The 56,387-nt window shown below is 59.7% G+C and carries 54 protein-coding genes and 1 pseudogene (2 of these 55 only partly in view); 30 read left to right on the top strand and 25 right to left on the bottom strand.

The genetic code is table 11. The features are described 5' to 3' along the window. From nadD to CKW20_RS21200, 12 genes are all read left to right on the top strand, one after another. Positions 1–345: the 3' portion of a nicotinate-nucleotide adenylyltransferase gene (gene nadD, locus CKW20_RS21145; RefSeq protein ID WP_095054677.1), read on the top strand. Its footprint begins 318 nt before the window's first position; only the last 345 of its 663 coding nucleotides appear in the window; its start codon lies beyond the left edge, outside the window; its stop codon occupies positions 343–345. Positions 346–417: 72 nt separating this feature from the next. Beyond that, on the top strand, positions 418–912 hold the full coding sequence (rsfS, locus tag CKW20_RS21150; protein ID WP_095054612.1) for a ribosome silencing factor: 495 nt from the start codon (positions 418–420) through the stop codon (positions 910–912). Positions 913–921: 9 nt separating this feature from the next. Continuing rightward, the gene (gene rlmH, locus CKW20_RS21155; RefSeq protein WP_003185785.1) at positions 922–1,389 is read left to right on the top strand and encodes a 23S rRNA (pseudouridine(1915)-N(3))-methyltransferase RlmH; all 468 of its coding nucleotides are present in this window, start codon (positions 922–924) and stop codon (positions 1,387–1,389) included. A 10-nt stretch (positions 1,390–1,399) separates the two neighbouring features. Continuing rightward, positions 1,400–3,295: a penicillin-binding protein 2 gene (gene mrdA, locus CKW20_RS21160; protein ID WP_095054613.1), complete on the top strand. Its 1,896-nt coding sequence runs from the start codon at positions 1,400–1,402 to the stop codon at positions 3,293–3,295. A gap of 31 nt (positions 3,296–3,326) precedes the next feature. Next, a complete protein-coding gene (gene rodA, locus CKW20_RS21165; RefSeq protein WP_176466938.1) occupies positions 3,327–4,430 on the top strand; it encodes a rod shape-determining protein RodA in 1,104 nt (367 codons plus the stop codon). 17 nt (positions 4,431–4,447) lie between these two features. Beyond that, positions 4,448–5,458 (top strand): lytic murein transglycosylase B, encoded by a 1,011-nt coding sequence (gene mltB, locus CKW20_RS21170; protein WP_095054615.1) that lies wholly within the window; start codon positions 4,448–4,450, stop codon positions 5,456–5,458. Then, on the top strand, positions 5,458–6,468 hold the full coding sequence (locus tag CKW20_RS21175; protein WP_095054616.1) for a septal ring lytic transglycosylase RlpA family protein: 1,011 nt from the start codon (positions 5,458–5,460) through the stop codon (positions 6,466–6,468). Before mltB ends, CKW20_RS21175 begins: the two co-directional genes overlap by 1 nt. Before the next feature lie 183 nt (positions 6,469–6,651). After that, entirely contained in the window at positions 6,652–7,809 is a 1,158-nt protein-coding gene (locus CKW20_RS21180) for a D-alanyl-D-alanine carboxypeptidase family protein (protein ID WP_095054617.1), read from the top strand. Between the two features lie 80 nt (positions 7,810–7,889). After that, positions 7,890–8,165 carry a DUF493 domain-containing protein gene (locus CKW20_RS21185; RefSeq protein WP_003215438.1) on the top strand — a complete coding sequence of 92 codons (276 nt, stop codon included), beginning with the start codon at positions 7,890–7,892 and terminating at the stop codon, positions 8,163–8,165. Continuing rightward, positions 8,165–8,812 (top strand): lipoyl(octanoyl) transferase LipB, encoded by a 648-nt coding sequence (gene lipB, locus CKW20_RS21190; RefSeq protein ID WP_095054618.1) that lies wholly within the window; start codon positions 8,165–8,167, stop codon positions 8,810–8,812. Before CKW20_RS21185 ends, lipB begins: the two co-directional genes overlap by 1 nt. A 1-nt stretch (position 8,813) precedes the next feature. Then, the gene (lipA, locus tag CKW20_RS21195) at positions 8,814–9,836 is read left to right on the top strand and encodes a lipoyl synthase (protein ID WP_007946663.1); all 1,023 of its coding nucleotides are present in this window, start codon (positions 8,814–8,816) and stop codon (positions 9,834–9,836) included. 174 nt (positions 9,837–10,010) lie between these two features. Next, positions 10,011–10,961, top strand: coding sequence for an LD-carboxypeptidase (locus tag CKW20_RS21200; protein WP_095054619.1), 951 nt, complete (start codon positions 10,011–10,013; stop codon positions 10,959–10,961). A gap of 100 nt (positions 10,962–11,061) precedes the next feature. On the opposite strand, the gene CKW20_RS21205 is transcribed toward CKW20_RS21200, so the two are convergent. From CKW20_RS21205 to leuS, 5 genes are all read right to left on the bottom strand, one after another. Beyond that, a complete protein-coding gene (locus CKW20_RS21205) occupies positions 11,062–12,384 on the bottom strand; it encodes a lytic murein transglycosylase (RefSeq protein ID WP_095054620.1) in 1,323 nt (440 codons plus the stop codon). A gap of 62 nt (positions 12,385–12,446) precedes the next feature. After that, on the bottom strand, positions 12,447–12,611 hold the full coding sequence (gene arfA / locus CKW20_RS21210) for an alternative ribosome rescue factor ArfA (RefSeq protein ID WP_003176285.1): 165 nt from the start codon (positions 12,609–12,611) through the stop codon (positions 12,447–12,449). 207 nt (positions 12,612–12,818) lie between these two features. Then, the gene (gene holA, locus CKW20_RS21215; protein ID WP_095054621.1) at positions 12,819–13,856 is read right to left on the bottom strand and encodes a DNA polymerase III subunit delta; all 1,038 of its coding nucleotides are present in this window, start codon (positions 13,854–13,856) and stop codon (positions 12,819–12,821) included. Between the two features lie 39 nt (positions 13,857–13,895). Further along, positions 13,896–14,501, bottom strand: a complete 606-nt coding sequence (gene lptE, locus CKW20_RS21220; RefSeq protein WP_095054622.1) for an LPS assembly lipoprotein LptE — start codon at positions 14,499–14,501, stop codon at positions 13,896–13,898. An 89-nt stretch (positions 14,502–14,590) separates the two neighbouring features. Next, positions 14,591–17,197, bottom strand: a complete 2,607-nt coding sequence (leuS, locus tag CKW20_RS21225; protein ID WP_095054623.1) for a leucine--tRNA ligase — start codon at positions 17,195–17,197, stop codon at positions 14,591–14,593. A 279-nt stretch (positions 17,198–17,476) separates the two neighbouring features. Between leuS and CKW20_RS21230 the strand changes: the two genes are divergently transcribed. Beyond that, positions 17,477–17,806 carry a hypothetical protein gene (locus tag CKW20_RS21230; RefSeq protein WP_095054624.1) on the top strand — a complete coding sequence of 110 codons (330 nt, stop codon included), beginning with the start codon at positions 17,477–17,479 and terminating at the stop codon, positions 17,804–17,806. Between the two features lie 97 nt (positions 17,807–17,903). Then, positions 17,904–18,665, top strand: a complete 762-nt coding sequence (locus CKW20_RS21235; protein WP_095054625.1) for a YdcF family protein — start codon at positions 17,904–17,906, stop codon at positions 18,663–18,665. A gap of 39 nt (positions 18,666–18,704) precedes the next feature. Here the strand turns inward: CKW20_RS21235 and lnt are convergent, their stop codons facing one another. The 5 genes from lnt to miaB form a co-directional block, all read right to left on the bottom strand. Continuing rightward, positions 18,705–20,228 (bottom strand): apolipoprotein N-acyltransferase, encoded by a 1,524-nt coding sequence (gene lnt / locus CKW20_RS21240; RefSeq protein ID WP_095054626.1) that lies wholly within the window; start codon positions 20,226–20,228, stop codon positions 18,705–18,707. An 8-nt stretch (positions 20,229–20,236) separates the two neighbouring features. Next, a complete protein-coding gene (locus tag CKW20_RS21245; RefSeq protein ID WP_007894419.1) occupies positions 20,237–21,076 on the bottom strand; it encodes an HlyC/CorC family transporter in 840 nt (279 codons plus the stop codon). Between the two features lie 5 nt (positions 21,077–21,081). Further along, complete coding sequence (ybeY, locus tag CKW20_RS21250; RefSeq protein WP_095054627.1) at positions 21,082–21,576, bottom strand: rRNA maturation RNase YbeY; 495 nt, start codon at positions 21,574–21,576, stop codon at positions 21,082–21,084. Beyond that, positions 21,569–22,585: a PhoH family protein gene (locus tag CKW20_RS21255; protein ID WP_095054628.1), complete on the bottom strand. Its 1,017-nt coding sequence runs from the start codon at positions 22,583–22,585 to the stop codon at positions 21,569–21,571. Before CKW20_RS21255 ends, ybeY begins: the two co-directional genes overlap by 8 nt. A 205-nt stretch (positions 22,586–22,790) precedes the next feature. Continuing rightward, positions 22,791–24,119, bottom strand: coding sequence for a tRNA (N6-isopentenyl adenosine(37)-C2)-methylthiotransferase MiaB (gene miaB, locus CKW20_RS21260; RefSeq protein WP_095054678.1), 1,329 nt, complete (start codon positions 24,117–24,119; stop codon positions 22,791–22,793). Positions 24,120–24,253: 134 nt separating this feature from the next. Here miaB and CKW20_RS21265 point away from each other — a divergent pair, with 134 nt between their 5' ends. After that, on the top strand, positions 24,254–24,583 hold the full coding sequence (locus CKW20_RS21265) for a DUF1820 family protein (protein WP_007894425.1): 330 nt from the start codon (positions 24,254–24,256) through the stop codon (positions 24,581–24,583). A 112-nt stretch (positions 24,584–24,695) separates the two neighbouring features. Here the strand turns inward: CKW20_RS21265 and CKW20_RS21270 are convergent, their stop codons facing one another. The 4 genes from CKW20_RS21270 to CKW20_RS21285 form a co-directional block, all read right to left on the bottom strand. Then, positions 24,696–25,250, bottom strand: a complete 555-nt coding sequence (locus tag CKW20_RS21270) for a tetratricopeptide repeat protein (RefSeq protein ID WP_095054629.1) — start codon at positions 25,248–25,250, stop codon at positions 24,696–24,698. Positions 25,251–25,474: 224 nt separating this feature from the next. Next, a complete protein-coding gene (gene hemL, locus CKW20_RS21275) occupies positions 25,475–26,758 on the bottom strand; it encodes a glutamate-1-semialdehyde 2,1-aminomutase (protein WP_052967419.1) in 1,284 nt (427 codons plus the stop codon). Between the two features lie 18 nt (positions 26,759–26,776). Next, positions 26,777–27,400: a thiamine phosphate synthase gene (gene thiE / locus CKW20_RS21280; protein WP_095054630.1), complete on the bottom strand. Its 624-nt coding sequence runs from the start codon at positions 27,398–27,400 to the stop codon at positions 26,777–26,779. A 32-nt stretch (positions 27,401–27,432) separates the two neighbouring features. Beyond that, positions 27,433–28,230 (bottom strand): hydroxymethylpyrimidine/phosphomethylpyrimidine kinase, encoded by a 798-nt coding sequence (locus tag CKW20_RS21285; protein ID WP_095054631.1) that lies wholly within the window; start codon positions 28,228–28,230, stop codon positions 27,433–27,435. 428 nt (positions 28,231–28,658) lie between these two features. Here CKW20_RS21285 and CKW20_RS21290 point away from each other — a divergent pair, with 428 nt between their 5' ends. From CKW20_RS21290 to CKW20_RS21305, 4 genes are all read left to right on the top strand, one after another. Further along, a complete protein-coding gene (locus tag CKW20_RS21290) occupies positions 28,659–31,037 on the top strand; it encodes a hybrid sensor histidine kinase/response regulator (RefSeq protein WP_095054632.1) in 2,379 nt (792 codons plus the stop codon). Positions 31,038–31,112: 75 nt separating this feature from the next. Next, positions 31,113–32,762, top strand: a complete 1,650-nt coding sequence (locus CKW20_RS21295) for an acyl-CoA dehydrogenase family protein (protein ID WP_095054633.1) — start codon at positions 31,113–31,115, stop codon at positions 32,760–32,762. Between the two features lie 116 nt (positions 32,763–32,878). After that, positions 32,879–34,378: an AMP nucleosidase gene (gene amn / locus CKW20_RS21300; RefSeq protein WP_176466936.1), complete on the top strand. Its 1,500-nt coding sequence runs from the start codon at positions 32,879–32,881 to the stop codon at positions 34,376–34,378. 71 nt (positions 34,379–34,449) lie between these two features. Next, positions 34,450–35,091 carry a pseudouridine synthase gene (locus CKW20_RS21305; protein WP_095054634.1) on the top strand — a complete coding sequence of 214 codons (642 nt, stop codon included), beginning with the start codon at positions 34,450–34,452 and terminating at the stop codon, positions 35,089–35,091. Here the strand turns inward: CKW20_RS21305 and CKW20_RS21310 are convergent. Then, the gene (locus tag CKW20_RS21310) at positions 35,086–35,295 is read right to left on the bottom strand and encodes a DUF2788 domain-containing protein (RefSeq protein ID WP_030129518.1); all 210 of its coding nucleotides are present in this window, start codon (positions 35,293–35,295) and stop codon (positions 35,086–35,088) included. The two genes, CKW20_RS21305 and CKW20_RS21310, sit on opposite strands and share 6 nt — an antisense overlap. A 213-nt stretch (positions 35,296–35,508) precedes the next feature. Then, entirely contained in the window at positions 35,509–35,988 is a 480-nt protein-coding gene (locus CKW20_RS21315; RefSeq protein WP_007894448.1) for an Lrp/AsnC family transcriptional regulator, read from the bottom strand. Between the two features lie 437 nt (positions 35,989–36,425). Between CKW20_RS21315 and CKW20_RS21320 the strand changes: the two genes are divergently transcribed. After that, a complete protein-coding gene (locus CKW20_RS21320) occupies positions 36,426–37,421 on the top strand; it encodes a DUF6515 family protein (RefSeq protein ID WP_095054635.1) in 996 nt (331 codons plus the stop codon). Here the strand turns inward: CKW20_RS21320 and CKW20_RS21325 are convergent. After that, a complete protein-coding gene (locus CKW20_RS21325; RefSeq protein ID WP_095054636.1) occupies positions 37,415–38,311 on the bottom strand; it encodes a cation diffusion facilitator family transporter in 897 nt (298 codons plus the stop codon). The two genes, CKW20_RS21320 and CKW20_RS21325, sit on opposite strands and share 7 nt — an antisense overlap. Before the next feature lie 30 nt (positions 38,312–38,341). Continuing rightward, positions 38,342–38,761 (bottom strand): polyribonucleotide nucleotidyltransferase, encoded by a 420-nt coding sequence (locus CKW20_RS21330; RefSeq protein WP_095054637.1) that lies wholly within the window; start codon positions 38,759–38,761, stop codon positions 38,342–38,344. Positions 38,762–38,858: 97 nt separating this feature from the next. Between CKW20_RS21330 and hrpB the strand changes: the two genes are divergently transcribed. Further along, complete coding sequence (gene hrpB, locus CKW20_RS21335) at positions 38,859–41,375, top strand: ATP-dependent helicase HrpB (RefSeq protein WP_095054638.1); 2,517 nt, start codon at positions 38,859–38,861, stop codon at positions 41,373–41,375. 15 nt (positions 41,376–41,390) lie between these two features. On the opposite strand, the gene CKW20_RS21340 is transcribed toward hrpB, so the two are convergent. Next, complete coding sequence (locus CKW20_RS21340) at positions 41,391–42,971, bottom strand: glycosyltransferase (RefSeq protein ID WP_095054639.1); 1,581 nt, start codon at positions 42,969–42,971, stop codon at positions 41,391–41,393. Between the two features lie 219 nt (positions 42,972–43,190). Between CKW20_RS21340 and CKW20_RS21345 the strand changes: the two are divergent. Further along, positions 43,191–43,424: pseudogene (locus tag CKW20_RS21345) on the top strand (ABC transporter ATP-binding protein); the annotation flags it as partial. A gap of 141 nt (positions 43,425–43,565) precedes the next feature. On the opposite strand, the gene CKW20_RS21350 reads toward CKW20_RS21345, so the two are convergent. Further along, a complete protein-coding gene (locus CKW20_RS21350; protein ID WP_095054640.1) occupies positions 43,566–44,645 on the bottom strand; it encodes an endonuclease/exonuclease/phosphatase family protein in 1,080 nt (359 codons plus the stop codon). A 74-nt stretch (positions 44,646–44,719) separates the two neighbouring features. Continuing rightward, positions 44,720–45,394, bottom strand: coding sequence for a YciC family protein (locus tag CKW20_RS21355; protein WP_095054641.1), 675 nt, complete (start codon positions 45,392–45,394; stop codon positions 44,720–44,722). 177 nt (positions 45,395–45,571) lie between these two features. Here CKW20_RS21355 and CKW20_RS21360 point away from each other — a divergent pair, with 177 nt between their 5' ends. From CKW20_RS21360 to CKW20_RS21370, 3 genes are all read left to right on the top strand, one after another. After that, positions 45,572–46,324: a DUF2076 domain-containing protein gene (locus tag CKW20_RS21360; RefSeq protein WP_095054642.1), complete on the top strand. Its 753-nt coding sequence runs from the start codon at positions 45,572–45,574 to the stop codon at positions 46,322–46,324. 216 nt (positions 46,325–46,540) lie between these two features. Further along, complete coding sequence (locus CKW20_RS21365) at positions 46,541–47,020, top strand: NYN domain-containing protein (protein ID WP_008012653.1); 480 nt, start codon at positions 46,541–46,543, stop codon at positions 47,018–47,020. Positions 47,021–47,042: 22 nt separating this feature from the next. Next, positions 47,043–47,654 (top strand): PolC-type DNA polymerase III, encoded by a 612-nt coding sequence (locus tag CKW20_RS21370; protein ID WP_095054643.1) that lies wholly within the window; start codon positions 47,043–47,045, stop codon positions 47,652–47,654. A gap of 113 nt (positions 47,655–47,767) precedes the next feature. Here CKW20_RS21370 and CKW20_RS21380 read toward each other — a convergent pair whose 3' ends face one another. Continuing rightward, the gene (locus tag CKW20_RS21380; protein WP_095054645.1) at positions 47,768–48,217 is read right to left on the bottom strand and encodes an Lrp/AsnC family transcriptional regulator; all 450 of its coding nucleotides are present in this window, start codon (positions 48,215–48,217) and stop codon (positions 47,768–47,770) included. 162 nt (positions 48,218–48,379) lie between these two features. Between CKW20_RS21380 and yedA the strand changes: the two genes are divergently transcribed. Both yedA and CKW20_RS21390 read left to right on the top strand, forming a co-directional pair. Then, the gene (gene yedA / locus CKW20_RS21385) at positions 48,380–49,306 is read left to right on the top strand and encodes a drug/metabolite exporter YedA (RefSeq protein ID WP_095054646.1); all 927 of its coding nucleotides are present in this window, start codon (positions 48,380–48,382) and stop codon (positions 49,304–49,306) included. A 65-nt stretch (positions 49,307–49,371) separates the two neighbouring features. After that, positions 49,372–50,706, top strand: a complete 1,335-nt coding sequence (locus tag CKW20_RS21390; RefSeq protein WP_095054647.1) for a DEAD/DEAH box helicase — start codon at positions 49,372–49,374, stop codon at positions 50,704–50,706. Between the two features lie 38 nt (positions 50,707–50,744). Here CKW20_RS21390 and CKW20_RS21395 read toward each other — a convergent pair whose 3' ends face one another. Next, on the bottom strand, positions 50,745–51,986 hold the full coding sequence (locus tag CKW20_RS21395) for a TIGR03862 family flavoprotein (protein WP_176466937.1): 1,242 nt from the start codon (positions 51,984–51,986) through the stop codon (positions 50,745–50,747). A 281-nt stretch (positions 51,987–52,267) separates the two neighbouring features. After that, a complete protein-coding gene (locus tag CKW20_RS21400) occupies positions 52,268–53,188 on the bottom strand; it encodes a histone deacetylase (RefSeq protein WP_095054649.1) in 921 nt (306 codons plus the stop codon). Between the two features lie 86 nt (positions 53,189–53,274). Here CKW20_RS21400 and CKW20_RS21405 point away from each other — a divergent pair, with 86 nt between their 5' ends. The 3 genes from CKW20_RS21405 (at position 53,275) to CKW20_RS21415 (ending at position 55,410) form a co-directional block, all read left to right on the top strand. Next, the gene (locus CKW20_RS21405) at positions 53,275–53,844 is read left to right on the top strand and encodes a GNAT family N-acetyltransferase (protein WP_095054650.1); all 570 of its coding nucleotides are present in this window, start codon (positions 53,275–53,277) and stop codon (positions 53,842–53,844) included. Between the two features lie 106 nt (positions 53,845–53,950). Beyond that, on the top strand, positions 53,951–54,820 hold the full coding sequence (gene tesB / locus CKW20_RS21410; RefSeq protein ID WP_095054651.1) for an acyl-CoA thioesterase II: 870 nt from the start codon (positions 53,951–53,953) through the stop codon (positions 54,818–54,820). Further along, a complete protein-coding gene (locus tag CKW20_RS21415) occupies positions 54,817–55,410 on the top strand; it encodes an HAD family hydrolase (protein WP_095054652.1) in 594 nt (197 codons plus the stop codon). The genes tesB and CKW20_RS21415 overlap by 4 nt, the downstream gene beginning before the upstream one ends. Positions 55,411–55,509: 99 nt before the next feature. Here the strand turns inward: CKW20_RS21415 and CKW20_RS21420 are convergent, their stop codons facing one another. Further along, positions 55,510–56,387, bottom strand: partial view of an alpha/beta fold hydrolase gene (locus tag CKW20_RS21420; RefSeq protein WP_095054653.1) — the 3' portion only. It continues 82 nt past the right edge of the window; only the last 878 of its 960 coding nucleotides appear in the window; its start codon lies beyond the right edge, outside the window — the gene reads right to left on this strand; it ends in the stop codon at positions 55,510–55,512.

A 56,387-nucleotide genomic window follows, 5' to 3' on the forward strand; every position in this document is an offset into this window, starting at 1 on the left:
CAGGTTTTTCTACTTTTGGGCTGGGACGCATTTTGCGGCCTGCCCACTTGGCACCGCTGGGAAGAGTTGCTCCAGCATTGCCACATCCTGGTGCTGCAACGCCCGGATGCCGACAGCGAACCGCCGGATGCCTTGCGCAACCTGCTGGCAGCGCGCTCGGTGAACGACCCGCTGGCCCTCAAAGGGCCGAGCGGACAGATTGCATTCGTCTGGCAGACGCCGCTCGCGGTATCCGCCACCCAGATCCGTCAACTGCTGGCCAGCGGTAAGTCGGTACGTTTCCTGGTGCCCGACGCGGTCCTGGCCTACATCGATGCGCACGGACTCTACCGTGCGTCGAACTGAAAAAGGGCGCGCTTCAAGGCACGTGAACGCGTGTATCGAAGCGCCCGAACATACGAGCAAAACGAGTTTTATATGACTGACAAAGACGTAAACAAAGTAAAGCGCAAGGGCACATTCAAGAGCGCTCCGCTGCCGGTAGAGGCTCCAACAGGCGTTGCACTGGTCGGCGAAGAGCTGGTCAAGGTTGCCGTAGCGGCCCTGGAAGATGTCAAGGCCCAGGACATTCAGGTGATCGACGTTCGTGAAAAGCAGAGCATCACTGACTTCATGATCATCGCTACCGGTACTTCCAACCGCCAGATCGGCGCGATGCTGGACAAGGTCCGCGAAGCGGTCAAGGCCAAGGGCGTCAAGCCGTTGGGTGAAGAAGGCAAGGGCGACAGCGACTGGGTGTTGCTGGACATGGACGATGTCATCGTACACATGATGACTGCCTCGGCGCGCCAGTTCTATGACCTGGAACGCCTGTGGGCCGGTGCCGAGCAGAGCCGTTCGGCCAGCGCCGCGCATCACAGCCCGGAAAACACCCATGAGCATTTCACCAAGCTCAACAAAGACCAGCAATAAGGGAACGCTGTGCGACTGCGACTGATCGCCGTCGGTTCACGCATGCCCAAATGGGTGGAAGAAGGCTGGCATGAATATGCCAAGCGTCTTCCGTCCGAGCTGGCGCTGGAACTGGTGGAAATTCCGCTCAACACCCGCGGCAAGAACGCCGACGTGGCGCGCTTTATCCGTCAGGAAGGCGAAGCCATGCTGGCCAAGGTCGGGCCGAATGAGCGCATTGTCACCCTCGAAGTCCACGGCAAGCCCTGGAGCACCGAGCAACTGGCGGTTGAGCTCGATCGCTGGCGGCTGGACTCGCGCACGGTGAATTTCATGGTCGGCGGCCCCGAGGGGCTGGCGCCGGAAGTCTGTGCGCGGGCGGATCAACGCTGGTCGTTGTCGCCGTTGACGTTGCCGCACCCATTGGTGCGGATTCTGATCGGCGAACAGCTGTATCGTGCCTGGACAGTGCTGTCCGGCCACCCTTACCACAAGTAGTTCTGCCCTCATGCCCCAGCCGATCCGCATCAAGGACCACGAAAAAGACGCCCGTCTGGTGCGTGGCCGCGTCGTGTTCGGGGCCATTGCAGTTGTAGCGCTGATTGGGGTGCTGATCGCGCGGCTGTATTTCCTTCAGGTGATCCAGTACGAGTACCACTCGACCCTGTCGGAAAACAACCGCGTCCATGTGCAGCCGATTCCACCGACTCGCGGGTTGATCTTCGACCGCAATGGCGTGGTGGTGGCCGACAACCGACCGAGCTTCAGCCTGAGCATGACCCGCGAACGCTCCGGCGACTGGCAGCAAGTGCTCGATGTGATCGTTGAAGTGCTGGAGCTGACGCCTGAAGACCGGGTGATCTTCGAGAAGCGCATGCGTCAGGGGCGCCGACCGTTTGAACCGGTGCCCATCCTGTTCGAGCTGACCGAAGAGCAGATCGCCCGCATCGCGGTGAACCAATTCCGCCTGCCCGGGGTGGAAGTGGTCGCGCAGTTGGTGCGTCATTACCCGCAGGGCGCGCACTTTGCGCACTCGGTGGGTTACATGGGGCGGATCAACGAGAAAGAGCTCAAAACCCTGGATCCGGTGGGTTACAGCGGTACCCATCAAATTGGCAAAACCGGTATCGAGCGCTTCTACGAGTCCGAGTTGCACGGCCAGGTGGGTTACGAAGAAGTCGAGACCAACGCCCGCGGCCGCGTGCTGCGGGTACTCAAACGTACCGAACCGATTTCCGGCAAGGACATTGTCCTGAGCCTGGACATCAAACTCCAGGAAGCTGCCGAGGCCGCACTGGGCGGTCGCCGTGGCGCGGTGGTGGCGCTGGACCCGAAAACCGGCGAAGTGCTGGCGATGGTCAGTCAGCCGAGTTTCGACCCGAACCTGTTCGTCACCGGCATCAGCTTCAAAGCCTATTCCGAGTTGCGCGATTCCATCGACCGGCCACTGTTCAACCGCGTGTTGCGCGGTCTGTACCCGCCGGGCTCGACGATTAAACCGGCGGTGGCGATTGCCGGTCTGGATGCGGGCGTGGTCACCGCATCGACCCGGGTCTACGACCCCGGTTACTACCAATTGCCCAACTATGATCACAAATACCGTAACTGGAACCGTACCGGCGACGGTTACGTGGATCTGGACACGGCGATCATGCGCTCCAACGACACCTACTTCTATGACTTGGCCCACAAGCTGGGGATCGATCGGTTGTCGGCGTACATGAGCAAATTCGGCATTGGCCAGAAGGTCTCCCTGGACATGTTCGAAGAATCGCCGGGGTTGATGCCGACCCGGGAATGGAAGCGCGCGACCCGTCGTCAAGCCTGGTACCCGGGCGAGACGCTGATTCTCGGGATCGGTCAGGGCTACATGCAGTCCACTCCGTTGCAGTTGGCCCAGGCCACGGCGCTGGTGGCCAACAAGGGTGTCTGGAATCGTCCGCATTTGGCCAAGACCCTCGAAGGGGCGAAGCCGGTGGACGAAAATCCAATGCCGGACATTATCCTGCGTGACCCGTCGGACTGGACCAAGGTCAACCACGGCATGCAGCAGGTGATGCACGGTGCCCGCGGTACGGCGCGCAAGGCGTCCATCGGTGCTCAATACCGGATTGCCGGCAAGAGTGGTACGGCTCAGGTGGTCGCGATCAAGCAGGGCGAAAAGTACGACCGCTCCAAGGTTCAGGAACGTCACCGCGACCACGCCTTGTTCGTCGGCTTCGCGCCGGCCGACAACCCGCAAATCGTGGTGTCGGTGATGGTCGAGAACGGCGAGTCCGGTTCCGGCGTCGCTGCACCTGTGGTGCGTCAAGTCATGGACGCCTGGCTCCTGGACCAGGATGGCCGACTGAAAGCCGAATACGCCAGCCCTATCAGTGCGGAGGCTACGGCCCGTGAAGAATAATTTCGATCGCATGCTCTCCAGCGAGGATGTGATGCGTCGCCGTGCGACGCTGCTCCAGCGCCTGCACATCGACGGCCCGCTGCTGATTCTGCTGTTGACCCTCGCGGCCGGCAGCCTGTTCGTGCTGTATTCGGCCAGCGGCAAAAGCTGGGATCTGCTGGCCAAGCAAGCCACTTCCTTCGGCATCGGCCTGGTGTCGATGATCGTCATCGCCCAATTCGAGCCGCGCTTCATGGCCCGCTGGGTGCCGGTCGGCTATGTGATCGGCGTGCTGTTGCTGGTGATAGTGGATGTCATGGGCCACAACGCCATGGGCGCCACGCGCTGGATCAACATTCCCGGGGTGATCCGCTTCCAGCCTTCGGAATTCATGAAGATTCTGATGCCCGCGACCATTGCCTGGTACCTGTCCAAGCGCACCTTGCCGCCGCAGCTCAAGCATGTGGGCGTCAGTCTGTTTCTGATCGGGTTGCCATTCATCCTGATCGTGCGTCAGCCCGACCTCGGCACTTCGTTGCTGATCCTCGCCGGTGGTGCGTTCGTTCTGTTCATGGGTGGCCTGCGCTGGCGCTGGATTCTCAGCGTGATTGCGGCGGCTGTGCCGGTGGCGGTCGGCATGTGGTACTTCGTCATGCACGACTACCAGAAGCAGCGAATTCTGACCTTCCTCGACCCCGAGAGCGATCCGCTGGGCACGGGCTGGAACATCATTCAGTCGAAAGCGGCCATCGGTTCCGGCGGCGTGTTCGGCAAAGGCTGGTTGCTCGGCACCCAGTCGCACCTGGACTTCCTTCCGGAAAGCCACACCGACTTCATTATTGCGGTGATGGGCGAAGAGTTCGGCCTGGTGGGCATCTGCGCATTGTTGCTGATTTACCTGCTGTTGATCGGTCGCGGGCTGGTGATTACTGCCCAGGCTCAGACATTGTTCGGCAAATTGCTCGCGGGCAGCCTGACCATGACGTTTTTTGTTTACGTTTTCGTCAACATCGGTATGGTCAGTGGCCTGTTGCCGGTTGTGGGGGTGCCGTTGCCATTCATTAGCTACGGAGGAACTTCGCTGGTGACGCTACTGTCAGCGTTTGGGGTTTTGATGTCGATCCATACCCATCGCAAGTGGATCGCACAGGTTTGAATAAGGTGAAGATTTCAATGCAAGCAATGCGTGACTGGGGGACTCGATACGCACCGTGGGTCGGCCTGGTAAGCATCCTTGGGACTGCGCAGCAAGCGTTGGCCGGCGATTACGAAGGCTCACCCCAGGTGGCCGAGTTCGTCGGTGAAATGACCCGCGACTATGGTTTTGCCGGTGAACAGCTGATGGGCGTGTTCCGCGAAGCCGAACGCAAGCAGTCAATTCTGGACGCCATCTCCAAACCTGCCGAGCGGGTTAAACAGTGGAAAGAATATCGCCCGATGTTCATCACCGATGCGCGCATCGCCCGTGGTGTGGACTTCTGGCGTCAGCATGAAGCGGTCCTGGCTCGTGCCGAGCAGGAATACGGCGTGCCGGCGCAGGTGATCGTCTCGATCATCGGCGTCGAGACCTTTTTCGGTCGCAATACCGGTAATTTCCGGGTGATCGATGCCTTGTCGACCCTGGGTTTCGACTATCCTCCCCGTGCCGAATTCTTCCGCAAGGAATTGCGTGAATTCCTGCTGCTGGCCCGTGAAGAGCAGGTCGACCCGTTGACCCTCAAAGGCTCTTACGCCGGGGCCATGGGCTTGCCGCAGTTCATGCCGAGCAGTTTTCGCGCCTATGCGGTGGATTTCGACGGTGACGGCCACATTAATATCTGGAACAACCCGGACGATGCCATCGGCAGCGTCGCCAGTTATTTCAAGCGTCACGGCTGGGTCGCCGGCGAACCTGTGGTCAGCCGCGCCGATGTGCGTGGCGATCAGGTGGACGAGGGTTTGACCGCCGGCATCGAGCCGACGAAAACCGTCGGGGAGTTGCGGGCGCTGGGCTGGTCAAGTCATGATGCGCTGCGCGATGATATGCCGGTCACGGCTTTCCGCCTGGAAGGTGACAATGGCCCCGAATACTGGATGGGCCTGACGAATTTTTACGCAATCACGCGTTATAACCGCAGCGTGATGTACGCCATGGCGGTACATCAACTGTCTGAACAGCTGGTCCAAGCACGGGGCGTCAAGTAATGCGGGCATTGCCTATGGATAAACCCCTGAAGCTCATGGCATTCGCCGCGTTGACGGTTCTGGTCGCCAGTTGTTCGACCAGTCGCGCGCCGGCTCAGAAATCCCCGACCGCCGTTCGTTCGGCACCTGGCCTGGATATCAACCGGGCTCACAAGGATGGCGCGCCGTGGTGGGACGTTGACGTATCGCGCATCCCGGATGCCACGCCGACCCTGCACAGCGGTCCTTATAAAGCCAATCCTTACACGGTGCTGGGCAAGACTTATTTCCCGCAGCAAGAGTCCAAATCCTACGTGGCCTCGGGCACTGCGTCCTGGTACGGCACCAAATTCCATGGTCAGAACACTGCCAACGGCGAGGTGTATGACCTGTATGGCATGAGCGCCGCTCACAAGACCTTGCCACTGCCAAGTTACGTTCGGGTGACTAACCTGGACAATAACAAGACGGTCATCCTGCGGGTCAACGACCGCGGGCCGTTCTACTCGGACCGGATCATCGACTTGTCCTACGCAGCCGCCAAGAAGCTCGGCTACGCTGAAACCGGCACGGCGCGGGTCAAGGTCGAAGGCATCGACCCGCAGCAATGGTGGGCCGCCAAAGGCCGTCCGGCGCCCTTGATGCTTAACGAACCGAAAGTCGCGCAAAATAGCGCCCCGGTGATTACGGCATCGGCCGGCGCCGTCGAGCAATGGACGCCACCGCCGCAGCAACACGCCGCGGCCGTAGTACCCGTGCAGATCGATGCAAAAAAAAACGCTTCTGTACCAGCCTCTGGCCAGTATCTGCAGGTGGGCGCGTTCGCCAACCCGGACGCTGCAGAACTCCTGAGATCGAAGCTCAGCGGGATGGTGAGCGCTCCGGTGTTCATCAGCTCGATCGTGCGTAACCAACAGACACTGCATCGGGTGCGCCTGGGGCCGATTGGCTCGCAAGGTGAAATCCAGCAGGTGCAGAACAGCGTGCGGCTGGCCAATCTCGGTTCGCCGAGCCTGGTCAGCGCCGAGTGATACGTAGTACTTGATTGACGGTTCGCTTGCGGTTTTGGGGGGCGAACCGGGTTGTTGGCTCGTTGAAGAACAAAAGCCCGGCAAGGGTTGCAGAGTGAGCAACTGAACACGTGACAGCTTTTTAGAGAGCTGTCTGATTAGTTTTGCCTTTGGGCAGTTTCCATTAGCGATTTCGAGAGACGGATGAACATCACCACCTTTGCCAAACGCCTGTGCCTGCTAGTCCCGCTGCTCCTCTCGCCTGCCGCTTTCGCGGTCGAGATGATGCCGTCGCCACCGCAACTGGCCGCCAAAGCCTACGTACTCATGGATGCCAGCAGCGGCAACGTGCTGGTAGAGAACAACGGTGACCAGCGTCTGCCTCCGGCCAGCCTGACCAAGCTGATGACCGCCTACATCGCGACCCTGGAAATCCGTCGTGGCCAGATCGGCGAAAACGATCCAGTGACCGTCAGCGAGAATGCCTGGCGTACCGGCGGTTCGCGGATGTTCATCAAGGTCGGCACGCAAGTGACTGTCAGCGACCTGCTGCATGGCATCATCATTCAGTCGGGCAACGACGCCAGTGTTGCGCTCGCCGAGCACATTGCCGGCAGCGAAGACGCATTCGCCGACATGATGAACAAAACCGTGGCCGACCTGGGCATGACCAACAGCCACTTCATGAACCCGACCGGTCTGCCGAACCCGGAGCACTACTCGTCGGCTCACGACATGGCCGTGCTGGCTCGCGCAATCATCCACGAAGACCCGGCTCACTACGCGATCTATTCGCAGAAAGAGTTCTTCTGGAACGGCATCAAGCAGCCTAACCGCAACCTGCTGCTGTGGCGCGACAAGACTGTCGATGGTCTGAAAACCGGTCACACCGACGAAGCTGGCTACTGCATGGTGTCTTCGGCTGTACGTGATGGCATGCGCCTGATCGCCGTGGTGTTCGGCACCAACAGCGAAGTGGCCCGTGCTGCTGAAACCCAGAAGCTGCTGACTTACGGTTTCCGTTTCTTCGAAACCCAGACCTTCTATCAGAAAGGCGCCGAGCTGGCTCAGGCACCTGTCTGGAAAGGCACGACCAGTCAAGTCAAGGCCGGCCTGGCTCAAGACCTGACCATGACCTTGCCAAAAGGCCAGCTGAAAAAGCTCGCTGCCAGCATGACCATGACCCCGCAACTGGTTGCGCCAATCGCCAAGGGCGATGTGATCGGTAAAGTCGAAGTGAAACTGGACGACAAGGTGGTGCACAGCGCCGACCTGATCGCTCTGGACGCGGTCGACGAGGGTGGTATCTTCCGCCGCATGTGGGATAGCATCCGTCTATTCTTCTACGGCTTGTTCAACTGAATTAGTGTGGACCTGCATGGCCCCGTTCCAATCAGGAGCGGGGCCATGTCCGTTACCACGGCTTACGAGGCCGTTACGCCATGACAGACACTGAAGTAAAGGCGCCAAAGATCGAATTCCCTAACGTTGATTACCCGGTTAAGGTGATCAGCGACACCGGAGTGGGCAACAAAGACAAGATCATCGAGATCGTCAAGAAGCACGCAACGATCAACCATGACCGTGTGGATGAACGCCAAAGCACCAACGGCAAATACACCACCATTCAACTGCACATCGTCGCGACCGACCAGGACCAGCTGTACAACATCAACAGCGAACTGCGGGCCACCGGTTTCGTGCACATGGTGTTGTGATGTCTGGCACGCTGGGCTTTCGCGAACTCGGCCAGATGGCTTACGAGCCGGTCTGGCATGCCATGCAGCGCTTCACCAATGAGCGCGGCAGCGATGCCGCCGACGAGATCTGGCTGGTCGAACACCCGCCGGTGTTCACCCAGGGGCAGGCCGGCAAGGCCGAGCATTTGTTGCTGCCGGGTGATATTCCGGTGGTTCAGGTCGATCGTGGTGGTCAGGTGACGTACCACGGTCCCGGACAACTGGTGGCCTATCTGCTGCTGGATGTGCGCAAGCTGGGTTTCGGTGTACGTGACCTGGTCAGTCGCATGGAGCAATGCCTGATCGAGCTGCTGGCCAGCTACGGCGTGACCGCTATGGCCAAACCGGATGCACCGGGTGTCTATGTCGAAGGCGCGAAAATCGCTTCTCTGGGTCTGCGGATCCGCCACGGTTGTTCCTTTCATGGCCTGGCCCTGAACGTGGACATGAACCTGGAACCGTTTCGACGGATTAATCCCTGCGGCTACGCCGGGCTGGCGATGACCCAGCTGAGCGATCACGCAGGATCGATTGAATTTGCCGAGGTAAGTGCCCGGCTGCGCGCGCAGCTCGTCAAACACCTCGACTATGCTGAGCAGACGACCCTAACGGGCGGAATCGACTGATATGACTACTGATGCAGTGCAAACCATGATCCCGACGCTCGATGTCACCGAGCGTCCGGCCCCGCGTGCCAAGGTTGAAGCCGGCGTCAAGCTGCGCGGCGCCGAGAAGGTTGCACGCATCCCGGTGAAGATCATCCCGACCACTGAACTGCCGAAGAAACCCGACTGGATTCGCGTGCGCATCCCGGTTTCCCCGGAGGTCGACCGCATCAAGGCCCTGCTGCGTAAACACAAGCTGCACAGCGTGTGCGAAGAAGCATCCTGCCCGAACCTGGGAGAGTGCTTCTCCGGCGGCACCGCGACCTTCATGATCATGGGTGACATCTGCACCCGTCGCTGCCCGTTCTGCGATGTCGGCCACGGTCGTCCGAAACCACTGGACGTCAATGAGCCGGAAAGCCTGGCCATTGCCATCGCCGACCTGAAACTCAAGTACGTGGTGATTACCTCGGTAGACCGCGACGACCTGCGTGACGGCGGTGCCCAGCACTTTGCCGATTGCATCCGCGAAATCCGCAAACTGTCGCCGAACGTGCAGCTCGAGACCCTGGTCCCGGACTACCGTGGCCGCATGGACGTCGCGCTGGAAATCACCGCCGCCGAGCCGCCGGATGTGTTCAACCACAACCTGGAAACCGTGCCACGCCTGTACAAGGCTGCGCGTCCGGGTTCGGATTACCAGTGGTCGCTGACCCTGCTGCAACGCTTCAAGCAGATGATGCCGCACATTCCGACCAAGTCCGGTTTGATGCTGGGCCTGGGTGAAACCGACGAAGAAGTTATTGAAGTCATGAAGCGCATGCGCGAACACGACATCGACATGCTGACCCTGGGTCAGTACCTGCAACCGTCCCGCAGCCACTTGCCGGTGCAGCGTTTCGTGCACCCGGACACCTTCGCCTGGTTCGCTGAGGAAGGTTACAAGATGGGCTTCAAAAACGTCGCTTCCGGTCCGTTGGTACGCTCCTCGTACCATGCCGACGAGCAGGCGAAACTGGTCAAGGCCGAGCTGATGTCGTCCTGATCTGCTGTGAAAAATGAAAAAGCGCCCGCAAGGTTTCAGCCTTGCGGGCGTTTTTTTGCCTTGCTTACGGCAATCACAGACTTTTCCTGCAACCTGCGGGGCGACGGACCCTCTTCTGTTTGTCCTCGTTCCTGACTACTGTGTGTTGAAGTTTTTACGCAGGGAGATTCATGGATGACCGCTCGACCGACCCATACCCTTTGTCCTCATGTTCCCGTTCCGGCCTTACCGCCGGCAGGCCTGATCGGCGTGATCGCGCCCGCCGGCCCGGCAGCGCTGGACACCGATCAAGCCATTGCCTGGATGCGCGCTCGTGGCTATGCGCTGCGCGTGTTTCCCGGCGTTTATGAGCAAGAAGGTTATCTTGCCGGCAGCGATGAGGTGCGGCTCAATGACTTGCATGGCGCATTCGCCGACAACGAGGTCGATGCCATCATCTGTCTGCGTGGTGGTTACGGTACGCCACGTTTGCTCGATCGCATCGATTTCGAATTACTGCGCAATAACGCCAAGCCGTTCATCGGCTACAGCGACGTTACTGCACTGCACTCGGCCATCAGTCGTTATGCAGGCTTCGTGACCTTCCATGGCCCGATGCTTAACGCTGACCTGCTGGGTGATAAGCAGCAACCCACTGAGTTCTCGTTTTTCAACATGCTGCGCGGACAGGTAAAGGCGGGCAGTGTGCTTTCTCACCCGGTAGCTTGGCCATTGACCACAATCGAGCCCGGCATCGCTCACGGACGTTTGCTGGGGGGCAATCTGTCAATGATTGCCGCGACCATGGGCACGCCTTACGAGATCGATGCCGAGGGCGCCATCCTGTTCATCGAGGACATTAACGAGCCGCTGTATCGCATCGACCGGCTGCTGACTCATTTGCGCCTGGCCGGTACGTTGCACAAGCTGAGCGGGGTTCTGGTGGGGGATGTGGCGGGGGTGGACGTGATCGCGCTGGAGCGGTTGCTCAAGCAGACCTTTGCACCGTTTCGCATACCCGTACTGGCCGGATGGCGTAGCGGGCATTGCGATCCGAATTTGACGCTGCCGATGGGCGCGCTGGTCAGGCTGGATGCGGGGGACAAGACGTTGGTGTTGGAGCAGGATGTGGTGATCAGGCGGTAGTTCGTTAGCGCCTGATAGTCAGTCTTCGCGGGCAAGCCTCGCTCCTACAGGATCTGGTTCACCATATATCCTGTAGGAGCGAGGCTTGCCCGCGAAGCTTTTAGCGGCTACGCAACCCTTCCAGCAACTTGTGCGTCGGATAACCATCCGCCGGCCAGCCAAACGACTGCTGGGCGTTGCGGATCGCTTTGCGGGTATTGGCGCCGATAATCCCGTCGGCGGTCCCTGCGTCGTAGTTCTGGGCGCTCAACAGGTTTTGCAGCTCGATTCGCTCGGTACGGCTCAGCGGCAAGTCATCTTTTGGCCATAGACCGCTGATCAAACCGCCACCATTGAAACGCTCGGACAGCAGGCTCACGGCCAGGGCATAGGACGAAGAGTTGTTGTACTTGAGAATCGCGCGGAAGTTATCAAGGACCAGGAACGCCGGGCCGCGATAGCCGGCCGGCAGCAGCAGGGCGGCCGACAGGTGTTCGGAGCCTGCCGGAACCTGGGCGCCATTTGGCAGGGTCACCCCCAGTTGCCGCCACTCGGCAACGCTCTTGCGAATCGTGCCATCGGCCAGGGCGTAATTGAAGCCGCTCGGCAATTGCGCTTCGAAGCCCCAGGGCTGGCCTTTCTGCCAGCCGGAGCTTTGCAGGTAGTGCGCGGTCGAGGCCAGTGCATCGGCGGAGCTGTTCCAGATGTCGCGGCGGCCATCGCCGTCGAAATCCACGGCATGGGTGTTGTAGGTGGTCGGGATGAACTGGGTCTGGCCCATGGCGCCGGCCCAGGAACCGAGCATGTTCTCAGGTTCGATATCACCCTGTTGCAGGATTTGCAGGGCAGCGATCAGTTGCGCGTGAGCAAAGCCAGGACGTCGACCTTCATAAGCCAGGGTCGCCAGGGAGTTGATCACCGACTTGCTGCCCTGGAACTGACCGAAGTTACTTTCCATGCCCCACACCGCGACCAATGCCTGACGGTCGACGCCGTAGCGCTGCTCGATGCTTTGCAGGATGTCGGCGTACTGGCTGACCAGTGCCTGACCTTTGCGTACCCGCAGCGGCGACAGTGCGCCATCGAGGTATTCCCATACCGGGCGAGTGAATTCCGGTTGGCTGCGGTCGGCACGGATCACGCTGTCGTCCACGCTGACATTGGCGAAAGCGCGGTCGAACAGGTCGGCGCGAATGCCGGCGGCGAGGGCGTCTTTACGGAAACCCGCCTGCCATTCGGCAAAGGTCTGGGTGGGCTGGATGTCAAGATTCTCACCGGTTGGAACCACCGGCGGAATGACCGCAGGGGCCGTCGCAACGGTGCGGGTCTGAAGCGGTTGGGCGTCGGCGGCAGTGGGTTTTTCCGCGCAGGCGACAAGCAGAACGAGGCTGGAGGCAGCGATCAGTTGGCGAAGATGCCAACGACGGGAAAGACAAAGGGGCATGCACAGGTCCAGAGGATACGAATCAGGTGCAGACCTTAACATGTTGAGCGATGGCTTGCCTTTCAGGCCGCCAGAAAGTAAGAAGCCTCCCAGCTATTAGACTGGAAGGCTTCGCGGCGGTAGCTGCCTTTGCCCTTGCCGGCTCGTTCCTGACGGCTGCGGAACAGTGGCTGGGCGATGATGGATTTGGCCTTGTTGGGGCCATGTTTGGATGGCTTTTTGCTCATGATGATTTCTCGCAAGTGAGTGGATTTTGCGGGGGGAATAATCTGCCGAAGCAGGGATTTTGTCTAGTCCCTACATTGTGTAGGACCTTTCGGACGCATGGAACCCTGTAGGAGCGAGCTTGCTCGCGAAAGCGGTATGTCAGGCGACATCAATGTTGGCTGTACCGCCGTCTTCGCAGGCAAGCCTGCTCCTACCGGTCAAAAGTTTTACTCGGCAGGCAAGCTCAGCCGTTGCCCGGCCATCAACAGCGTCAACCGACTCAGACTCATCCACGGCGAACCCGCTGCCTGGCCTTTGATCTGCGCATCAATGCGCTGCGCTTCGAGCAGCAATTGCGCCCAGCGTTGCGCCGAGTAGCGTTGCAGCGCCTTGCTCATCAGCGGTTTGCGCTTGTCCCAGATCGGTGGTCGGGCCTGGCTGAAGGCTTTGTCCAGCGGTGTGCCCTGGCTGTATTGCAGGGAAATATTGGCCAGCAGACGCAGCTCCCGGGCCAGCGCCCAGAGAATCACTGGCGGTTCGACGCCTTCGCCGCGCAACCCTTCAAGCATGCGCAGAGCGTGAGCAGCCTCTCCATTAAGAATCGCGTCGGTCAGGCCGAAGACATCGAAGCGCGCACTGTCGGCCACTGCTGCTTGCACGGTTTCGACCGTGATCTGCCCACCCTCGGCCATCAGCTTGAGTTTTTCGATTTCCTGGGCGGCAGCCAGCAGATTACCTTCGACCCGAGCGGCGATCAGTTCGACAGCGTCCTGACTGGCTGAAAGCCCAGCCTGGGACAGGCGTTGGCGAACCCAGCCCGGCAACTGGTTGGTATCCACTGGCCAGATCTGAATGAACTGGGTCTGCGGACCTTCGACCAGCGCCTTGCCCCACTTGGTTTTCTGCGCACTGCCATCAAGCTTGGGCAGGCTGATTAACAGTACCGTGTCTTCAGCCGGGCGCGAGCAGTACTCAATGAGTGCCGCAGCACCTTTGTCACCGGGTTTGCCGGAAGGCAGCCGCAATTCCAGAAGACGCTTTTCGGCGAACAGCGACATGCTGGCACCAGCCTGCAGCAGCGTACCCCAGTCGAAACTGGCATCGGCGGCGAAGACCTGGCGTTCATCGAAACCTTGCTGGCGGGCAGCCGCGCGAATGGCGTCGGCAGCTTCCTGACACAACAGTGGGTCATCGCCACTGATGACGTAGACCGGCGCAAGGGCGCCTTGCAGGTGTTTTCCGAGTTGGGCGGGGGCGAGTTTCATAAGAAGAGGCGAACGGGGCGCCTGAGCGCCCCGTAAGGCTTATTGCTGCGGCAGTTCGACAGGCGACTGACGCGGCGTCTGCGCTTCAGCCTTCTGCGCTGCTTCCAATGCGTCGGCTTCAGCCTTGGCCCTGGCTTCAGCGGTCTGTTGCAGCTGCTCCAGCCGAGTTGGGGTCAGCTGTTGCAGGCGCAGCATCATGCGTTGAACCAGTTCACGACGCATTTCCTTGCGGGCATCGTTGGCTTCCTGGTCGGAACCCACCAAGTTGTTGCCGTCGTGAATGAAGACTTTCTGCACTTGCAGCTTATCGCTGAGTAGTGGCAGGTTGCCTTGGGCGCGGATGTCATAGCTCACCACCATGCTCAGCTCGTACTCGCCAGTACGACCGGCGCCGGCGTAACTAAGGATGCGCTGGCTTTCCTGTTCGTCAGCCAGATACAGCTTGTAAGGTGCGCCGCTGTAGACCTTGACGCCGCTGCTTTCCAGCACCTGACGCATTTGCGTCACGGTTTCGCCGTAGGCATTGCGGGCGTTCAGATCGAGCTCCTTGATCGCCAGTTCGGTGGTGCCTGTGCCACGCAGCTGGAAACCGCAGGCGCTCAGCAGGACTGCAAGCCCCATCACCAGCAAATTGCGTTTGATCATCTTGTTGCTCCCCTTGAAACCATGTGGGCCGGTCAAGCGGCCCGAAAGGTTTTACTCGGCGCCAGGCATGACCTGGCGCCCGATCCAATTTAGCTGGCGACGATATTGACCAGTTTCCCGGGCACTACGATCACTTTGCGGATAGTCAGGCCATCGACGAAGCGCAGGACGTTTTCGTTGGCCCGTGCAGCAGCTTCGACTTCTTCGCGGCTGGCGCTGGCCGGCATTTCGATATGACCGCGCAGCTTGCCATTCACTTGAATGACCAGCTGCAGGCTGTCCTGCACCAGGGCGTTTTCGTCCAGTGCCGGCCAACCGGCATCGATGACCGGATCGGCATGACCCAGGCAATGCCACAGCTCGTGGCTGATGTGCGGGGTGATCGGTGCCAGCAGCAGGGTCACGGTTTCCAGGCCTTCGTGAATCAGTGCGCGATCCTGCTCAGTGCCTTGCGGGGCTTTTTCCAGCGCGTTCATCAGCGTCATCACTTGAGCGATGGCGGTGTTGAATTTGTGGTGCTGGCCGACGTCCTGGCTGGCCTGCTTGATAGCCAGGTGGATCGAACGACGAACGGCTTTCTGCTCGTCATTCAGGCTGGCGACGTCCAGTTTGCCCGGCAGGCCCTGAGTGACGTGAGCTTGAGCCAGACGCCAGACGCGCTTGAGGAAACGGTGCGAACCTTCTACGCCTGAGTCAGACCATTCCGCGCTCATGTCAGGCGGCGAGGCGAACATCATGAACAGGCGGCAGGTGTCTGCACCGAACTGGTCAATCATCGACTGTGGGTCGACACCGTTGTTCTTTGACTTGGCCATCTTCTCGGTGCCGCCGATTTCCACCGGCAATCCGTCAGCTTTCAGCTTGGCGCTGATAACCTTGGCTTTGCTGTCACGCTCAAGCTCGACGTCCGCCGGGTTGAACCAGGTGTAAGCACCATTGGCTTCGCGACGATAGTAAGTCTCGGCGATCACCATGCCCTGGGTCAGCAGGTTCTTGAACGGCTCGTTGGAACTCACCAGGCCTTCGTCGCGCATCAGCTTGTGGAAGAAGCGCGCGTAGAGCAGGTGAAGAATCGCGTGTTCGATACCGCCGATGTACTGATCCACCGGCAACCAATGGTCGGCAGCCGCTTTTTCCACCAGGCCACCTTCATAGTGCGGCGAGGCGTAGCGGGCGTAGTACCACGAGGACTCGACAAAGGTGTCCATGGTGTCGGTTTCACGCTTGGCCGCAGCGCCGCATTTCGGGCAGGTGCACTCGTAGAACTCGGGCATGCGCGCCAGCGGCGAACCGGCGCCGTCCGGTACGACATCTTCCGGCAGCACCACGGGCAGTTGATCTTCCGGGACCGGCACATCACCGCAGGTGTCGCAGTGGATGATCGGGATCGGGCAGCCCCAGTAGCGCTGACGGCTGATGCCCCAGTCGCGCAGACGGAACTGGGTGCGGGAGGCGCCGAGATTTTTCTTGATCAGCGCCACTTCGATGGCGTCGAAGGCGCCTGCGAAGTCGAGGCCGTCGAATTCGCCGGAGTTGATCAGCGTGCCGTGCTCGCCGTACGCGTCCTGCCAAGGGGCCGGGTTGGTGTCACCGGAACTTGTGCGCACCACGGATTTGACCGGCAGGTTGTACTTGTGGGCGAATTCGAAATCGCGTTCGTCGTGGGCCGGAACCGCCATCACCGCGCCGTCGCCGTAGTGCATCAGCACGTAGTTGGCGACCCAGACCGGGAGTTTCTCACCGGTCAGCGGGTGTTCGACGAACAGGCCGGTCGGCAGGCCTTTTTTCTCTTGAGTGGCGACGTCGGCTTCGGCGACGCTGCCGCCCTTGCATTCAGCGATGAACGCTTGCAGCTCAGGGTTGTTCTGTGCGGCCAGGGTAGCCAAATGGTGTTCGGCGGCTACGGCAACGTAGGTCGCGCCCATCAGGGTATCCGGACGGGTGGTGAACACTTTCAGCGCGCCGGTTTCGCCGATGGAGGCAACGTCGTACGGGAACTGCACTTCCATGCCGCGGGATTTGCCGATCCAGTTGCGCTGCATGGTCTTGACCTGTTCAGGCCAGCCAGTCAGTTCGTCGAGGCTCTCCAGCAGCTCATCCGCGTAGGCGGTGATCTTGAAGTAGTACATCGGGATTTCGCGCTTTTCGATCAGCGCGCCGGAACGCCAGCCGCGACCGTCGATCACTTGCTCGTTGGCCAGGACGGTCTGGTCGACCGGGTCCCAGTTCACGGTGCCGCTTTTTTTGTAAATCACACCTTTTTCGAACAGGCGAGTGAACAGCCATTGTTCCCAGCGGTAGTAATCCGGCTTGCAGGTGGTCACTTCACGGGACCAGTCCACCGCCAGGCCCAGGCTGCGCAGCTGGTTTTTCATGTAGGCGATGTTTTCGTAGGTCCACTTGGCGGGCGCTACGTTGTTTTTCATCGCGGCGTTTTCCGCCGGCATGCCGAAGGCGTCCCAACCCATGGGTTGCAGGACGTTTTTGCCTTGCATGCGCTGATAGCGGGAGATCACGTCGCCGATGGTGTAGTTGCGCACGTGCCCCATGTGTAGCTTGCCGCTGGGGTAAGGGAACATCGACAGGCAATAGAACGTCTCCTTGCCTGGCTGTTCACTGACTTCAAAGGACTTTTGCTCGTCCCAGAACGATTGGGCGGCGGCTTCGATTTCACGGGGCTGGTATTGTTCGTGCATGGCTACTTTTGAACTGAATAGGGGTGGCCTAATCCTCTTCAATCAACGCTGGACGGTGATAACGCCAAATCGGCGTTTCGGTGTCCAGGCGAGCTGGAAGTGGAGTTACAGGAAGCGCCGTAGCATACATGACCGCACTCTACCGAGGGAAACCCTGATTACACGCGAGGACGCGGCCAATGCCCGCCCCGAGGGCCGTTGGTCGCGGCGCTCAGCCGGTTTTTTCAGCGAAGCTAAGCTCTAAATGGGGAGTGAGTCTTATCTTCAATGAGGTGATGGATGGTTGAGTCACGGCAAAAAGCTACAAAACCGGAGCTATATGAAAGACTGATAGACCGTCTCGCAATGGCCTTGGATGTGGCCAAAACCGCCGGTCGGCTTCGCGATGAGCGTCCCCTGGAGCTGGAGCTGCGCGGTTTGAGCCCCGCAGAGTTTGAACTGGTCAAGGCGTATCTGGACCGTAGTGAGCGTGAGACGCAGGGATGCTTATCAGCAGCAGTGAAGCAACTCGAGGCACCACGTTCGGCCAAGATCATCTGGCTCAAGGACAAGGCACCCGGCAAAGGCGCGGTAAAGGTCCGGTCTTTGCAATTCAATAAGGGCACTTGAAGCTGCTGGATATGCTTTTTTTGAAGCCAAGTCCTTCCACATTTGTTGTCGCATTGCGTCAATCCACCTAGGCTTCGGGCATCTATGGAGATGCCCGATGCCTTTTCGTTATTTCATTAAACAACTTCTATTGCCGCCCGGCATTTTATTGCTGCTGCTGGTACTTGCCTGGTGGTGGCGCCGTTCAAGGCCGAGGCTGGCGGGGTTGTGTTTCATCTTGGGCGTGGGCGGCTTCTGGTTAATGAGCTTGCCAGTGATGGTGGAGTGGAGTGCCAAGGCCCTGGAGCGCGAGCCGCCGCTGGCGCGCGAGGAATGGGCAACCCTGGGCCAGCGCGCTGATGCGATCGTGGTGTTGGGGTCAGGTCGTGAGCGTGGCGATCCGGCTTGGGGCATTGACCAGCCGACGGGTGTAGGTCTGGGGCGCGAACGCTATGCCGCGCGCCTGGCCAAGGCGTCCGGCTTGCCGATTCTGACCAGTGGCGGCCTGCATTACGGCACGCCACCGACCGAAGCGAAGCTGATGGCGGACTCATTGCTCGATGATTTTGGTGTGACGGTGCGCTGGCAGGAGGGGGGCAGCCGCACGACCTGGGAAAATGCGCAATTCAGCGCCCAGGTGTTGTTGCCGGAGGGGATCAAGCGGGTGGTGGTCGTGACTCAGGCCTGGCATATGCCGCGAGCGGTCTGGAGTTTCCAGCAGGCCGGGTTTGAGGTGGTGCCCGCGCCAGTGGGGTTTTTAGGCGTGGACAATGCCCGGCCGCTGGGCGGCTGGATGCCGGAATTCAAATCGATCTGGCAGAGCGGGCAGTTGATGAATGAGGCGGTGGGGCAGATCGGGTATTCGTTGTTTTATCGTTGATTTGTGGCGAGGGGGCTTGTCCCCCCTCGTCACAAAAGGTCAGACGGTCTTCGCCATCCGGTTCGCAACCAACGCCCAGCCAAACAACAACACGCTAATGACGATTAACGGCCACGAACGCCATTCCAGGTACGGCGTCAGGTTGTGCATCGGCACTACTTCGCCATACAGAATGCCTTGTTCGAACTGCGGGATCTGCGTAGTGATCTGGCCAAACGGGTTGATCAGGCCGGTTACGCCGTTGTTGGTGGCGCGGATCATCCAGCGGCCGGCTTCAAGTGCGCGCATCTGTGCCATCTGCAAATGTTGCAGCGGGCCGATCGAGGTGCCGAACCAGGTGTCGTTGCTGATGGTCAGCAGCAAATCGCTGCGGGCGGCGAGGCCGGCGGCGAATTCCGGATAGACCACTTCGTAGCAGATGAACGGCGCAATCTGATAACCCTTGGCTTGCAGCAGCGCTTGATCGGCCGGCCCACGGGCAAAGTCGGACATCGGCAGGTCGAAGAAAGCGATCAGGCCGCGCAAGACTTCCTGCAATGGAACGTATTCGCCGAACGGCACCAGTTTCTGCTTCAGGTAAGTGCCATCGCCTTCCCCGACAACAGTAATGCCGTTGAAAAAGCGCTTCTCGTGATGGACTTCCTGGCGAATCGGCACGCCGGTGATCAGCGCGGATTTACGCTCGGCGGCGAAGCTTCCCATCATGTTCAGGTAGCCCTCGGCGGACTCCTTGAGCACCGGGACCGCCGTTTCCGGCCAGATCAGCAGGTCGACGCGTTTGGAGCTGAAACTCATGTCACGGTACAGCGCCAATTGCGCGTTGAGCTGCGACGGGTCCCACTTCATGCTTTGTTCAATGTTGCCTTGAAGCGCCGCAACGCTCAGCGGCGCGCCCGAAGGGCTGGTCCAGGCATGCTCCTTGAGCGCCATGCCGGCTACCCATGGGCCAGCCAGCAGCAACACGCCGACAGCGATGAAGCCTTTACGGCCAGTGCGTACCAGCCGCATAGCGTTGTAAATCAGGGCCGCCGTCAGGGCCAGGGTGAAGGAAATCAGCCACATTCCGCCGACCGGCGCGAGCCCGGCCAGTGGGCCATCGAGCTGGCTATAACCGGAATAGAGCCATGGGAAACCGGTAAGGAACCAGCCGCGAAAGGCTTCCTGACCCACCCACAACGCCGAAAATGCCAAGGCATCGGCCAGCGGCGCTTCGTTACGGCGCAGCCAGCGCGCCCAAATCCAGGCGGGCAGGGCGAAGAACCAGGCAATCGCCGCCGTAAAGATCAGCATCAGGAAACCGGCCAGCAACACTGAAGCGCCACCGAAGTGGTGAATGCTGTAGTAGATCCAGCTGGTGCCTGCGGCAAACAGGCCGAAACCGAAACACCAGCCACGGCCCAGGGCCTGACGGGGGCTCAGTTCACGCAAACCGGCATAAAAGAAACCGACCGCCAGCAATGCCAGCGGCCAGATATCGAACGGCGCCAGGGCCAGAGTGGTGAGTGCACCGGCCGCCACGGCCAGCAGATTACCGGGCCAGCCGGGGCGGATTACGCGGAGCATGTCAATCCTTAACGGGCAATGGGTGTCAGACGCAGCAAGTGAATCCGACGGCTGTCGGCGTTCAGGATGCGGAAGCGATAGGCGCCGATTTCAGTGATTTCGTTGCGTTTTGGCAAGTGCCCGAACGCGCTCATCACCAAACCGCCGACGGTATCGAATTCGTCGTCGGAGAATTCGCTGTCAAAGAACTCGTTGAAGTTGTCGATCGGCGTCAGGGCCTTGATCAGGAAGTCACCGCTGGGCAGCGGCTTGATATAGCTGTCTTCTTCGACGTCGTGCTCGTCTTCGATGTCGCCGACGATCTGTTCCAGCACGTCTTCGATGGTCACCAGACCGGCCACGCCGCCGTATTCGTCAATGACGATGGCCATGTGGTTATGGTTGGCGCGAAACTCGCGCAGCAGCACATTCAGGCGCTTGGACTCGGGCACGAACGTGGCCGGGCGCAGCAGGTCCTTGATGTTGAAGCTGTCGCCGTTTTCCTTGAGGATCAGCGGCAGCAAATCCTTGGCCAGCAATACGCCCATCACGTCATCGTGGCTTTCGCCGATCACCGGGTAGCGGGAGTGGGCCGAGTCGACCACGGCCGGCAGGAACTCGCGGGGTGTCTGGGTCGCCTTGATGCTGATCATCTGCGAACGCGGGACCATGATGTCCCGCACTTGCAGGTCTGCAACCTGGATGGCGCCTTCGACGATGGCCAGCGCTTCACTGTCCAGCAACTTGTTTTGATGTGCATCGCGCAGCAGCTCCAGCAGCTCCTGGCGGTTCTTCGGCTCGTGGGCAAAAGCCTGGGTGAGCTTACCCAGCCAAGACTTCTGCCCGTTGCTCGATCGATCTTCGCTCATAGCGATTACTCTGAATCCTTTGTTGTTACGGTAGGGGATGTGTCTGTTTCGTCGTCCGCATAAGGGTCCGGATGACCCAGTTCTGCAAGCAACGTTCGTTCCAGTGCTTCCATTTCTTCGGCTTCATCGTCATCTATATGGTCGTAACCAAGCAGATGCAAGCAGCCGTGAATGACCAGATGCGCCCAGTGGGCCTTTAATTCCTTGCCTTGTTCCGCCGCTTCGCGCTCGACCACCGCTACGCAGATCACCAGATCGCCGAGCAGGGGAATGTCGAGAAACTCATCGGGGACCTCGGCCGGGAATGACAAAACGTTGGTGGCGTAGTCTTTCTGCCGCCAAGTGAAGTTCAGTTCGCGGGCTTCTTCTTCGTCGACCAAACGGATGGTCATTTCGGAGTCGGCGGTACGCTGGCGCAGGGCTAGTTCGCACCATTGACGGAATTCGGCTTCGCTTGGGGAAGACGCTTCGGTAGCCAGTTGCAGATCAAGCTCAAGCATCGCGCGGGGTGTCCTTGGAAGAGAGCTTCGCCGGCTCGTCGGCTGCGCGATTTTCGAAGCGCTCGTAGGCTTCGACGATGCGCTGCACCAGCGGATGGCGCACCACGTCCTTGGGCATGAAGTGGGTGAAACTGATACCCGGCACTTCTTTAAGAACCTCGATCACATGGTGCAGCCCGGACTTGGTGCCTTTCGGCAGGTCGACCTGAGTGATGTCACCGGTGATGACGGCGGTGGAACCGAAGCCGATCCGGGTCAGGAACATTTTCATCTGCTCGACGGTGGTGTTCTGGCTTTCGTCGAGGATGATGAAGCTGTTGTTCAGCGTACGACCGCGCATGTAGGCCAGCGGCGCAACTTCGATCACTTGACGCTCGATCAGCTTGGCGACGTATTCGAAACCGAGCATTTCGTAGAGCGCGTCGTAGAGCGGGCGCAGGTACGGGTCGATTTTCTGGGACAGGTCGCCGGGCAGGAAGCCGAGCTTTTCGCCCGCTTCAACCGCCGGACGGACCAGCAGAATGCGGCGAATTTGCTCGCGCTCCAGCGCGTCTACCGCGCAGGCAACGGCCAGATAAGTCTTGCCGGTACCGGCCGGGCCGATGCCGAAGTTGATGTCGTTACCGAGGATTTCCTTCACATAGCGCACCTGATTCAAGCCGCGAGGGCGAATCATGCCTTTCTTGGTGCGTAAGGCGACGGACGGTTCGGCGGGGGAGTGGTTGTCCAGTTCCTCGACAGCCGATTCCTGCAGGAACAGGTGAACCATGTCCGGCGACAGCTCGGTACCTTTGGTTTCCCGGTACAGGCGGCGCAGCAGGTTTTCCGCGGAGGTGGTGTGCTTGGGCTCGCCGATCAGTTCGAACTGGTTTCCACGGTTGCGGATCTCGATAGCGAGGCGCTGTTCGATCAAGCGCAAATGCTCGTCGAATTGCCCGCACAGATTGGCGAAGCGGCGAGCTTCAAAAGGCTCGAGGATGAAACGATGTGGTTCTATGGGTGCGTTCAAGGTCGTATTTAGCCGCCCTAGGGCAATTATGATGAATCAAGGATAGCGCCAGTCGCCTGGGTGCGAAAGCTCTTATACGGACCAATGTTGAACACCATCCAGTAGGAGCGAAGCTTGCTCGCGAAGGAGGCATTACAGACGACTCATATCTTGAATGTCAGTCTGCCTTCGCGGGCAAGCCTCGCTCCTACAGGTTTTGTGGTGATTATTGGATCAAGGAGCCCCGCAGCGAGTGCGGTTGCGCGGCGTCGATGCGCACGTCGGCGAACTGGCCGATCAGGGTCGGATTGTCGCAGCGGAAGTTGACGATACGGTTATTCTCGGTCCGGCCTTGCAGTTCGCCGGGGTCTTTTTTCGAATAATCGGTTACTAGAATCCGCTGAATGGAGCCCACCATTTGTCGGCTGATCTCGAAACCTTGCTGGTTCAGGCGATGTTGCAGGGCATTCAGACGTTCTTTTTTCAGTTCTTCCGGCGTTTCGTCGGCCAGATCGGCGGCCGGCGTGCCCGGGCGCTGGCTATAGACGAACGAGTAGGAAAAGTCGAAACCGACGTCTTCGATCAGCTTCATGGTCTGTTCGAAGTCTTTCTCGGTCTCGCCCGGGAAACCGACGATAAAGTCTGAACTGATGCAGATTCCCGGCACGGCGGCTCGCAACTTACGCAGCTTGGATTTGTACTCCAGCGCGGTGTGGTTGCGCTTCATCGCTGCAAGGATCCGGTCGGAACCCGATTGCACCGGCAAATGCAGGTGTTTCACCAGCTCCGGCACATCGGCGTGGGCCTGGATCAGGCTGTCGGAGAACTCCAGCGGGTGCGAGGTGGTGTAACGAATCCGGTCGATGCCATCGACAGCCGCCACCACCCGGATCAGTTCCGCCAGATCGGCCAGGCGACCATCGTGAGTGGTGCCTCGGTAACCGTTGACGTTCTGTCCCAGCAAGGTCACTTCACGCACGCCGTTTTCGGCCAAGTGAATGATCTCGGCAATCACGTCGTCGAACGGTCGGCTGACTTCTTCACCGCGCGTATAAGGCACCACGCAGAAGGTGCAGTACTTGCTGCAGCCTTCCATCACCGACACGTAGGCACTCGGACCGTCGATGCGCGGCTCGGGCAAGTGGTCGAATTTTTCGATTTCCGGGAACGAGACGTCGACTTGCGGCAGTTTGGTCAGGCGCGCGGCGTCGATCATTTCCGGCAGGCGGTGCAGGGTCTGCGGGCCGAATACCACGTCCACGTACGGCGCGCGATCACGGATGGCAGCACCTTCCTGGCTGGCCACGCAACCGCCGACGGCGATGACCATTTCCGGGTTGGCCAGTTTCAGTTCGCGCCAGCGGCCCAGCTGGGAATACACCCGGTCCTGGGCGCGTTCGCGGATCGAGCAGGTGTTGAGCAGGATCACGTCGGCGTCTTCAGCGCGAGCGGTGACTTCCAGGGCCTGATGTTCACCCAGCAGATCGACCATGCGCGAGCTGTCGTACTCGTTCATCTGGCAACCGTGGGTTTCGATGTAAAGCTTCTTGGCCATGGACAGAGTCATCACGTGATTCAAATAACCGCGCATTATAGGGAACATGCTCCAAGGTTCCTACCGTTGTGCGTCCGGCGGCTATGCTATAGTTCGCGCCCTCATTTTTATCCCCGATGTGTTACTCGCCCACCATGACCAAACGTGAAGCTCCAATCTACAAGGTGATTTTCCTCAACCAAGGCCAGGTGTACGAAATGTATGCCAAGCAGATCTATCAAAGTGATCTGTGGGGCTTCCTGGAAGTGGAAGAGTTCGTCTTTGGCGAGCGCACGCAAGTGGTCGTCGATCCGAGCGAAGAGAAGCTCAAGGCTCAGTTCGAAGGCGTTGTGCGTAGTTTTGTGCCGATGCATTCGATCGTGCGCATCGACGAGGTCGAGCGCCTCGGCACGCCGAAAATCAGCGAAGCCCGCGGTGCGGTCGGCAATGTCATGCCGTTTCCGATGCCGATGCCTGAGAAGTAAGCCTTAGACCGAGTCGCCGCCATTCGCGGGCAAGCCTCACTCCTACAGGCCAGCGCTGCCCTTGTAGGAGCGAGGCTTGCCCGCGAAGGCGTCAGAAAGGGCAATGCAAAAGCTAAGGCAGTGGCGAAAACGGCGTACGCCCGTCGGCGCTCTGCAGTTCCATCAGGTATTTACGGAAAATTTGCCCCAGCACCTGGGTCGCGACTTCCAGATCTTCGCGAGGCATTTTCTCGGCGACTTCGTCGGCGGTATCCAGCGCCTCTTCCGCACCGTTGACTGCGGCCATTTTCAGCACGATATACGCCTGAACATTATTGGCCGGTACGCCTTCACCGTGGAAGAACATGGTGCCGAGTTTGAATTGCGCCTGGGCGTGGCCTTGCAGCGAGGCCTTTTCGAAATAGCTCAGGGCTTGATTGAGGTCGCGCGGCGCGTTTTTGCCGTCGTAGTAGAACTCACCCAACTCGTATTGCGCTTGCGCATCCCCTTCATTCGACGCTTTCTGACAGGCGGCGAGCGCTTGTGCCAGGTCTTGCGGCTGAGTATTGAGGGTGCAGCGACCCATCGCCGGGATCAACAACGAGTTGCCGCCTGCTTGTGCGAACGCGAGCAGGGGCTGAAGGAGCAACAGGCAGCCCAATGCAAGGGTGCGGCCGGTGCGGTTCATGGGAATCGACTTACCTCTGAGGGGCGCGTGGACCCATCGAGGGATCCAATAAGCGCGCATTATGAAATAAGCAGGGCCAACCTTACAAAGTCTTTACTCGTTTTTCTGCTGCGCGGGGAATATATCGCCCACTTTGCGGAGGATTATTGGCAGATGAGTAGGAAAAGGGGCGGGCATGTAGGTGAAAGCTGACGCTGGCAATCGCCAACGTCAGCGTCGCCGCTTTATTTCAGGGCGGCGAATGCACGCTCGGCGGCGTCCAGTGTCAGTTTCAACTCGGTTTCGCCGTGGGCGATCGAGGTGAAACCGGCTTCGAAGGCGCTTGGCGCCAGGTACACGCCGCCTTCAAGCATCAGGTGGAAGAAACGCCCGAACAGGCCGGCATCGCTGGCCATTACATCCTCGAAGGTCACGATGTCGTCGGCGCCGCTGAAGTACAGACCGAACATGCCGCCGGCCTGAGTGGTCACGAACGGAATGCCGGCGGCATCGGCGCGCTGTTGCAGGCCGTCGAGCAGGCGGCTGGTGTAGTCGCTCAGCTCGGCGTGGAAACCAGGACGACTGATCAGGCGCAGCGTGGTCAGGCCAGCCGCCATCGCCAGCGGGTTGCCCGACAACGTACCCGCCTGGTACACCGGGCCCAGTGGTGCGATCTGTTCCATGATCTTGCGTTTACCGCCGAAGCAGCCAACCGGCATGCCGCCGCCGATGATCTTGCCGAAGGTGCTCAGGTCCGGTGTTACGCCGTAATGGGCTTGGGCACCGCCGAGGGCGACACGGAAGCCGGTCATCACTTCGTCGAAAATCAGCACCACGCCGTGCTTGTCGCACAGGGTCCGCAGGCCTTCGAGGAAACCCGGTGCCGGCGGTACGCAGTTCATGTTGCCGGCCACTGGCTCGACGATAATGCAGGCCACGTCCTGGCCGACTTCGGCGAGCATGGTTTCTACCGCGTCGATGTCGTTGAACGGCAGCGTCAGGGTGTGTTTGGCGAACGCCGCCGGCACGCCGGCCGAACTCGGCACGCCTTGGGTCAGTGCGCCGGAACCGGCCTTGACCAGCAGGCTGTCGGAGTGACCGTGGTAGCAGCCTTCGAATTTGATGATGCTGTCGCGACCGGTGAAGCCACGGGCCAGACGGATGGCACTCATGGTCGCTTCGGTGCCGGAGCTGACCATGCGCACCATCTCCATCGACGGCACGATCGAGCAGACCAGATCGGCCATCTCGGTTTCCATCGCGGTCGGGGCGCCGTAGGACAGGCCGTGTTCCAGCTGTTTGCGTACAGCGTCCAGCACGTCCGGATGGCTGTGGCCGAGAATCATCGGCCCCCAGGAGCCGACGTAATCCACATAACGCTTGTCGTCTTCGTCGGTAACGTAGGCGCCTTCGGCGTGTTTGAAGAACAACGGCGTGCCGCCAACACTCTTGAACGCACGAACAGGCGAGTTTACGCCTCCGGGAATGTGTTTCTGGGCATTGGCAAACAGGGTTTCGGAACGAGACATGATCGGGCTCTCAGAAAATCAGGATTTGAACAATTCGTTAAAGGCGCGGGCACGGCGCGTCACTTCAGTCGTGCTCTCGGCACCGAACAGACCATGCACCACCGCTAGCAGATCGACCCCGTGGGCCACCAGCGGGGCGGCGTTGTCCAGAGTGATGCCGCCGATCGCACAGATCGGCAGGTGCAGTTTGCTGCGGGCCTGATCGAGCAGTTCGAGGCTGCAGGCCGGTGCACCGGGCTTGGTGTTGGAGTTGAAGAAGCGGCCGAAGGCGACGTAACTGGCGCCTTCCTTGGCGGCTTGTTCGGCGAGTTCGAGTTGCGCGTGGCAGGTCGAGCCGATGATCGCCTGACGACCGAGCAGTGCCCGAACCGGCATCAGCGGGCCATCGGTCTGCCCCAGGTGCACGCCGACGTTCAGGCGCGCAGCCAATTCTGCGTCGTCGTTGATGATCAGTTGGGTCTTGTAGCGTTCGCACAAATCGCGCAGGGTTTCGGCCTCACGCAGGCGGCGGGCCTCGTCGCTGCTCTTGTCACGGTATTGCAGCAGAGTGACGCCGCCTTCGAGCGCCGCCTCCACGTACGAAAGAAATTTACCGGCCAGTAACTGGCTGTCGGTAATGGCGTACAGGCCACGTAGTTTCATCGGACAAGCCTCACCGCAGAACTAATAAAAAGTTACGAACAGAAATCCAGCGGCAGACGGCGCGGCACGAACTGGCCTTTGCCCAGTTGCTCCGCATCACGCAGGGTGCGCCAAGTGTAGTCAAGCGCGCTCTGTACGGCACTGGCGAGGTGTTCACCCTGGGCCAGGCGACCGGCGAGGGCGCTGGCCAGTGTGCAACCGGAACCGTGATAGCTGCCGGGCAGGCGCTGGCAGATAAAGGTTTCGCGGCGACCGTCGCGGCTGTACAGGCGATTGTGTATTTCGTCTTCGTCGCCATGGCCGCCGGTGATCAGCAGGTGTTTGACGAACGGCAGAAGTTTTTCAGCGCACTCGTCCGCGGTGCCTTCGGGCAGTTCGGCGAGGATGCGGGCTTCGGGAAGGTTGGGGGTAGCAATGATCGACAGCGGCAGCAGGCGTTCGCGCATGGCGTAGCCGACTTCGTCCTTGCCCAGTCGTCCGCCGCCGCCGGCGCGCAGCACCGGGTCGCAGACCACCGGCAAATGCGGGTGCGCGGCAAGCAGTTCGACCACGGTGTCGACCATTTCCAGGGAACCGAGCATGCCCAGTTTGACGGCGGCGACGTCGGAGTCGTTGAGCACGGCGTTGGCCTGGGCCAACACCCACTCGCGGTCGAGGACGCGAAAGTCAGTGACGTTGACGGTGTCTTGCACCGTCAGGGCGGTGACGGCTGGAGCCGCATGACAACCCTGGGCGAGCAGGGCTTCGATATCTGCCTGCAAGCCGGCGCCACCACTTGGGTCGTGGCCGGAGAGACAGAGGACAACGGGGCGAGAGCTGTAGATATTCATGGTGCGCGAGCTTACCACCAAACATATTTTTTCGGGTGTCGACTAATGAGTCATGGCGCGGTCCATGTAGCAGCTGCCGAAGGCTGCGTTCGGCCGCGAAGCGGTCGTGAATTCAGACATTGCGGCGTTTCAGGTGAACCATGGATGCAGGTTTTACGACTGCTGCGCAGCCGGACGCAGCCTTCGGCAGCTGCTACAGGGAATGTACTGTTGTCACAACCTCACCAAGCCAACAGCTCTAACTCAATGTGTAGAGCTGGAACGCTTGTTCTAGAGCCTTCGTAGGGAAAATTTCAATGGTGCTTAGTGGCCACCAACGGCTATGCTAGAGTGGATCCAAACCAATAACAGGTAATACCGGTTTTACGTCTACTCAAAAGGAATGGGGGGCTTCCTGACAGAACCGGACAGGCCACGCTGGGGCTTAAATGCGCTATTTGCTGATGTTGCTGTTGTGCTTGCCCCTCCTGGCGAGCGCCGTCGAATTCGACGAGTTCACCCAGAGCCTTCCCCTGGGCCGAACGATGCAGGTTTATGAAGATGCGGACGGTCAGGCGACCATCGCCGATATCCGTGCGCAAGCGGCGGCCGGGCAGTTCAAACCCCACGATAAAGCCACCCTCAATGCCGGTTATTCGCGTTCGGCGTTCTGGCTGAAAATCGACCTGCAGTACCGCCCGACCAATCCGTCGGCCCAACGGAGCTGGTTGCTGGAACTGGCTTATCCGCCCCTCGATCACCTTGATCTCTACTTGCCCGACGCTGGCGGTGATTATCAATTGGTCCGACAGACCGGCGATGCGTTGCCGTTCGCCACTCGCGAGATCCGCCAGAACAACTATCTGTTCAATCTGAACTTTGCGCCTGAGCAGGCGCAAACCGTGTACCTGCGCCTGCAAAGCGAAGGGTCGGTTCAGGCCCCCGTCACCTTATGGTCAAGCACCGCTTATCTCGAAGAGCAGCCGGTGCGCCTCTATGTGCTTGGGCTGATTTACGGTGTGTTGCTGGGGATGCTGGTCTACAACCTGTTCATCTTCCTCAGCGTGCGCGACACCAGCTACCTCTATTACATCGTCTATATCGCCTCGTTCGGCTTGTATCAGCTGTCGGTGAATGGCGCGGCCGTGGAGTATTTCTGGCCGAACAATCCGTGGTGGGCCAATGCCGCGACGCCGTTCTTCATCGGCTGTTCAGGGTTGTTCGGCAGCCAGTTTGCCCGCAGCTTCTTGCAGACGGCCACCCACAGTCGCTGGCTCGACCGATTGTTGCTGGCGTTGATTGCGTTCAGTGCGCTGGTGGTCGGGTTGTCATTGATGACCAGTTACGCCCTGGCCCTGCGTCTGGCGACGTTGCTGGCGTTGGTCTTTACCGTGGTGATTTTCGCCGCCGGGATTTTCGCCTGGTGGCGTGGCATGCGGGTCGCGCGGTATTTCATCATTGCCTGGTCGGCGTTCCTGCTCGGTGGTGTCTTCAACACGATGATGGTGCTGGGTTATTTGCCCAACGTATTCCTGACCATGTACGCCAGCCAGATTGGCTCGGCGATCGAAGTGGCGCTGCTGTCCCTGGCCCTGGCCGATCGCATCAACGCCATGCGCGAGCAACAGGCACAGACGTTGTTCGATGCCGGCCAGACGCTCGAAGTGCTGAACCAGCAACTGGCTCACAGTAACAAGCTCAAGGACGAATTCCTCGCCACCCTGACCCACGAACTGCGTACGCCCATGAATGGTGTGATCGGTTCGCTGGAGTTGATGCAGACCGTCGAGATGAACCCTGAGCTGGAGCAATATCAGCAAACGGCTGCAGGTTCGGCGCGGGACATGATGCGCATGGTCAACGGTATCCTCACGCTGACCGAATTGCAGGCCGGCAGGCTCAAGGTCTATCCGGACACGTTCAGTTTGCGCGATGTGGTCGAAACCTTGCGCCTGCAGTTCGAGGGCAATGCGTCGAGCAAGTCGCTGGACTTCAAGGTCGAGGTTACCTCCGGGTTGCCGGATCGCTTGCACGGCGACAGCGGCAAGCTGACGCAATGCCTGGAATGCCTGCTGGATAACGCGATCAAATTCACCCGGATCGGCGGGTTGGCGCTACGGGTGACGGGTAAACCGGTGGAGCCCGATCGGTTGGCACTGTCCTTTGCGGTGATCGACACCGGCATTGGCTTTACCGATTTGGACGAGGCAACGCTGTATCAACGCTTCTTCCAGCTCGACGGCTCGATGACCCGTGAGTACGGTGGTCTGGGCGTTGGCCTGGCCATTTGTCGGCAACTGGTCGAATTGCTCGGCGGGCGCCTGAGCCACCGCTCGGAACCGGGGCGTGGTAGTCGCTTTCAACTGGATGTCGAGTTCGAGCTGCCGGTGGTGGAACCCGTGCCTTCGATCACTCGGCAAACCGCGCGTCTTCGCTTGCCTCAGGACTGCACGGTGTTACTGGTCGATGACAATGGCATCAATCAATTGGTGATGCGTGGCATGTTGCTCAAGCTTGGGTTCCGGGTGCGCACCGCCGACAGCGGCGTCGCTGCGCTCGATCACTTGCAGCGTGAAGCCATTGACGCGGTGCTGCTCGACTGCGAGCTGCCACCGCTGGACGGTGCCTCTATCGGCGGCCGGATCCGCGCCTTGCCGGGTTGCGCCGAATTACCCGTGTTCATGATTGCCCTGAGTGCGGACCGGGCCTATTGCCCGAGCGACACTTTGGACGACTACCTGAGCAAACCGGTGAAATTCGAGGATTTGCAGGCAGCGCTTTATCGGCGGGTGCTCTGTCCAGGCCAAGGCGAAAGCGCCGATAATTAGGCAGATATGCCACTTTGTTCAGCCTCGGGGCGGTGCTTAACTGAAAGTCCCTTGGCTGACCAAAGGAGCTCCGTCATGAACCTGCATCAGTTCGCCGAAACCCACGAAGTCACCAACCAGCCACCGTCGCTGGATGGCACCAACCTCTATCGCATCGACCTGCCTTTGCGGGAGTGGTCGCGGCGTTTCGATGCCGGTTGGGCCGAGTCGCGGATCGACGCTTACGGCGCATTGGCCGGCGGGCCGCTGATGGAGGCGGGGTTTGCGGCCAATCAGAACAAACCGGTGTTCGTCAGCCATGACCGTTATGGCCATCGCATCGACCTGGTGGAATTTCACCCGGCTTATCACGAGTTGATGCGCACAGCGGTGGAGCATGGCCTGACTGGCTTGCCCTGGACCGACCCGCAACCGGGGGCCCACGTTGCCCGCGCGTCCATGACCTATTTACACAGTCAGGCTGAAGCCGGCAGTGGTTGCCCGCTGACCATGACCTTCGCCAGCGTCCCGGCGATGCGCCTGCAACCGAATCTGGCCGAACAATGGTTGCCGAAAATCCTCGCCACCGAATATGACCCGCGCAACGTCGGCATGGCCCACAAGGCCGGAGTCACCATCGGCATGGCCATGACCGAGAAACAGGGCGGCACTGACGTGCGGGCCAACACCACCAAGGCTTATCCGGTCGGCGCCAGTGGTTCCGGTCAGGCCTATGAGCTGGTGGGCCACAAGTGGTTCTGCTCGGCGCCGATGTGCGATGCCTTCCTGACGCTGGCCCAGACCGACAAAGGCTTGACCTGTTTCCTGCTGCCGCGTCATCGCCCGGACGATACGCGCAATCAGTTCTACATACAGCGGCTGAAGAACAAACTCGGCAACTGGTCCAATGCCTCAAGCGAGGTGGAATTCCGTGGCGCCCTGGCCTGGATGGTCGGCGAAGAGGGGCGAGGTGTTCCGACCATTATCGAAATGGTCGCGATGACCCGTTTCGATTGCATGGTCGGCTCCAGCGCGCTGATGCGCCAAGCGCTGACTCAGGCCAGTCATCACTGCGCGCATCGCAAGGTCGGCGGCAAGTTGCTCAGCGAGCAACCCTTGATGCAAAACGTGCTGGCCGACCTGGCCCTGGAAAGCGAAGCGGCGTTGGCCTTGAGTTTGCGCATGGGCCGGGCGCTGGATCATATGGATAACGAGCACGAAGCGAAATTCGCCCGACTGGTGACGGCGGTGGGCAAGTACTGGATCTGCAAACGCGCGCCCGCGATGATCAATGAGGCTGCCGAATGCATGGGCGGCGCCGGGTATGTCGAGGAAAGCATCCTGCCACGGCTGTACCGTGAGGCACCGGTCAATTCGACGTGGGAAGGTTCCGGCAACGTGCAATGCCTCGACGTGTTGCGCGCGTTGTCGAAAGAGCCGGGCGTGCTCGATGTGTTGTTCAGTGAGTTGGGCGACGGTCATGGCGACAAACGTCTGGCTGCGCACATCAGCCAATTGCAGGCCGCGTTCAAGGACACCGACGATATTCAGTACCGTGCCCGGCAGCTTACCGAAGACATCGCCTTGGGGCTTCAGGCCAAGCTGTTGCTGGAGGCCGGTAACGCGTCGGTCAGTGATGCCTTCATCGCCAGTCGCCTCGGTTCGGCCGGTCGGGTGTATGGAATATTGCCTCGCGGGCTGGATGTAGAGGCAATTGTCGCCCGATCGACCCCGCAAGGGTTTTGAAGGGCGAAAGATCGCAGCCTTCGGCAGCTCCTACAGGTGTACGACGAACCAATGTAGGAGCTGCCGAAGGCTGCGATCTTTTTTCACTGTTCCCGTGAAGCGATGATGCAGGCAAGATGAAGGTCTGCAAGTCAGAACACAGGAAGCTGATCGTGACCGAAGCGTTTATTGTCGTTGAAACCGCCGAGCAAGCCGTGGATCGGCTTGCTGCCTTGCACGAACGTGCAACCACCGCGCTGAATCAGGCGCTCAAGCGTTATCTCAAGGATCGCATCGAACCGGACGCTGAGCAGCGTGCTCTGTTTCGTTATCCCGAGTTGCGTCTGACCTACCTTTGCCAGGGCGAAGTCCCACAGACCACTCGCGCCTATGCCAAGGTTCAACTGCCGGGAACCTACAGCGTCACCGTCACTCATCCCCGCGCTTTCCGCAAATACCTGCTGGAACAACTCGTCCCGTTGATGCACGATTTCACCGTGACCGTGGAAGTCGGCGTCAGTCAGCAGAACATTCCTTATCCGTACGTGGTCGAGCAGGGCGATGAACTGGCCGGCTCCGGCGTCACGGCGGCGGTGCTGGCTCGAGTGTTCCCGAGTACGGATTTGTCGGCCGCGACCGATGGCATTGCCGATGGTTTGTACGACTGGGAAAACACCGACCCGCTGCCGCTGGCCCTGTTCGACGCCGCGCGAGTGGACTTTTCCCTGCGCCGACTGGTGCATTACACCGGCAGCGACTGGCGCCATGTGCAGCCGTGGATTCTGCTGACCAACTATCACCGTTACGTCGACCAGTTCATCGTTCATGGCCTGGAGCAACTGCGCAACGACCCGCGTTTTGTGCGCATGGTGTTGCCGGGCAACGTGATCATCGAAAAGGATATGGACCATGGCGAGGCGTCGGCGATTGCCGCGGGCGTGGTCTGGCATCGTTACCAGATGCCGGCCTATCACCTGATCGCCAGCGACGGCCATGGCGTGACCCTGGTGAACATCGGCGTCGGCCCGTCCAACGCCAAGAACATCACCGACCACCTGGCGGTGCTGCGTCCGCATTGCTGGCTGATGATCGGCCACTGCGGCGGCTTGCGTCAGTCGCAGACCATTGGCGATTACGTGCTGGCCCATGCTTACATGCGCCGCGACGGGATTCTCGACCGGGTCGTGCCGCCGAACATTCCGATTCCGGCCCTGGCCGAAGTGCAGATGGCGTTGCAACAGGCGGCGGCCAACATCACCGGTGAAAAGGGCGACGAGCTGAAGAAGCGCCTGCGCACCGGCACCGTGTTGACCTACGATGACCGTAACTGGGAACTGCGCTGGGCGCAGGAGCGTCCGCTGATCAACTTGTCCCGCGCGGTGGCGGTGGACATGGAAAGCGGCACCATCGCCGCGCAAGGTTATCGTTTGCGGGTACCGTACGGCACGTTGCTCTGTGTATCGGACAAACCGTTGCACAGCGAAATCAAACTGCCGGGTTCGGCCAACGCCTTCTATGAGCGCGCGGTCAGCCAGCACTTGAAAATCGGCATCGAAGCGGTGGATCTGTTGCGCACCGAGCTCAACTCGCTGCATTCGCGCAAACTGCGCAGCTTCGACGAGCCGCCGTTCCGCTGATTGTTCTCATGGTCATTTGGCGGTCGGGGCACTAGCATGGTGAGCCCTGACCGTTAGATGTTCTTCTCGCCATGTCTCGTCCGCCACGTCCCGTTTCCCGCCGCCCCGGCGTGAAGCCTGCGCCATCCACTTCCGCCCCGCGTCGTGTCGCCAAAGCGCCACCGGCCGAGCCGAAGCTGATTCTGTTCAACAAGCCTTTCGATGTGCTGACGCAATTCAGCGACGGCGAAGGGCGGGCGACGCTCAAGGATTTCATCGAGATTCCGGGGATTTACCCGGCAGGGCGGCTGGACCGCGACAGCGAAGGCTTGCTGTTGCTGACCAACGACGGCCAGCTTCAGGCGCGAATTGCCGACCCGAAACACAAACTGGCCAAGACCTATTGGGTGCAAGTGGAAGGCGAACCAAGCGCCGAGCAGTTGCAGCGTTTACGCGATGGCGTCGAACTGAACGATGGCATAACGTTGCCGGCCCAAGCGCGACAACTGGATGAGCCGCAACTGTGGCCACGCAACCCGCCAGTGCGCTTTCGTAAAAGCGTGCCGACCAGTTGGCTGGAACTGGTCATTCGCGAAGGCCGCAACCGTCAGGTACGGCGCATGACCGCGGCGGTCGGCTTGCCGACGTTGCGTCTGGTGCGGGTCAGAATCGGCGACTGGTCGATCGAGGGGCTCGATCAGGGCCAGTGGAAGGAAGTGCCGGCGCGCTTATAGCGTGCCGGATTCGATCATGCCGATCACCACGCTTTTGACCACGAATGCGGCCACGCCCAGCCCCAGTACAAAGAACAGAATGAACGAGCCGAAGCGCCCGGCCTTGGATTTTTTCGCCAGGTCCCAGACGATGAAGCCCATGAAAATGATCAGAATGCTGACCAGGCCAGTCATCATCCACTCTTCGAATACTGCAGGATCCATCGAACATCTCCAGCGCGGGTGGGGCTAAAAAGGGCGCCGGGAGTATACGCGATGGCAGATTGATGGAGCATTGACCTGCGTCGGTGTGTCGCAGTCATTCGTCGCCTGTGCGGGCCTCTTCGCGGGCAAGCCTCGCTCCTACGGGGGGTGTCGAATGTAATACCATGACCGACACAAAACCCGTAGGAGCGAGGCTTGCCCGCGAAGGCATTCTCAGCTGCGCAAATGAGTCAGCGGCAACTCGGTGCTGTTGAGCACCTGGTTCAACACAAAACTCGACCGCACACTCGTCACCCCTTCAATCCGGGTCAGATGCCCCAGCAGCAGTTTCTGATAGTGATCCATGTCCGGCACTACCACTTTGAGCTGATAGTCCGCATCCATCCCCGTCACCAGGCTGCATTCCAGTACCTGCGGCAAGGTGCGAATGGCGGCTTCGAAGTTCTCGAAGCGCTCGGGTGTATGGCGGTCCATGCCGATCAGCACGTAGGCGGTCAGGCTCAGGCCGAGCATCTTGCGGTCCAGCAGAGCGACCTGGCGGGTGATGTAACCGTCGTCTTCCAGTTGCTTGACCCGCCGCGAGCAAGGCGAAGGCGACAGGCCGATGCGTTCGGCCAGCTCCTGATTGGAGATTCGCGCATCGCGCTGTAATTCCGCCAAAATGCTCAGGTCGTATCGGTCGAGTTTGCTCATCAATCTGGCCTTTGTCATAACTATTGCGGCGGATTATCTATCTGGAGTTAAAAATTGCGCAAGTGATGTTTATTTGAGCAATCTTCGCAATCCTCTGTCGCCGCTCCGGGCTTATTCTTATCACCAGAATCACTGCTCGGACAAACAGTCCAGTGCGGCTCGCCCAATCAGGCCAGCTGCGGTCGCCACCCCCACCGGGGATGTGTCGGCCCCCGAGCTACACACTGTCCAGAAGACGGCGTGAGGTGAGCCGACGTCATAAGCGTCGAGCACGGACGAAGTTCTCAAAGGGAGGCCGACGGGTCTCCCTTTTTTCTTGCTCCGAATTTGACGCCCACCCCTCAATAAATAAGTTGCGTGACTGATAACCTGTCACAGAACCGGGCTTGCATTTTCCCAGTCTTACGTACAGGCCCTAACCCGCCGTGAGGAAAAGCATGAAGTCGAACATCTGGCGTTTGGCCGGTGTTGGTTTGCTGTGTGTGAGTGTCACTGCACAATCGCTGGCCGATGAGCCGCAATATCGCGGTCCCGATGGTGGGGAACGTGGAGCGGATCATCAGGGCAAAGGTCAGGGTCATGACGGTAACAATCAGCCACGCCGGCAGAACAACGAAATCATTCGTGGCGACAACAGCCGCCAATTCGAGCTTCACGACCAGAATCAGGGCGGCCAGCGGCAAAACCGCCCGTCGCACGATCCCAATGTTCATGGCCGACCGCCGCAACAACCCAGTAATAATCTGCCGATTCAGGGCCGGCCCGACACCGTGCGCCAGACCCAGGAACCCCGGCGTGGTTATTATCAGGACGAGCAGCCGCGCAATTATGACAACCAGCGCTGGCAGACCGGCGGTTCGGGCTCGCGTCACGACCAGCGCTGGCCTGGTCGCCCGGATGGACGCGGCAGTGGCTGGGGGCCCGGTCCGCAGTATCGTCCGGGCTACATGATCGACCGCTTTCCGGATCGCAGTTATCGCGTGCCGTATCGTGGCCGGGATTACTTCTATTCCGGTGGTTACTGGTACCGCCCGCAAGGCCCGCGTTACGTGGTGGTTCAGCCACCTCGCGGGATTCGTGTCCGCTACTTGCCTGATTACGCGCGTGAAGTGTGGATCGGCGGGGCGCTGTTGTTCCTGGCGGCCGGCGCGTATTACGCCTACCAGGCGAGCACTCAGGATTACATCGTGGTCGAACCGCCCCTGCAGCCGCAACCGGTTGGCAGTGGCTACGACGTGGTGGCGTATCCAGCCAACGGCCAGTCGCCAGAGGAGGTCAGTCGGGACGGTTACGAGTGTTATCGCTGGGCTGTGGAGCAGAGCGGTTTCGATCCGCGCGCCGTCACCTATCAACCGGCCCCGTCGGTGGTGCAAGTGTACCGACAGGCCCAGGGCAACTGCCTGAGCAGTCGCGGTTATCAGGTGAGTTACTGAGCCCTGGCGGCTTTCACCACTTCCTGCGGGTCAGCGTGCACCAGCACTTCGGCTCGTGGGTAGGCGGCGTGAATCGCATCGGCGGCTTTATCGCTGATGTCATGGGCGACTGACAGGGTCAGCTCCCCCGGCAATTCCAGATGCAACTGCACGAACCACTGGTTGCCGGAAATCCGTGTGCGCAGGTCGTGGGCGCCCAAAACCCCCGGTACGCTACAGGCCAGTTCAAGCATGTGCTGGCTGACATCCAGCGGCAGCTCTTCATCCATCAGCACCGCAAAGCTTTCCCGGGCGATATGAATGGCGCTCCAGAGGATGTAGACGGCGATCCCCAATCCGAACCAAGGATCGACTTGATGCCAGCCAAACCCGGCCAGCACCAGCGCCACCAGAATGCTGCCGTTGAGCAGCAGGTCTGAGCGGTAATGCAAGGAGTCGGCACTCACGACGTTGGAACCGGTTGCCTTGATTACCCGATGCTGCAGCATCAGCAGGGCCACGGTCAGGGCGAGGGAGAACACAATCACCCCGATGCTGAGCCACGCCGCGCCTATCGGCTCCGGATGTTTCAACCGTTCGATCGCCTGCAAGGCAATCAGCACCGCACTGCCGCCAATGAACAGCGCCTGAGCCATGCCCGCCAATGATTCGGCCTTGCCATGCCCGTAACGATGATCGTCGTCGGCCGGGCGCAAGGCGTAATGCACGGCCAGCAGATTGAGCAGCGAGCTGACGCCATCGAGTGCTGAGTCAGTCAGCCCGGCGAGCATGCTCACTGAACCGCTCAGCCACCAGGCGATGGCTTTGGCGACGATCAATATGCACGCGACCGCCACCGAGGCGCGCGTCGCCAGCCGCAGCAGGCGGGCGTGTTCGGTACTGGTGGTCATAGGTGCGGCTTTTCCTTTTTAGTGCACCGATTACGCGGCGGGTTGCAGGCCGAACATGGCCAGTTGCTGGGCGCTGCCCTTGTGCTGGATCAGGCGTGGATCATCCAGCGGGAAGCTGCGGCCCAGTTCACTTTCCAGAATAGTCTGCAACTTGTGGTTATCGACCTTGCCGTCGGCGCCGATGGCGTCCTTGAGTTTTTCCGGAGCCACCTGAGCAGTCCGGCCGGGTTCGAAGTAAATGGCGCCCGTGGCGAAGTCCACCGCAAAGGCAATCAGGCCAGGGATGATGTAGAACAGCAGACCCACAGCATCCAGCGCGGCGATGGCCGGGTCGATCTTGCCCTCGATCTGACCGCGACGATCGGGGTAGAAAATCGTCCCGCAGGCGGTCATTTGGGTCAGCAAGGTCGCGACCAGTACACCGCCGATCAAGCGAAAGGGAGCACGCATGTGAAATCTCCTGAGTTATCTGGATACGAAGCATCGTCGATATGAATTAGGACCGCGACGAACGCCGTTATACTCGCGCCTCTGTTTGGGAGCCAGCATGATTTCTTTGCCGATTGATGAAGTTTTACCCGCCCTGCGTGAAGCCCTCGCGACACGCCACGAAGCCGTGCTCGAAGCACCGCCCGGCGCCGGTAAAACCACCCGCGTGCCCTTGGCCTTGCTCGATGAGCCGTGGCTGGCCGGGCAGACCATTCTGATGCTCGAACCGCGTCGGTTGGCAGCGCGGGCGGCGGCGGAGCGGTTGGCCAGTGAACTGGGTGAGAAGGTCGGCGAAACCGTTGGCTATCGCATTCGTCTCGACAGCAAAGTCGGCCCCAACACCCGCATCGAAGTGGTCACCGAAGGCATCCTCACCCGGCGCTTGCAGGATGACCCGGCGCTGGAAGGCGTGGGTTTGCTGATTTTCGATGAGTTCCACGAGCGCAGTCTCGATGCCGACCTGGCGCTGGCCCTGAGCCTGAACGGCCGGGAGCTGTTTCGTGACGATCAGCCACTGAAAATTCTTTTGATGTCGGCAACCCTGGAAGGCGAACGCCTGGCCGGGTTGCTGGATGACGCGCCGATCCTGCGCAGCGAAGGTCGCATGTACCCAGTGGCAATGCGTTGGGGCCGGCCGTTTCAGCCGGGTGAATTCATCGAGCCACGGTTGGTGCAGACCGTCCTTGAAGCCTTGAATGATGAAACCGGCAGCGTGCTGGCGTTCCTGCCGGGGCAGGCGGAAATCCGTCGGGTGCATCAGCAACTCGCCGATGCACTGGGCGATAGCACACAGGTTTTGCTCTGCCCGTTGCACGGTGAATTGGACCTCGCCGCCCAACGCGCCGCGATCGATCCGGCGCCCGCCGGCAAACGCAAAGTGGTGCTGGCCACCAACATCGCCGAGACCAGCCTGACCATCAATGGCGTGCGCGTGGTGATCGATGCCGGGTTGGCGCGCGTGCCGCGTTTCGATCCTGGCAGCGGCATGACCCGCTTGGATACTCAGCGCATTTCCAAAGCCAGCGCCACGCAGCGCGCGGGCCGGGCAGGGCGATTGGAGCCCGGCGTGTGTTATCGCCTGTGGTCGCAGGATCAGCACGAACAACTGGCGGCTTACGCCAGTGCGGAAATCCTCTCGGCGGACCTTGCCGGGCTGGCCTTGCAACTGGGGCGTTGGGGCGTGACACCGGGTCAGTTGGTTTGGCTGGATGTTCCTCCGGCAGCGGCTTATGCACAGGCTCAGGATTTGCTTGAGCGTTTAGGCGCGCTGGAGGGCGAAGCGCTGACCCGTCACGGTCAGGCCATGGCCGAATTGCCGGCGCACCCGCGGATCGCCCATTTGCTATTGCGGGGGCAGGCGCTGGGGTTGGCGGACATGGCTTGCGATGTCGCGGCGTTGCTCGGTGAACGGGATATTTTGCGTGGCGCTGGCGCCGATCTGCACAGTCGGTTGGTGCTGCTGTCCGGTGAAGAGCGAGCCGCTCGTGGTGCTCAGGGCGGCGTTCAACGGGCCCGGCAACTGGCGCGGCAATATCGTGGTTACTTGCGTGGCAAAGCGACGGAGCCGGTCAGCGATCCCGGACATCCGCGCTGGCTCGGCGCGTTGCTGGCGTTGGCTTATCCCGACCGAGTAGCTCAACAGCGACGGGCCGGTGGCGCTGAGTATCGACTGGCCAACGGCCGTGCGGCGCTGTTTGCCGAAGCGGACAGCCTGATGAAGCAACCGTGGCTGGTGATCGCCGATCTGGGCAGTCGCCAGGGCCAGCGTGAGGAACGGATTTATCTGGCAACGGATTTTGATCCGGCGCTGTTCGATTCAGTGCTGGCCGAACAGGTGCGTTGTGTCGATCAACTGGATTGGGATGAGCGCGAAGGCGTGTTGCGGGCCGAGCGTCAGCGCAAGGTCGGCGAGTTGATCCTCAGCCGCGAACCGCTGACCGGTCTCGATGAAAGCGCCCGCAGTCAGGCGCTGGTGAACCTGGTGCGACGCAAAGGTCTGGAGCTGTTGCCGTGGACCCCGGAGTTGCGTCAGTGGCAGGCGCGGGTGGCGTTGTTGCGTCAGTTGGACTTGAGTAGTCAGAGCCAGAGCGAGTGGCCGGATGTCAGCGACGCTGCACTGCTCAAAAGCCTTGAACACTGGTTGATGCCGTATCTGGGCAAAGTCTCGCGGCTCAGTCACTTTGCCAATCTGGACTTGTCGAGCATCGTTCACAACCTGCTGCCCTGGCCGTTGCCGCAACGGCTCGAAGAGCTGGCGCCACATCATTTGAGCGTGCCATCGGGCTCATCGATTCGTCTGGATTACAGTGAACAGCCGCCGATTCTGGCGGTGCGTTTGCAGGAGTTGTTCGGCCTGGCCGAAACCCCGCGCATTGCAGGGGGCCGGCAAGTGGTCAAGCTTCATCTGCTGTCCCCGGCACGCCGGCCGGTGCAAGTGACGCAGGACTTGGCGAACTTCTGGCGCAGTACCTATGCCGAGGTGAAGAAGGATTTGAAGGGGCGTTATCCGAAGCATTATTGGCCGGATGATCCGCTGGTGGCCGAGGCCACCGCGCGGGTTAAACCAAGAAAATAGTATCAGGCTATAAATTTATTCCTCATTTGAATTGGCGCGATGGTGTGCCAATTCAAATGCAGCAAGATAACCGTTGTACATTTTGGATACGTCGGTTTCTCTGGCGCGTTTTACATGGTTTTCCTTTGCTTCCTGGTTTTTGCTGAGCGTCAGTGCATTTTGCAGTTTGCTGACAAATACAGCGATGGACTCATTGGATAGGGATTTGGTCTGTGGAAATAGAGGATCAATTTCTTCCGTTTCCTTTCGCTTCACACTTAAATCGTATGTATTAGCAAGATTTCCCATGGCATTGCATGTGCCAGGCAGTTCAGGATAAACCGCGATGCAGCCTGCGGCTGCAGCCTCCAGTAGTGTGAGTCCCCAAGATTCCGTTCTCGAGGTCGAAAGTATGACGTCAGTGGCAGACATGACAGTAGGCATATCTTGAAAGCCAAGGAAATGGATGTGATGTTTGAGAGTGTCGTATTCGTTGCCAAGTGAATTTTTTATAAGCGCTTGAAGGCGGATATTGTCATTGCTCATCATCGATCCGCATCCGATAAAATGCAGGTTTCCGTTTTCGGGTTGCTTGAGCACTTCTCCGATAATCTTGATATAGGCCGTGACGTCTTTTTCAGGAGAGTAACGACCTGCCAATGTCACTACGCTGGCATCTTGAGGGATGTTGTTTGCTTCTCGAAACTGTTGGCGAGCGGAGGGGTTATAGGAGAATTTTTCACAATCTGTTCCATTCTCAACTTTCATCATTACTTTAGAGTTTCCCCCGACATCCAAGTAGTTTTGACCCGCAGATCGAGAACACACAACGGCAACGTGAATGGCGTTGTGTGAAGCAGCCATATTACGTGTCACACAATAAGCCTTTTCGTAGGTGTCGCTATCCTCAACCGCAAGATCTTCACGATGGATGCCATAGGCGACGCCTATTTTCTCACCCGTTGGACGTGTGCTGTTCAATTCTCTAACGGCTTCCGATACCAGCGTGACAGCATGATCCTGAGCTACATAAACGACTTGCGGGGCTGCGTCTTCAATGGCAGCCTTCATACTTGCCAGCGCCGTAGGGTTCAGTTCAAACCCACTCTTTGTCTTTATTAAGACCCCGTCAAGCCTGTTAGTGTTGGTTTTGTCATTGGTCTTTGTCTCAGTCTCGATTGTTTTGTGTCCAAGGTTTAAGAAGTAATTTTTCAAACATATTTTTTCTATTCCAAGTCCAAACTGCCCTCTGCCTATGTTGTTTCCAGAATCCTTCTGGATGTCACTAAAATTAGTGTGTTCGTTCCAGTTGATTGCCTCTGTGGTTGTTCTTCGTTCGCCGTTATTACTGACCTCAGTCAGGTGGTTGACTATTTGAAATTTATCTCCTGTCCCTTTTGTTGTAAAGTCCAGAAGAGTGGCGTTGGAACATTTCAGATGTGCGCCGTTAGGATTTGCATTTTGTTCAAGTAACATTTTGCTGATGTTTTCGGTGCCTCCAGTTCCTTGATAGTTCTGGATAAATAGTACTGAGCTTAACCTGTTGTTATTGTTGTGAGCGTTATTTGATAGCGCTGCTTTGCAAGAGGGTATTGCAGTGTTGAGTAATATCGTCATGGGGCTGAGTCATTTGGAAAGGGGGCTGGAAACTAGTTTTATCGCCGGCAGGGCGCAATCCCATTAGGTAAGTTAGTTGTAACGTATGTTTTCATGCATGCACTGCTATTGAGTTACTATCCACCGCCCTTCAAGAATCAACGACTGGGATTTTTTGGCCGCAGACTCAATCTCGAAACAATGGTGTCGGGGATTTAAGTCCCGCTCCCGGCCTTCGCGGTACGGGGCAACAGCAAGAAGACCGTGCTGTTCGTGACCCACGATATCGACGAGGCGATTCTGCGGGGCGACCCGGTCTACGTTATGGGTGCGCGGCCGGGTCGGATCAAGCAGATTCTGGACGTGCCGATCGAACGCCCACGGACCCTGGACATGGTCATGGAGCGCTCGTTCATCGACATGAAACGCAAGATCTTCGGGCTATTGCATGATGGGTTGGAGGAGGCGCATTGAGCCTGATGCCAGCCATGCAGATTCCCTGTGTGCGGGCTTACCCGCGATGAGGTCGTCACATTCAACATCTATGTTGCCTGAGAATCATCTAGCCGGCCTCCACCACCTCCCACAGGTTTTGTATTTGGCTGGCGTCATGCGCTAAGGCGCGGCCGGCAATAGAAACCGCGCAATCACCGGCAAGTGATCGGAAATCCGTAACGTATCGTCCTGCCTCACTCGCGCCTCAACCCGTTTGATGTGCGGGCTGTAAAACAGGTAATCGACGGTCCGGTCCGGGCCGTTCAAGTCTGGGTCATTCGGGTAATGGGTCAGCCATTGCGCGCGGTCGATCCCGCTGGCTTCGTTGTTGGTGGGGATCATCGGGTATTTATCCCACAGCACATGCAGCGTGCTGTCGGCGGAGTAGGGCGTGCGTTGCTCGGCGGGCAGGCGTCGATACTGGCCCAACGGCAACAGGTTGAAGTCACCACCAATCAACCACGGTGTGCCGCGGCTTTCATACTTGTCGAGGACCTTGGTCACGGCCGTCACTTGGGTTTGCAAGGTTTCGTCAGGCTGGGTGGCGCGATCCAGATGGGTGTTGACCACGGCGATTTGGCCGCCGTCGCTCAATGGCAGGTAAGTGACGAGCAAGGCGTTTTTGGGTTTGAACTGACGGTTGATGAAATTGGCCGATGCGACTGGTAATTGCAGGCGTTCGGCGTGTTCGATCTGGTAGCGGCTCAGGGTTGCCAATTGCCGGCCAACGCTGCCGTAGATGTGCGGTTCAGGCACGAAGTCGGCTTTCCAGTCGAAGGCCTGCGCGCTGCACGGATACAGGTCGGTGACTCGATCCTGAAGCAATTTGAACTGGTTCTGGTAGTCACTGGCCTTGGCGCCGTCATCGAGTTCCTGCAACAGCACGATGTCCGGTTGCTCGTCGCGAATCACCCGCGCCACTTCGTCGAGGCTGAAGGCCATGTCTTCAGGCGTAGGGCGCTCGTCGTTGCCTGCGGCCAGATCGTTCCAGAATATGTAGCGCTTGCCTGCCAGGTACTGGACGTTCCAGGTCATCACCTTAAGCGACTGGCCAGGTACGAGCGTCGGTGCCTGAGTGTTGCAACTGACCGGCAGCGCTTCCTTGGTTTCGGGGCGCCAGGTCAGGCTGTAGATCAGCAATGCAATCAGGCCGATGGCAATCAGCAGGCCCAGCAGGGTGTAGCGCAGTAGACGGGTCATGGCTCGGCTTATCGCGTTACAAAATTGACCCCGAGCATAACCGAGAGCAGCGCCCAAGCCCAAGGGTAGAGCGCTCAGAGCGTCCCGTCAGCTTTCTCCGGCGCATCGCTGATCAGCATGAACAAACGGAACACCACCACGCTGGTGAACAGTTGCAGAAAGCTGTGGGCGCTGTCGATCAGCAGCGATATCACCGGGTTCTGCGGATCGGGGTAAGCCGCCAGCGTCGCACCCTTGAGCACCCACAACGGGGCCATCACGCACAGAATGCACACCAGAATGCGCAGGAAGTTTCCGCGGGTCAGGCGCAGGCTTTCCTTCATCGCCGCCAGCGGTGCCAGGCCGCGCAGCACCAGCAGGTATTCACCGAAGGCCAGCGTCACCATCAACCAGATGCCCGGCAGGAAATACAGCGACAGGCCGATCAGGATCAGCAGTGTATTGAGGGCGGTCAGCACGGCGAAACGCGGCCACAGGGTCGCGGAGGTCGCCAGCAAGTCGCGGGTGCGCGGCGATTCGCCACGGCTGCGGGCATCGAGAAACAGGATCAGTGCGGCGGTGTACAGCGGATACACCAGCAGGCCGACCATCACACTGATGCCGGGAAAGCTGTCCGGCTTGGTGGAGTGGTCGACCACTTGTTGCAGCAGCGCCTCGACAATCACCAGCGGCAGGCACAGCTGCACGATCTGGCGCAGGTTGCGCTTGAAGAAATACAGAGAGTCACGCAGTACGTCGAACGGATTCATCAGTCGGTATCGCAGGTTGAAAGCAGTGCCTCACTTTAACCGATGAAACCCGTTGGGGCGCAAACGTAAACGTTCGGTAAAGGTCATTGAAACATCTTGTATCAGCCCCATTACTGGTGAGCACCTTATCCACCGTGGATGAGGGCGACGATATTCCCGGCAATCTATGAGGTCGCCATGAACAGCGAAGAACAAACCCTGATCGATGGACTGTTTTCCCGGCTGCAACAGGCCGAAACGGATTCAGCCCCGCGCGACGCCCAGGCCGAAGCGCGGATCAAGGAACACCTGACTCGCCAGCCAGCGGCGGGCTATTTCATGACCCAGGCGATTCTGGTGCAAGAGGCAGCCATCAAGAGCCTCGACGAACAGAACAAGCAACTCACCCAACAAGTCCAGCAATTGCAGGCTGAATTGCAATCGACCAAGGCGCAGACGGCGGCCCCGGCGGCGACCGGCGGTGGCTTTTTGTCGAGTATCTTCGGTGGTGGCTCCCGTGATCCGCAGCCTGCGCCGACTCAAAGCGCAGCCCCGTCGAATGGCGGCTGGCGTGAACCGGGGCGGCCGTCGTTCAACGCGCAGCCGCCGCAGAACTTCGGTGCGCCGGCTGCTCAGCAGAACTTCGGAGGGCAGAACTACGCACCACAACAGTCTGCCGGCAGCAGTTTCCTCGGCGGTGCATTGAAAACTGCAGCGGGTGTGGCCGGTGGCGTGATGCTGGCGCAAGGCATCAGTAGTCTGTTCCAGCACAATCAGCAGCCGGAAGTGGTTGAAGTCATCAAGGAAGAACCGGCTCAGGTCAACGATCAGAGCGACAGCAACAATGAGCAGCGCGTGGCTGACAACTCCAGCGATCAAGGCGGATTCGCCGACGCTGATTACAATGATGACAGCTCATCGTTCTTCGGCGACGACGACTCTTTCGTCTGATTACATCTGTGGCGAGGGAGCTTGCTCCCGCTGGACTGCGTAGCAGGCCCCTTGGGTTTTAAAGCAAGGGCGCCACTTCGCACCCCAACGGGAGCAAGCTCCCTCGCCACACGGCCGATTATTCGCGGAACAATCCTTCGGGCTGGCATACTGGGCAACTTTTCGGGCCTGGTGCTTGATCCTGCCCGCGCTTCGGCACGCTAATGAGGATGTACGGTGAAAAAAATCGCAGTGTTCGCCGATGTCCAGAACCTCTATTACACCGTGCGTCAGGCTTATGGTTGCCACTTCAACTACGCCGCACTGTGGGCTGACGTCAGCAAACAGGGGCAGATCGTCGAGGCCTATGCCTATGCGATCGATCGTGGCGACAGCAAGCAGCAGCAGTTTCAGCAGATCCTGCGCAATCTCGGCTTCATCGTGAAGCTCAAACCCTACATCCAGCGCAGCGACGGTTCGGCCAAAGGCGACTGGGACGTGGGCATCACCCTCGACATCATGGACGCCGCCGACCATGTCGACGAAGTGGTGTTGGCCTCCGGCGACGGTGATTTCGACATGCTGCTGGAGCGCATCATCAGCAAGCACGGGGTGCAAGCGGTGGCCTATGGCGTGCCCGGTCTCACCGCCAACTCGCTGATCCGCGCCGCCAGCCGTTACGTGCCGATCGAAGGCGCGTTGCTGCTCAAGAATTGATTTTTACGGAGTTGAAACAGGTTTGGAACGCATAGCAGTCATCGACTTTGAAACCACCGGGATCTCTCCGAGCAGCAGCTGCCGAGCCACGGAAATTGCCGTGGTGATTCTTGAACAGGGGCGCATCGTCGAGCGTTACCAAAGCCTGATGAATGCTGGCGTGCGAGTGCCGGCCTTCATCGAACAACTCACCGGCATCAGCAACGCCATGCTGCGCACCGCGCCCTCGGCCGAACAGGTGATGAACGAGGTCAATGAGTTCGTCGGCATCACACCACTGCTGGCGCACAACGCTGCGTTCGACCAGAAGTTCTGGGACTTTGAGCTTGGGCGAATCAAGCGTACACGCCTGCAGAACTTTGCCTGCTCGCTGTTACTCGCCCGCCGCCTGATGCCTGCCGCGCCGAACCATAAGCTCGGCACCCTCACGACCTTCGCCAACCTGCCCGATACCGGCAAGGCTCACCGGGCCATGGCCGATGCGGAGATGGCCGCCAACCTGACGGCGCACTTGGCTGAAGAGTTGCGGCGCAAGCATGGGTTGCGGGAGTTGTCCCATGATCTGCTCGTCAGTTTGCAGAAAGTGCCGGCGGCGAAGATCAATGAGCATTTGAAGCGGTATCGCGGGTTTTAGAGTGATCGTTCCCACGCTCCGCGTGGGAATGCCTCAATGGACGCTCTGCGTCCGCTTCTGGGACGCGGAGCGTCCCGGGCTGCATTCCTTTGCTGCGCGTGGGAACGATCTGATCAGGGCTTTCCTTCCAACTGCCCCAACGGTACGCGCTTTTCGATGGCGCTGGACAGCACGATCGAGGTCTTGCTGAACCCGAATGTGGCAATCCGGTTGATCAATTCCTCCAGCTCCGGCATCGAGCCCACCGCCGCTTGCATGATCACGCACGGGTCGCCGGTGACGCGATGGCATTCGGTGAGCTGTGGGATTTTGATCAGTTCGTCGTAGGTTTTCTGGTTGCCGTGCTGATTCAGGCGCAGTTCGATGACGCACTGGATCGGCAAGCCAATTTTGGACATGTCGACTTTCGCCTGGTAGCCGGTGATCACCCCGCAGGCCTCAAGTTTGGCCACGCGCTCGGCCACCGCCGGAGCGGACAGGTTCACCTTGCGCGCCAGTTCGGCGTAGGACGCACGACCGTTTTCCAACAGGGCGCTGAGAAGCATGCGGTCGTATTTGTCCATCATGGTATTCCTGAAAAATGCTGACTTTCGAAAGCATGGTTTATAGCGCTGAACTCCGTGTTTTGAAAAGTGTACTGGTGCGATAAACAGGTTTTGTAACTTATTTTCTGCCGTTGGCCTTTCTAGAATAGCTGCTCTCTTTGTCTTGTTCTCGAGCTGCCCATGCCTGGCATACGCCGTTTTTCCTTACCGCTGATCGCTGCTTTTTTCGCGCTGTACGTGATTTGGGGATCGACCTACCTGGTGATTCGCATCGGCGTGCAGTACTGGCCGCCGTTATTGCTGGCCGGTATCCGCTTCGTGATCGCCGGTACATTGATGTACGCGTTCCTGCGCTGGCGCGGGGCGCCGGCACCGACGTGGGTGCAATGGAAAGCGGCGGGGATCATCGGGATTTTGCTGCTGACCTTCGGTAACGGTGCAGTGAGCGTCGCCGAGCATACGGGCGTGGCCTCCGGCGTTGCCGCGTTGGCGGTGGCGACGGTGCCGCTGTTTACCTTGCTGTGTGGATATTTCTGGGGCGCGCGAAATACCCGTCTCGAATGGGCCGGGATTGCGCTCGGGCTGATTGGTATTGCCATGCTCAACCTCGGTTCCAATCTGCAATCGAGCCCGTTGGGCGCGGCGTTGCTGGTATTCGCGGCAGCGTCCTGGGCTTTCGGTTCGGTATGGAGCAAACACTTGCCGTTACCGCAGGGCGCGATGGCCAGTGCCGTGGAAATGCTGGTGGGCGGCGTGGTGTTGTTGATCGGTAGCGCGGTGAGTGGCGAACATCTGGAAAGCATGCCGCCGATCGAAGGTTGGGCAGCATTGGCCTATCTGACGTTCTTCGGTTCGATCATTGCCTTCAACGCCTACATGTACCTGCTCAAACACGTGCGCCCGGCAGCGGCCACCAGTTATGCCTACGTCAACCCGGCGGTGGCGGTGTTGCTGGGGATCGTATTTGTTGGCGAGACCATTGGTATTGAAGAAGCGCTGGCCATGACAGTGATCATCAGTGCCGTGGTGTTGATCGGGTTGCCGCAGTGGCGCCGTGGTGCAGATCGGCCCGCCGTAGTGGTGCCGACAGAATCCCGAGCGAATTAGGGTAAACTGCGCGCCATTGCACACTCGTTTTGCACAACTGCGCTGAATTTTCCTACGGTACTCCCATGACTTTCGCCACCCTTGGCCTGATCGAACCCTTGCTGCGCGCTCTCGAGACGCTCGGCTACCAGACCCCTACGCCGGTGCAGACACAAGCGATTCCGGCGGTGCTGGCCGGTCGCGACCTGATGGCCGCAGCCCAGACCGGCACCGGCAAGACTGCCGGTTTCGCCCTGCCGCTGCTGCAATTGCTGGCCATGGAAGGGCCGAAAGTCAGCGCCAACTCCGTGCGCGCACTGATCCTGGTGCCAACCCGTGAACTGGCCGAACAGGTTCACGAAGCCGTGCGTCAGTACGCCGAGAACCTGCCGTTGAGCACGTATGCGGTGTACGGCGGTGTCAGCATCAACCCGCAAATGATGAAGCTGCGCAAAGGTGTCGACCTGTTGGTGGCGACCCCGGGCCGCCTGCTCGACCTGTTCCGGCAGAACGCGCTCAAGTTCAATCAGTTGCAAACCCTGGTGCTGGACGAAGCCGATCGCATGCTCGATCTGGGCTTTTCCGAAGAGCTGGGGAATATCTATAAAGCGCTGCCGAAAAAACGTCAGACGCTGTTGTTCTCCGCGACCTTCTCCGATGCGATTCGCACGCTGGCGGGGCAAATGCTCAACGACCCGCTGAGCATCGAAGTCAGCCCGCGCAACGTCGCTGCCAACACCGTCAAGCAATGGGTGGTGACGGTGGACAAGAAGCGCAAGTCGGAGCTGTTCGTTCACTTGATGCGCAAAGGCAAGTGGAAGCAGGTGCTGGTGTTCGCCAAGACCCGTAACGGCGTAGATGCGTTGGTGGAAAAACTCCAGGGCCTGGGCATCAATGCCGACGGCATCCACGGCGACAAACCTCAGGCGACTCGTCAGCGGGCACTGGATCGTTTCAAGGCCAGCGAAGTGCAGATCCTTGTAGCCACCGACGTGGCAGCGCGTGGTCTGGATATCGAAGATTTACCATTGGTGGTCAATTTCGACCTGCCGATCGTGGCGGAGGACTACATCCACCGCATCGGTCGTACCGGGCGTGCAGGCGCAACCGGGCAGGCTATTTCGCTGGTCTGCGCCGATGAGGTGAATCAGCTGTCAGCCATCGAGATGTTGACCCGTCAGACGTTGACTCGTCAGATGGAGCAGGATTTCGAGCCTGAGCACCGCGTGCCGGATACTGATGCCAGCGGTCAGGTGGTCAAGAAGCCGAAAAAACCGAAGAAGCCCAAGACCTCCAGTGGCGGCAAGCGCAATTTGGGTAAATGGGTCGAGAGCGGTGATGCTTCGGCGCCGGAGCCTTCGATCAAGCCTGTGCGTAAAGTGCCGGTGTTTAATACCGGGCCGCGTAAGCGTAAGCCTTGATCCTCTGAGGATCGTTCCCACGCTCTGCGTGGGAACGATCAGTGTCGGTGTTTCAACCACTCCACCATCCCCAACCCCGCCGCCCGCCCACTGGCGAAACACGCGGTCAGCAGATAGCCGCCGGTCGGCGCTTCCCAATCGAGCATTTCCCCCGCGCAGAACACGCCGGGTAGTTGTTTGAGCATCAAACGCTCATCTATCGACTCGAACATCACGCCCCCCGCGCTGCTGATGGCCTCGTCCAATGGCCGGGTTTTCACCAGCGTCAGCGGCAATGCCTTGATCGCTTTGGCCAGCAATGCGGGATCGGTAAAACATTCGGCCGGTGTCAGTTCGCGCAGCAATGCCGCTTTCACGCCATCAAGCCCAAGCTGACTGTGCAGGTGTTTGGCCATGGAGCGTGAGCCGCGAGGTTTACTCAGCGCTGCCTGAACTTTATCCACAGGCTTGCCCGGCAACAGGTCCAGGTGAATGGTCGCCACGCCATGGTGATTGATGGCTTCACGGATCGGTGCCGACAGGGCGTAGATCAAACTGCCTTCAATCCCCGTGGCAGTGATCACACATTCTCCGAGTCGCGGTACATCGTCATTGAGGCCAATGGCGATGTTTTTCAGCGGGCTGCCTGCGAATTTGCTGACCATCAATTCGCTCCAGGCCTGCACCTCGAAGCCGCAATTACTCGGTTGCAACGGCGCCAGTCCTACACCGCGCTGTTCCAGCGGCAGCATCCAGGCACCGTCCGAGCCGAGACGCGACCAGCTGCCGCCGCCGAGGGCCAACAGGGTCGCGTCGGGTTGAATGGTTTTTTCGCCTTCGGGGCTGTCGATACGCAAGTCACTGTTGTCATCCCAACCGAGCCAGCGATGGCGGGTGTGGATAACTACGCCAGCATCGCGAAGGCGTTTGAGCCAGGCTCGCAACAGGGGTGCGGCTTTCATGTCGGTAGGAAACACTCGGCCAGAGCTGCCGACAAAGGTTTCGATACCGAGGTCATGAATCCATTGGCATAAAGCGTCGGCGCCGAAGGACCGTAACAGCGGCGCAATCTGCGGTGCCCGTTCGGCATAGCGTGAGAGAAACGCCGGGTAGGCTTCGGAATGGGTGATGTTCATGCCGCCGACACCAGCGAGGAGGAATTTTCGTCCCACTGAAGGCATGCCGTCGTACAGATCGACCTTGATCCCGGCCAGGCTCAACACTTCAGCCGCCATCAAACCGGCAGGGCCGCCGCCGATGATGGCGACGTGAGGGGGGAGGGAAGTGGAGGGCTGGGTCATGGCGAGAGCTGCGGTATGGCGGGATAGGGCGGGCATTCTAGCAGCCCAAACCCCTGTAGGAGCGGGCTTGCCCGCGAAAGCGGTGTGTCAGGCAACAAAGATGTTGAATGTGCCGGCCTGTTCGCGGGCAAGCCCGCTCCTACAGGGGGCATTGGTGTTTTCAAAAGGGTGGTTAAAAAACAACCACTGCTCTGTAGCCTATACGCCGCATGGCCTGCAGACCCTTTCACTCAGGTTATCCACAGGCGGTTCCACAGGCATTGTGGGTAAAGACCCATAGATCAATGACAACCTGATGACTGCCAGACCCGTTGGGCGCTGTGATGGAGGATTCCATGACGGCGCGCCAGGGCTTTGCGGTCCTTGCTGTAACCGCCGCCGATCACGCCGACCACCGGAATATCCCGGCCCAGGCAATGACGCATCACGCTTTCATCGCGAGCGGCGACACCTTCGTCTGTCAGCTTCAGATAACCCAGTGCGTCGTCCTTATGCACATCGACACCGGCGTCGTACAGCACCAGGTCCGGTTGGTAGAGCGGCAGCAAATAATTGAGTGCGTCGTCCACCACCTTCAGGTAATCGGCATCGCCCATGCCCATCGGCAACGGAATGTCCCAATCACTTTCGGCTTTGCGTGCGGGAAAATTCTTTTCGCAGTGCAGGGAAACGGTCACTGCCTCCGGAGTGTTGTGCAGAATCCGTGCAGTCCCGTCACCCTGATGCACATCGCAGTCGAAGATCAGCACGCGATTCACTCGGCCACTTTCCAGCAGGTAATGGCTGATCACCGCCAGGTCATTGAAGATGCAGAACCCGGCAGGATGATTGTAATGCGCATGGTGAGTGCCGCCGGCCAAGTGACAGGCCAAACCGTGCTCCAGTGCTTGTTCGGCCGCCAGCAACGAACCGCCGACCGCCCGCACCGTGCGCCGGGCCAGCGCTTCGCTCCAGGGGAGGCCGAGGCGCCGCTGGTCTTCGCGGGACAATTCGCCGCCCATGTAGCGTTCGATATACGCAGGGTCATGGGCAAGGGCGAGAATCTCTGGCGGGCAGAGGTCCGGGCGCAGCAGGTCGGTGTCGCGGGTCAGGCCACTGTCCACCAGGTGATCGCGCAGCAGGCGAAACTTGTCCATGGGGAAGCGGTGATCCGCCGGGAACTCGGGACTGTAGTCTTCGTGGTAGATCAATGGCAGGGGCATGGCTGATTTATACAGGAAGGCATGTAGGAATGAGTGAAGGATCCTACCAGCGATGTAGTATTGCGGCATGGAATTGGAGGGGCACGATGGAGCCGATACTGGAACTCGAAAGCGCACGACTGTTGTTACGGCAGTGGCGTGATGAGGATTTACCGGCGTTTGCGGCGATGTGCGCCGATCCACAGGTGATGCGTTATTTTCCGGCACCCTTGAGTCGACTGGAAAGTGCCTCGTTGATCGGGCGGATTCGCGGGCATTTTGCCGAGCATGGTTTCGGCCTCTGGGCACTGGAGCGCAAGGACACCGGGGCGTTCATCGGGTTTACCGGGCTGGGTGTGGTCGGCTTCGATGCGCCATTCACGCCAGCCATCGAAATCGGCTGGCGCCTGGCGCGTGAGCACTGGGGGCTAGGCTATGCCGGTGAAGCGGCGTGGACCGCTCTGCGCTGCGGGTTTGATCGGTTAGCGCTGCAAGAGGTCGTCGCCTTCACCACCAAGACCAATCTGCCATCCGAGAAAGTCATGCAAGCGATCGGCATGCACCATGCCCCCGTCGATGACTTCGAGCACCCGCGGCTCGCAGCCGATCATCCGCTGCGCCCGCACGTGTTGTACCGCATCACCCGTGAGCAATGGCTGCAAACCTTGCATGGATAAGCAGGCGCGGACGTTTACAATGACCCTCATGTTGAACCGGGCCATAAACTGAATCGACCGCCGCAGCCAAGACTGCGCGGCATTGCGTTGTGTGAGGAGAGTCTGAATGAGCCAAGTGTTGGAAGATCTGGTAGACCTGCTGACCCTGGAACCGATTGAAGAAAACCTGTTCCGTGGCCGCAGCCAGGACCTGGGTTTTCGTCAGTTGTTCGGCGGCCAGGTACTCGGCCAGTCCCTGTCGGCGGCCAGCCAGACCGTCGAGCCGGCGCGCCATGTGCATTCGATGCACGGTTATTTCCTGCGCCCGGGCGACGCCAAATTGCCGGTTGTGTATCAGGTCGATCGGGTGCGCGATGGCGGCAGTTTCAGCACGCGTCGGGTGACGGCGATCCAGAAGGGCAACCCGATTTTCACCTGCAGCGCCTCGTTCCAGTACGACGAAGAAGGCTTCCAGCACCAGACTGAGATGCCGCAAGTGGTTGGCCCGGAAAACCTGCCGTCGGAGCTGGAGCTCACCCAGCAGCGCGCGCACCTGATTCCTGAACACATGCGTGAAAAACTGCTGTGCCCGAAACCGATCGAATTCCGACCGGTGACTGAAAAAGACCCCTACAACCCGCAGCCTGCCGACCCAGTCAAATACGTCTGGTTCCGCGCCGATGGTGCGTTGGCTGACACCCCGGCACTGCACAAATACCTGCTGGCCTACGCGTCGGACTTCGGACTGCTGACCACCTCGATGCTGCCCCACGGCAAATCGGTCTGGCAGAAAGACATGCAGGTGGCCAGCCTTGATCACGCCTTGTGGTTCCACGCCGACCTGCGCGCCGATGACTGGTTGCTGTATGCCATGGACAGCCCGTGGGCCGGCAATTCGCGCGGATTCTCCCGCGGTAGCGTGTTCAACCGGGCCGGGCAACTGGTGGCCTCGGTCACCCAGGAAGGCCTGATTCGTCATCGCAAGGATTGGATATGAGCCTGGCCGAGGTGCGGCACTGGGTGTTCGACATGGACGGCACCCTGACCGTGGCCGTGCATGATTTCGCGGCGATCCGCGTGGCGTTGGCGATTCCCGCCGAAGACGACATCCTGACCCACCTCGCGGCACTGCCAGCCGATGAAGCCGCGACCAAACACGCGTGGTTGCTGGAGCACGAGCGGGATCTGGCGTTGGGCTCGAAACCGGCACCGGGCGCGGTGGAACTGGTGCGTGAGTTGGCCGGGCGCGGTTATCGTCTGGGCATTCTCACGCGCAATGCTCGCGAGCTGGCGCATGTCACGCTGGAGGCCATCGGCCTGGCTGACTGCTTTGCGGTAGAGGATGTACTGGGCCGCGATGAAGCACCGCCCAAACCGCATCCTGGCGGTTTGCTGAAACTGGCCGAAGCCTGGAAGATTCAGGCGAGCGAAATGGTGATGGTCGGTGATTACCGCTTCGATCTGGATTGCGGCCGGGCGGCGGGGACGCGGACGGTGCTGGTGAATCTGCCGGATAATCCGTGGCCGGAATTGGCTGATTGGCATGCAGTTGATTGCGTGGCGTTGCGGCAGATGCTTTCGGCTTGAGGGCCTCTTCGCGGGCAAGCCTCGCTCCTACAGGGATATATGTGATCCCCGTAGGAGCGAGGCTTGCCCGCGAAGGCGTCAGATCAGACACACAAAACCTCACTGACCAAACAACACCTTCTGCCCCTCAGGCGACGAAAACATCCGATCACCATCATGCCCGACCCCGGGCACTTCGATCAGCTGCTGACTCAACCCTTGAGAATGGCGTCGCTTCAGGTAATTGAAATAATTGCGCCCGCGAATCAACCCAGAAGCACCTTGGGCTTTAGCTTCACAACTTTTATCCAGCGCCGGGTGATTCGGGTCGATATCCTGCTGCCCGAGTAAATAAACGATGTCACGTTTGACGTAGTTTTCTTCCAGCTGCGCGGGTGTTTGCCCATCGGCATACGCGGGCAAATCCGCCAACCCGTACGTCCAGCGATTGTAATTCGGACAGCCCGCATGACTGAACGCCACCGGCCGTTGCTCATTGAACCAGGCGTACGACGAAGAGTTGGCGAGCACATAGCGCACCTTCACCCCTTCTGCGTCGAGGGCTGGCTGAGGGTGGCTCAGCAAGGCATAACGCTGGACCACTTGAGCGCCGCCGGAGTGACCGGCGATGACGATTTGCTTCACGTCGGGAAACTGTTGTCGATCACCCAGACGAGCGACGATTTCGTCGAGCGCCGCATAGGAACTCAGCGTGAACGGCGCAGTGGATAAGCCGCCAGCCATCCAGTCATTGCCTTGCCAGCGTAAAACACTGTCGGGCACCGGCTGGCTCGCGACGTCGGTTTCATTGAGAAACTGCGGGGCGAGCACCAACGTGTTTGCGCTTTGTCCGGCCTGCTCGGCTGCACGTTCGGCGCTTTGGCGGTAGGTTTCAGCATTGCGTGATCGACCATGGAGAATGATCAGTACGCGTTCGATTTTCGCCGGTGTCGGGCCGATGCTCACCGCGATTTCGCCGGCGCTCAGCAATAGACGCC

The organism is Pseudomonas sp. Irchel s3b2, assembly GCF_900187445.1.
In the GTDB taxonomy this organism is placed as follows: Bacteria; Pseudomonadota; Gammaproteobacteria; order Pseudomonadales; family Pseudomonadaceae; genus Aquipseudomonas.

Coding starts and splice junctions, on each gene's coding strand:
- lipA (WP_007946663.1), top strand. CDS start 8,814: ATGACTACTGATGCAGTGCAAACCATGATCCCGACGCTCGATGTCACC.
- hrpB (WP_095054638.1), top strand. CDS start 38,859: ATGATTTCTTTGCCGATTGATGAAGTTTTACCCGCCCTGCGTGAAGCC.
- CKW20_RS21245 (WP_007894419.1), bottom strand. CDS start 21,076: ATGAGCGAAGATCGATCGAGCAACGGGCAGAAGTCTTGGCTGGGTAAG.
- CKW20_RS21265 (WP_007894425.1), top strand. CDS start 24,254: ATGACCAAACGTGAAGCTCCAATCTACAAGGTGATTTTCCTCAACCAA.
- miaB (WP_095054678.1), bottom strand. CDS start 24,119: ATGGCCAAGAAGCTTTACATCGAAACCCACGGTTGCCAGATGAACGAG.
- CKW20_RS21325 (WP_095054636.1), bottom strand. CDS start 38,311: ATGACCACCAGTACCGAACACGCCCGCCTGCTGCGGCTGGCGACGCGC.
- CKW20_RS21350 (WP_095054640.1), bottom strand. CDS start 44,645: ATGACCCGTCTACTGCGCTACACCCTGCTGGGCCTGCTGATTGCCATC.
- CKW20_RS21320 (WP_095054635.1), top strand. CDS start 36,426: ATGAAGTCGAACATCTGGCGTTTGGCCGGTGTTGGTTTGCTGTGTGTG.
- CKW20_RS21310 (WP_030129518.1), bottom strand. CDS start 35,295: ATGGATCCTGCAGTATTCGAAGAGTGGATGATGACTGGCCTGGTCAGC.
- CKW20_RS21355 (WP_095054641.1), bottom strand. CDS start 45,394: ATGAATCCGTTCGACGTACTGCGTGACTCTCTGTATTTCTTCAAGCGC.
- CKW20_RS21285 (WP_095054631.1), bottom strand. CDS start 28,230: ATGAATATCTACAGCTCTCGCCCCGTTGTCCTCTGTCTCTCCGGCCAC.
- CKW20_RS21185 (WP_003215438.1), top strand. CDS start 7,890: ATGACAGACACTGAAGTAAAGGCGCCAAAGATCGAATTCCCTAACGTT.
- thiE (WP_095054630.1), bottom strand. CDS start 27,400: ATGAAACTACGTGGCCTGTACGCCATTACCGACAGCCAGTTACTGGCC.
- mltB (WP_095054615.1), top strand. CDS start 4,448: ATGCAAGCAATGCGTGACTGGGGGACTCGATACGCACCGTGGGTCGGC.
- CKW20_RS21330 (WP_095054637.1), bottom strand. CDS start 38,761: ATGCGTGCTCCCTTTCGCTTGATCGGCGGTGTACTGGTCGCGACCTTG.
- amn (WP_176466936.1), top strand. CDS start 32,879: ATGAAGGTCTGCAAGTCAGAACACAGGAAGCTGATCGTGACCGAAGCG.
- CKW20_RS21395 (WP_176466937.1), bottom strand. CDS start 51,986: ATGACCCAGCCCTCCACTTCCCTCCCCCCTCACGTCGCCATCATCGGC.
- CKW20_RS21290 (WP_095054632.1), top strand. CDS start 28,659: ATGCGCTATTTGCTGATGTTGCTGTTGTGCTTGCCCCTCCTGGCGAGC.
- CKW20_RS21270 (WP_095054629.1), bottom strand. CDS start 25,250: ATGAACCGCACCGGCCGCACCCTTGCATTGGGCTGCCTGTTGCTCCTT.
- CKW20_RS21380 (WP_095054645.1), bottom strand. CDS start 48,217: ATGGACAAATACGACCGCATGCTTCTCAGCGCCCTGTTGGAAAACGGT.
- CKW20_RS21360 (WP_095054642.1), top strand. CDS start 45,572: ATGAACAGCGAAGAACAAACCCTGATCGATGGACTGTTTTCCCGGCTG.
- CKW20_RS21295 (WP_095054633.1), top strand. CDS start 31,113: ATGAACCTGCATCAGTTCGCCGAAACCCACGAAGTCACCAACCAGCCA.
- CKW20_RS21315 (WP_007894448.1), bottom strand. CDS start 35,988: ATGAGCAAACTCGACCGATACGACCTGAGCATTTTGGCGGAATTACAG.
- CKW20_RS21230 (WP_095054624.1), top strand. CDS start 17,477: ATGGTTGAGTCACGGCAAAAAGCTACAAAACCGGAGCTATATGAAAGA.
- mrdA (WP_095054613.1), top strand. CDS start 1,400: ATGCCCCAGCCGATCCGCATCAAGGACCACGAAAAAGACGCCCGTCTG.
- CKW20_RS21180 (WP_095054617.1), top strand. CDS start 6,652: ATGAACATCACCACCTTTGCCAAACGCCTGTGCCTGCTAGTCCCGCTG.
- CKW20_RS21400 (WP_095054649.1), bottom strand. CDS start 53,188: ATGCCCCTGCCATTGATCTACCACGAAGACTACAGTCCCGAGTTCCCG.
- leuS (WP_095054623.1), bottom strand. CDS start 17,197: ATGCACGAACAATACCAGCCCCGTGAAATCGAAGCCGCCGCCCAATCG.
- lnt (WP_095054626.1), bottom strand. CDS start 20,228: ATGCTCCGCGTAATCCGCCCCGGCTGGCCCGGTAATCTGCTGGCCGTG.
- CKW20_RS21200 (WP_095054619.1), top strand. CDS start 10,011: ATGACCGCTCGACCGACCCATACCCTTTGTCCTCATGTTCCCGTTCCG.
- hemL (WP_052967419.1), bottom strand. CDS start 26,758: ATGTCTCGTTCCGAAACCCTGTTTGCCAATGCCCAGAAACACATTCCC.
- holA (WP_095054621.1), bottom strand. CDS start 13,856: ATGAAACTCGCCCCCGCCCAACTCGGAAAACACCTGCAAGGCGCCCTT.
- rsfS (WP_095054612.1), top strand. CDS start 418: ATGACTGACAAAGACGTAAACAAAGTAAAGCGCAAGGGCACATTCAAG.
- CKW20_RS21415 (WP_095054652.1), top strand. CDS start 54,817: ATGAGCCTGGCCGAGGTGCGGCACTGGGTGTTCGACATGGACGGCACC.
- CKW20_RS21390 (WP_095054647.1), top strand. CDS start 49,372: ATGACTTTCGCCACCCTTGGCCTGATCGAACCCTTGCTGCGCGCTCTC.
- CKW20_RS21175 (WP_095054616.1), top strand. CDS start 5,458: ATGCGGGCATTGCCTATGGATAAACCCCTGAAGCTCATGGCATTCGCC.
- lipB (WP_095054618.1), top strand. CDS start 8,165: ATGTCTGGCACGCTGGGCTTTCGCGAACTCGGCCAGATGGCTTACGAG.
- CKW20_RS21305 (WP_095054634.1), top strand. CDS start 34,450: ATGTCTCGTCCGCCACGTCCCGTTTCCCGCCGCCCCGGCGTGAAGCCT.
- CKW20_RS21405 (WP_095054650.1), top strand. CDS start 53,275: ATGGAGCCGATACTGGAACTCGAAAGCGCACGACTGTTGTTACGGCAG.
- CKW20_RS21235 (WP_095054625.1), top strand. CDS start 17,904: ATGCCTTTTCGTTATTTCATTAAACAACTTCTATTGCCGCCCGGCATT.
- ybeY (WP_095054627.1), bottom strand. CDS start 21,576: ATGCTTGAGCTTGATCTGCAACTGGCTACCGAAGCGTCTTCCCCAAGC.
- CKW20_RS21340 (WP_095054639.1), bottom strand. CDS start 42,971: ATGACGATATTACTCAACACTGCAATACCCTCTTGCAAAGCAGCGCTA.
- CKW20_RS21205 (WP_095054620.1), bottom strand. CDS start 12,384: ATGCCCCTTTGTCTTTCCCGTCGTTGGCATCTTCGCCAACTGATCGCT.
- yedA (WP_095054646.1), top strand. CDS start 48,380: ATGCCTGGCATACGCCGTTTTTCCTTACCGCTGATCGCTGCTTTTTTC.
- tesB (WP_095054651.1), top strand. CDS start 53,951: ATGAGCCAAGTGTTGGAAGATCTGGTAGACCTGCTGACCCTGGAACCG.
- arfA (WP_003176285.1), bottom strand. CDS start 12,611: ATGAGCAAAAAGCCATCCAAACATGGCCCCAACAAGGCCAAATCCATC.
- rodA (WP_176466938.1), top strand. CDS start 3,327: ATGCGTCGCCGTGCGACGCTGCTCCAGCGCCTGCACATCGACGGCCCG.
- lptE (WP_095054622.1), bottom strand. CDS start 14,501: ATGATCAAACGCAATTTGCTGGTGATGGGGCTTGCAGTCCTGCTGAGC.